General features: G+C 34.8%; 55 protein-coding genes, 4 tRNA genes and 1 pseudogene (2 of these 60 only partly in view). 44 read left to right on the top strand and 16 right to left on the bottom strand.

The window, feature by feature from the left end; translation table 11 throughout:
* The 6 genes from gyrB to dnaA form a co-directional block, all read right to left on the bottom strand.
* On the bottom strand, positions 1-519 hold the 5' end (the start) of the coding sequence (gene gyrB, locus ACTYBU_RS09840; RefSeq protein WP_445489263.1) for a DNA topoisomerase (ATP-hydrolyzing) subunit B. It extends 1,410 nt beyond the left edge of the window; only the first 519 of its 1,929 coding nucleotides appear in the window; the start codon lies at positions 517-519; its stop codon lies beyond the left edge, outside the window.
* Between the two features lie 62 nt (positions 520-581).
* Complete coding sequence (remB, locus tag ACTYBU_RS09835; protein WP_445489261.1) at positions 582-830, bottom strand: extracellular matrix regulator RemB; 249 nt, start codon at positions 828-830, stop codon at positions 582-584.
* Positions 831-846: 16 nt separating this feature from the next.
* On the bottom strand, positions 847-1,965 hold the full coding sequence (gene recF / locus ACTYBU_RS09830; RefSeq protein WP_445489259.1) for a DNA replication/repair protein RecF: 1,119 nt from the start codon (positions 1,963-1,965) through the stop codon (positions 847-849).
* A gap of 389 nt (positions 1,966-2,354) precedes the next feature.
* The gene (gene yaaA, locus ACTYBU_RS09825) at positions 2,355-2,567 is read right to left on the bottom strand and encodes a S4 domain-containing protein YaaA (RefSeq protein WP_445489258.1); all 213 of its coding nucleotides are present in this window, start codon (positions 2,565-2,567) and stop codon (positions 2,355-2,357) included.
* 273 nt (positions 2,568-2,840) lie between these two features.
* Entirely contained in the window at positions 2,841-3,974 is a 1,134-nt protein-coding gene (gene dnaN / locus ACTYBU_RS09820; RefSeq protein ID WP_445489297.1) for a DNA polymerase III subunit beta, read from the bottom strand.
* A 185-nt stretch (positions 3,975-4,159) separates the two neighbouring features.
* On the bottom strand, positions 4,160-5,506 hold the full coding sequence (gene dnaA / locus ACTYBU_RS09815) for a chromosomal replication initiator protein DnaA (RefSeq protein ID WP_445489256.1): 1,347 nt from the start codon (positions 5,504-5,506) through the stop codon (positions 4,160-4,162).
* A gap of 738 nt (positions 5,507-6,244) precedes the next feature.
* Between dnaA and rpmH the strand changes: the two genes are divergently transcribed.
* The 10 genes from rpmH (at position 6,245) to ACTYBU_RS09765 (ending at position 16,900) form a co-directional block, all read left to right on the top strand.
* Positions 6,245-6,379 carry a 50S ribosomal protein L34 gene (rpmH, locus tag ACTYBU_RS09810; protein ID WP_152116169.1) on the top strand — a complete coding sequence of 45 codons (135 nt, stop codon included), beginning with the start codon at positions 6,245-6,247 and terminating at the stop codon, positions 6,377-6,379.
* Between the two features lie 242 nt (positions 6,380-6,621).
* A complete protein-coding gene (gene rnpA / locus ACTYBU_RS09805) occupies positions 6,622-6,972 on the top strand; it encodes a ribonuclease P protein component (protein ID WP_445489253.1) in 351 nt (116 codons plus the stop codon).
* Between the two features lie 94 nt (positions 6,973-7,066).
* A complete protein-coding gene (spoIIIJ, locus tag ACTYBU_RS09800) occupies positions 7,067-7,846 on the top strand; it encodes a YidC family membrane integrase SpoIIIJ (protein WP_445489251.1) in 780 nt (259 codons plus the stop codon).
* Positions 7,843-8,505 carry an RNA-binding cell elongation regulator Jag/EloR gene (gene jag, locus ACTYBU_RS09795; RefSeq protein ID WP_445489249.1) on the top strand — a complete coding sequence of 221 codons (663 nt, stop codon included), beginning with the start codon at positions 7,843-7,845 and terminating at the stop codon, positions 8,503-8,505. The genes spoIIIJ and jag overlap by 4 nt, the downstream gene beginning before the upstream one ends.
* A 616-nt stretch (positions 8,506-9,121) precedes the next feature.
* Complete coding sequence (gene mnmE, locus ACTYBU_RS09790; RefSeq protein ID WP_445489295.1) at positions 9,122-10,507, top strand: tRNA uridine-5-carboxymethylaminomethyl(34) synthesis GTPase MnmE; 1,386 nt, start codon at positions 9,122-9,124, stop codon at positions 10,505-10,507.
* 66 nt (positions 10,508-10,573) lie between these two features.
* Positions 10,574-12,454: a tRNA uridine-5-carboxymethylaminomethyl(34) synthesis enzyme MnmG gene (gene mnmG / locus ACTYBU_RS09785; RefSeq protein ID WP_445489294.1), complete on the top strand. Its 1,881-nt coding sequence runs from the start codon at positions 10,574-10,576 to the stop codon at positions 12,452-12,454.
* Positions 12,455-12,487: 33 nt separating this feature from the next.
* A complete protein-coding gene (rsmG, locus tag ACTYBU_RS09780) occupies positions 12,488-13,207 on the top strand; it encodes a 16S rRNA (guanine(527)-N(7))-methyltransferase RsmG (protein ID WP_445489246.1) in 720 nt (239 codons plus the stop codon).
* Positions 13,208-13,633: 426 nt separating this feature from the next.
* Positions 13,634-14,524 (top strand): nucleoid occlusion protein, encoded by an 891-nt coding sequence (noc, locus tag ACTYBU_RS09775; RefSeq protein ID WP_445489292.1) that lies wholly within the window; start codon positions 13,634-13,636, stop codon positions 14,522-14,524.
* 764 nt (positions 14,525-15,288) lie between these two features.
* Entirely contained in the window at positions 15,289-16,050 is a 762-nt protein-coding gene (locus ACTYBU_RS09770; RefSeq protein WP_445489244.1) for a ParA family protein, read from the top strand.
* Entirely contained in the window at positions 16,043-16,900 is an 858-nt protein-coding gene (locus ACTYBU_RS09765; RefSeq protein WP_445489243.1) for a ParB/RepB/Spo0J family partition protein, read from the top strand. The genes ACTYBU_RS09770 and ACTYBU_RS09765 overlap by 8 nt, the downstream gene beginning before the upstream one ends.
* Positions 16,901-17,125: 225 nt before the next feature.
* Here the strand turns inward: ACTYBU_RS09765 and yyaC are convergent, their stop codons facing one another.
* Entirely contained in the window at positions 17,126-17,743 is a 618-nt protein-coding gene (yyaC, locus tag ACTYBU_RS09760; protein WP_445489241.1) for a spore protease YyaC, read from the bottom strand.
* Between the two features lie 608 nt (positions 17,744-18,351).
* On the opposite strand from yyaC, the gene ACTYBU_RS09755 reads away from it, so the two are divergent.
* The 24 genes from ACTYBU_RS09755 (at position 18,352) to rlmH (ending at position 40,752) form a co-directional block, all read left to right on the top strand.
* Positions 18,352-19,221 carry a mechanosensitive ion channel family protein gene (locus tag ACTYBU_RS09755; protein WP_445489239.1) on the top strand — a complete coding sequence of 290 codons (870 nt, stop codon included), beginning with the start codon at positions 18,352-18,354 and terminating at the stop codon, positions 19,219-19,221.
* Between the two features lie 8 nt (positions 19,222-19,229).
* Complete coding sequence (locus tag ACTYBU_RS09750) at positions 19,230-19,427, top strand: DUF951 domain-containing protein (RefSeq protein WP_445489238.1); 198 nt, start codon at positions 19,230-19,232, stop codon at positions 19,425-19,427.
* Between the two features lie 557 nt (positions 19,428-19,984).
* Positions 19,985-21,085, top strand: a complete 1,101-nt coding sequence (gene ychF, locus ACTYBU_RS09745) for a redox-regulated ATPase YchF (RefSeq protein WP_445489237.1) — start codon at positions 19,985-19,987, stop codon at positions 21,083-21,085.
* Positions 21,086-21,342: 257 nt separating this feature from the next.
* The gene (locus ACTYBU_RS09740; protein ID WP_445489235.1) at positions 21,343-22,497 is read left to right on the top strand and encodes a glycosyltransferase family 4 protein; all 1,155 of its coding nucleotides are present in this window, start codon (positions 21,343-21,345) and stop codon (positions 22,495-22,497) included.
* 206 nt (positions 22,498-22,703) lie between these two features.
* Complete coding sequence (rpsF, locus tag ACTYBU_RS09735; RefSeq protein ID WP_445489234.1) at positions 22,704-22,994, top strand: 30S ribosomal protein S6; 291 nt, start codon at positions 22,704-22,706, stop codon at positions 22,992-22,994.
* Between the two features lie 65 nt (positions 22,995-23,059).
* A complete protein-coding gene (gene ssb / locus ACTYBU_RS09730) occupies positions 23,060-23,575 on the top strand; it encodes a single-stranded DNA-binding protein (protein WP_445489233.1) in 516 nt (171 codons plus the stop codon).
* 35 nt (positions 23,576-23,610) lie between these two features.
* Positions 23,611-23,847 carry a 30S ribosomal protein S18 gene (rpsR, locus tag ACTYBU_RS09725; protein WP_445489290.1) on the top strand — a complete coding sequence of 79 codons (237 nt, stop codon included), beginning with the start codon at positions 23,611-23,613 and terminating at the stop codon, positions 23,845-23,847.
* A gap of 183 nt (positions 23,848-24,030) precedes the next feature.
* On the top strand, positions 24,031-24,978 hold the full coding sequence (locus ACTYBU_RS09720) for a YybS family protein (RefSeq protein WP_445489231.1): 948 nt from the start codon (positions 24,031-24,033) through the stop codon (positions 24,976-24,978).
* Positions 24,979-25,010: 32 nt separating this feature from the next.
* A complete protein-coding gene (locus ACTYBU_RS09715) occupies positions 25,011-26,984 on the top strand; it encodes a DHH family phosphoesterase (RefSeq protein WP_445489230.1) in 1,974 nt (657 codons plus the stop codon).
* The gene (rplI, locus tag ACTYBU_RS09710; protein WP_445489229.1) at positions 26,981-27,430 is read left to right on the top strand and encodes a 50S ribosomal protein L9; all 450 of its coding nucleotides are present in this window, start codon (positions 26,981-26,983) and stop codon (positions 27,428-27,430) included. The genes ACTYBU_RS09715 and rplI overlap by 4 nt, the downstream gene beginning before the upstream one ends.
* A gap of 436 nt (positions 27,431-27,866) precedes the next feature.
* Entirely contained in the window at positions 27,867-29,231 is a 1,365-nt protein-coding gene (gene dnaB / locus ACTYBU_RS09705; protein WP_445489227.1) for a replicative DNA helicase, read from the top strand.
* Between the two features lie 282 nt (positions 29,232-29,513).
* Positions 29,514-30,806, top strand: coding sequence for an adenylosuccinate synthase (locus ACTYBU_RS09700; RefSeq protein ID WP_445489225.1), 1,293 nt, complete (start codon positions 29,514-29,516; stop codon positions 30,804-30,806).
* Between the two features lie 253 nt (positions 30,807-31,059).
* Positions 31,060-31,135: transfer RNA gene (locus ACTYBU_RS09695), tRNA-Lys, on the top strand.
* A gap of 10 nt (positions 31,136-31,145) precedes the next feature.
* A tRNA-Glu gene (locus tag ACTYBU_RS09690) sits at positions 31,146-31,217 on the top strand.
* A 12-nt stretch (positions 31,218-31,229) separates the two neighbouring features.
* Positions 31,230-31,306 (top strand) — tRNA-Asp (locus ACTYBU_RS09685).
* 212 nt (positions 31,307-31,518) lie between these two features.
* Positions 31,519-31,591: transfer RNA gene (locus ACTYBU_RS09680), tRNA-Phe, on the top strand.
* Positions 31,592-32,787: 1,196 nt separating this feature from the next.
* The gene (gene yycF / locus ACTYBU_RS09675) at positions 32,788-33,498 is read left to right on the top strand and encodes a response regulator YycF (protein ID WP_445489223.1); all 711 of its coding nucleotides are present in this window, start codon (positions 32,788-32,790) and stop codon (positions 33,496-33,498) included.
* A gap of 10 nt (positions 33,499-33,508) precedes the next feature.
* Positions 33,509-35,353 carry a cell wall metabolism sensor histidine kinase WalK gene (gene walK, locus ACTYBU_RS09670; RefSeq protein ID WP_445489288.1) on the top strand — a complete coding sequence of 615 codons (1,845 nt, stop codon included), beginning with the start codon at positions 33,509-33,511 and terminating at the stop codon, positions 35,351-35,353.
* Positions 35,350-36,669, top strand: a complete 1,320-nt coding sequence (locus tag ACTYBU_RS09665) for a YycH family regulatory protein (RefSeq protein ID WP_445489221.1) — start codon at positions 35,350-35,352, stop codon at positions 36,667-36,669. Before walK ends, ACTYBU_RS09665 begins: the two co-directional genes overlap by 4 nt.
* A complete protein-coding gene (locus tag ACTYBU_RS09660) occupies positions 36,656-37,465 on the top strand; it encodes a two-component system regulatory protein YycI (RefSeq protein ID WP_445489220.1) in 810 nt (269 codons plus the stop codon). Before ACTYBU_RS09665 ends, ACTYBU_RS09660 begins: the two co-directional genes overlap by 14 nt.
* A 5-nt stretch (positions 37,466-37,470) precedes the next feature.
* Positions 37,471-38,259, top strand: a complete 789-nt coding sequence (locus tag ACTYBU_RS09655; RefSeq protein WP_445489219.1) for an MBL fold metallo-hydrolase — start codon at positions 37,471-37,473, stop codon at positions 38,257-38,259.
* Positions 38,260-38,439: 180 nt separating this feature from the next.
* Positions 38,440-39,645, top strand: a complete 1,206-nt coding sequence (locus tag ACTYBU_RS09650) for a S1C family serine protease (protein ID WP_445489217.1) — start codon at positions 38,440-38,442, stop codon at positions 39,643-39,645.
* A 385-nt stretch (positions 39,646-40,030) separates the two neighbouring features.
* A complete protein-coding gene (locus ACTYBU_RS09645; RefSeq protein ID WP_445489216.1) occupies positions 40,031-40,192 on the top strand; it encodes a CxxH/CxxC protein in 162 nt (53 codons plus the stop codon).
* An 80-nt stretch (positions 40,193-40,272) separates the two neighbouring features.
* The gene (gene rlmH / locus ACTYBU_RS09640; RefSeq protein WP_445489214.1) at positions 40,273-40,752 is read left to right on the top strand and encodes a 23S rRNA (pseudouridine(1915)-N(3))-methyltransferase RlmH; all 480 of its coding nucleotides are present in this window, start codon (positions 40,273-40,275) and stop codon (positions 40,750-40,752) included.
* Here rlmH and ACTYBU_RS09635 read toward each other — a convergent pair.
* Positions 40,724-42,289, bottom strand: coding sequence for a recombinase family protein (locus ACTYBU_RS09635; RefSeq protein ID WP_445489213.1), 1,566 nt, complete (start codon positions 42,287-42,289; stop codon positions 40,724-40,726). The two genes, rlmH and ACTYBU_RS09635, sit on opposite strands and share 29 nt — an antisense overlap.
* Positions 42,290-42,294: 5 nt before the next feature.
* Positions 42,295-42,891 (bottom strand): helix-turn-helix domain-containing protein, encoded by a 597-nt coding sequence (locus ACTYBU_RS09630; RefSeq protein WP_445489212.1) that lies wholly within the window; start codon positions 42,889-42,891, stop codon positions 42,295-42,297.
* 142 nt (positions 42,892-43,033) lie between these two features.
* Between ACTYBU_RS09630 and ACTYBU_RS09625 the strand changes: the two genes are divergently transcribed.
* The 5 genes from ACTYBU_RS09625 (at position 43,034) to ACTYBU_RS09605 (ending at position 47,051) form a co-directional block, all read left to right on the top strand.
* Entirely contained in the window at positions 43,034-43,168 is a 135-nt protein-coding gene (locus ACTYBU_RS09625) for a hypothetical protein (protein WP_445489210.1), read from the top strand.
* A 65-nt stretch (positions 43,169-43,233) separates the two neighbouring features.
* A complete protein-coding gene (locus ACTYBU_RS09620) occupies positions 43,234-44,154 on the top strand; it encodes a hypothetical protein (protein ID WP_445489209.1) in 921 nt (306 codons plus the stop codon).
* A gap of 431 nt (positions 44,155-44,585) precedes the next feature.
* The gene (locus ACTYBU_RS09615) at positions 44,586-45,122 is read left to right on the top strand and encodes an RNA polymerase sigma factor (protein WP_445489207.1); all 537 of its coding nucleotides are present in this window, start codon (positions 44,586-44,588) and stop codon (positions 45,120-45,122) included.
* Positions 45,097-46,185, top strand: coding sequence for a DUF4030 domain-containing protein (locus ACTYBU_RS09610; protein ID WP_445489205.1), 1,089 nt, complete (start codon positions 45,097-45,099; stop codon positions 46,183-46,185). Before ACTYBU_RS09615 ends, ACTYBU_RS09610 begins: the two co-directional genes overlap by 26 nt.
* A gap of 239 nt (positions 46,186-46,424) precedes the next feature.
* Positions 46,425-47,051, top strand: coding sequence for a recombinase family protein (locus ACTYBU_RS09605; protein WP_445489204.1), 627 nt, complete (start codon positions 46,425-46,427; stop codon positions 47,049-47,051).
* Between the two features lie 552 nt (positions 47,052-47,603).
* On the opposite strand, the gene ACTYBU_RS09600 is transcribed toward ACTYBU_RS09605, so the two are convergent.
* The 3 genes and pseudogenes from ACTYBU_RS09600 to ACTYBU_RS09590 form a co-directional block, all read right to left on the bottom strand.
* Complete coding sequence (locus ACTYBU_RS09600; RefSeq protein WP_445489203.1) at positions 47,604-47,744, bottom strand: DUF5348 domain-containing protein; 141 nt, start codon at positions 47,742-47,744, stop codon at positions 47,604-47,606.
* Positions 47,741-48,541 carry an ExeA family protein gene (locus tag ACTYBU_RS09595; RefSeq protein ID WP_445489287.1) on the bottom strand — a complete coding sequence of 267 codons (801 nt, stop codon included), beginning with the start codon at positions 48,539-48,541 and terminating at the stop codon, positions 47,741-47,743. Before ACTYBU_RS09595 ends, ACTYBU_RS09600 begins: the two co-directional genes overlap by 4 nt.
* Positions 48,534-49,103: pseudogene (locus tag ACTYBU_RS09590) on the bottom strand (Mu transposase C-terminal domain-containing protein); the annotation flags it as partial. The pseudogene ACTYBU_RS09590 and the gene ACTYBU_RS09595, both read right to left, overlap by 8 nt.
* Before the next feature lie 470 nt (positions 49,104-49,573).
* On the opposite strand from ACTYBU_RS09590, the gene ACTYBU_RS09585 reads away from it, so the two are divergent.
* Entirely contained in the window at positions 49,574-49,705 is a 132-nt protein-coding gene (locus tag ACTYBU_RS09585) for a hypothetical protein (RefSeq protein WP_445489201.1), read from the top strand.
* A 285-nt stretch (positions 49,706-49,990) separates the two neighbouring features.
* On the opposite strand, the gene ACTYBU_RS09580 is transcribed toward ACTYBU_RS09585, so the two are convergent.
* From ACTYBU_RS09580 to ACTYBU_RS09565, 4 genes are all read right to left on the bottom strand, one after another.
* Positions 49,991-50,839: a MurR/RpiR family transcriptional regulator gene (locus ACTYBU_RS09580; RefSeq protein WP_445489200.1), complete on the bottom strand. Its 849-nt coding sequence runs from the start codon at positions 50,837-50,839 to the stop codon at positions 49,991-49,993.
* A 117-nt stretch (positions 50,840-50,956) separates the two neighbouring features.
* Positions 50,957-51,640 carry a GntR family transcriptional regulator gene (locus ACTYBU_RS09575; RefSeq protein ID WP_445489198.1) on the bottom strand — a complete coding sequence of 228 codons (684 nt, stop codon included), beginning with the start codon at positions 51,638-51,640 and terminating at the stop codon, positions 50,957-50,959.
* A 257-nt stretch (positions 51,641-51,897) separates the two neighbouring features.
* Complete coding sequence (gene eno / locus ACTYBU_RS09570) at positions 51,898-53,169, bottom strand: phosphopyruvate hydratase (RefSeq protein ID WP_445489196.1); 1,272 nt, start codon at positions 53,167-53,169, stop codon at positions 51,898-51,900.
* A gap of 2 nt (positions 53,170-53,171) precedes the next feature.
* The gene (locus tag ACTYBU_RS09565; protein ID WP_445489194.1) at positions 53,172-54,578 is read right to left on the bottom strand and encodes a glycerate kinase type-2 family protein; all 1,407 of its coding nucleotides are present in this window, start codon (positions 54,576-54,578) and stop codon (positions 53,172-53,174) included.
* Between the two features lie 330 nt (positions 54,579-54,908).
* Here ACTYBU_RS09565 and ACTYBU_RS09560 point away from each other — a divergent pair, with 330 nt between their 5' ends.
* From ACTYBU_RS09560 to ACTYBU_RS09545, 4 genes are all read left to right on the top strand, one after another.
* Positions 54,909-56,039 carry a tyramine oxidase subunit B gene (locus tag ACTYBU_RS09560; protein ID WP_445489193.1) on the top strand — a complete coding sequence of 377 codons (1,131 nt, stop codon included), beginning with the start codon at positions 54,909-54,911 and terminating at the stop codon, positions 56,037-56,039.
* A 91-nt stretch (positions 56,040-56,130) separates the two neighbouring features.
* Positions 56,131-56,910 (top strand): transporter substrate-binding domain-containing protein, encoded by a 780-nt coding sequence (locus ACTYBU_RS09555; protein WP_445489191.1) that lies wholly within the window; start codon positions 56,131-56,133, stop codon positions 56,908-56,910.
* A 19-nt stretch (positions 56,911-56,929) separates the two neighbouring features.
* Entirely contained in the window at positions 56,930-57,580 is a 651-nt protein-coding gene (locus tag ACTYBU_RS09550) for an amino acid ABC transporter permease (RefSeq protein ID WP_445489189.1), read from the top strand.
* Positions 57,577-57,671, top strand: partial view of an amino acid ABC transporter ATP-binding protein gene (locus ACTYBU_RS09545; RefSeq protein WP_445489187.1) — the 5' end (the start) only. The gene runs 628 nt beyond the window's last position; 95 of the gene's 723 nt are visible here — the first part of the coding sequence; it begins with the start codon at positions 57,577-57,579; its stop codon lies off the right edge, out of view. The genes ACTYBU_RS09550 and ACTYBU_RS09545 overlap by 4 nt, the downstream gene beginning before the upstream one ends.

The raw sequence follows: 57,671 nt of genomic DNA, 5'->3' as shown, positions 1-57,671 counted from the left end.
AATAGTACCAGTTGTGTCACTTTCACCGATTATTTTTAAATCTGCACTTGGTACACCTTTTTCGTATTTTTGGTAATATACATTTCCATCACGGTGAACATAAACTTCTAATTCTGTTGAAAGTGCATTAACAACCGAAGCACCTACACCATGCAAGCCTCCAGATACTTTATATCCGCCTCCGCCGAATTTTCCCCCAGCATGAAGTACTGTCATAATTACTTCAACAGCAGGTCTGCCCATTTTCTCTTGAATACCAACTGGAATCCCACGTCCATTATCTTTTACAGTAATACTATTGTCTTTTTCAATGATCACGTTTATTTCATCACAGTAGCCCGCCAACGCTTCATCAATACTGTTATCGACAATTTCCCATACTAAATGGTGTAGACCTTTCCCACTAGTAGAACCTATATACATACCCGGTCGTTTGCGGACTGCTTCTAATCCTTCTAAAACCTGTATTTGGCTTTCGTCGTAAGATTGTTGTTCAACTGGATTTTGTTCCATTGACATATTCGATCACCTAACTTTCCATTGACATACAAATTTAACTTTTTTATTTCAAAATGTACAGATTAATATTCCTGCACCATCAATTTATTTGATCTTTTTTTTAATGTATTTGAAGCAATAGGTGAAAAGTAAATAGCATCTTTTGTAATAACGATTGATTTATAAGAAACATTTTCTGTATGAACAATTGTTTTTTTATTTGTTTCTAAAAACTCATTCGTAATATCAGAAGAAGCCATTGTTTGTTTATCCAATATTGTAATAATATCAAAAGTCCTTACTAGTATATTTTCACCAATATGAACATACATGATTTCCACCTCAACCTTATTGAATCTTATGAATCTTTCCTGATTCCACACTAAAAGTTGAAGCTTCTTTTAATGTTTGATGATCGATTCCATCTACATTTGTCGTTGTTACAAATGTCTGCACTTTCCCCTGAATTGTATTTAATAAGTGGGATTGACGATAGTCATCTAATTCAGAAAGTACGTCATCTAACAAAAGAATTGGATACTCTCGAATTTCAGAATGTATCAATTCTATTTCAGCCATTTTTATCGATAATGCGGTTGTTCGCTGTTGTCCTTGTGAACCGAAAGTTTGCACATCTCTTCCGTTTACAAAAAAGAGCAAATCATCACGATGCGGTCCAAACAAGGTCAATCCCCGATCAATTTCCCGTTTTTTTAAACTGGAATACTTTTCTTCGTATACTTCCATCATTTTCGACAAATCTTGCTCTTCTGATACATCTACAGAGGGTTTATACTGAATTTTTAATGTTTCCAATCCTCTAGATATTCCTTTGTGGATAGGAACTGCCCAATTTTCTAATAAGTGAAGGAATTCATATCGTTTCGCGACAATTTTAGCTGCTGCTTGAATAAATTGTTCTGTTAAGATATCAAGCATTGTATCATCTGTTTGTTTTTTTGATTGCAATTGTTTTAAATAAGAATTCCGCTGCTGTAATATTTTTTGATATTGTCCCATATCATGTAAATATACTGGCGAAATTTGTCCAATCTCCATATCAATAAATCTCCGTCTGATTTGAGGACTTCCTTTTACTAGATTGAGATCCTCGGGGGCAAACATAACAACATTCATGTTCCCGATGTACTGGCTTAATTTGCGCTGTTCAATATGATTATACTTTGCCTTTTTTCCTTTTTTCGACACAATTAATTGCATGGGTAACTGCCCATGTGTTTTTTGTAATCTACCTTCTATTTTAGCATATTCTGTGTCCCAGCGAATAAGATCTTTATCGTTTGAGGTACGGTGGGACTTTGCCATTGCTAATACATAAATAGATTCCATCACATTGGTTTTTCCTTGTGCATTTTGACCTAAGATAACATTTACCTTATTTTCGAATTCCATTTCTAATTGCTCGTAATTTCGATAATTCCTTAAAAGCAACTGTTCAATAAACATATGGTTTCATCCTTTTTATATGGAAAAGGGGTTGGAGCTGCGCAAACTTTATTGAAAAAATCGAACAATGGTGCTCCACAGTTTGTTTTTCCCATTGTTAAATATGGATTTGCTTTGCTCTCGCCTCCTTTTAGGTTTGGCTCTGTTAAACTTGCCTGTTGATTTCCGTTCCAGGCGTTCGCTTTCCGCGGGCGGTCCGGGAGCCTCCTCGGCGCTATGCGCCTGTGGGGTCTCCCGCTGACTCGCTTTTCCCGCAGGAGTCTCACGCCTTCCACTCCAATCAACATAGTGCTAAAATCAACAATGAGCTTTAACATAGCCTTAGGTTTAAATCTGCCGACATTTCCATTTTAGAAGTTGGAGATGAAGAACTAGTCTCCGTGTGAGTTTTACAAAACAGTAAATTTGCCGAATGAAGGAATATCAACGATGTCTCCAGATCGAAGCTTTCTACCTCTTCTTTGATCTTGTTCACCATTGATAAACACTTCGTACTCACTAAGAAACCATTTTGCCATTCCACCTGATTGTATTATTTCTGCTGCTTTTAGGAATTGACCTAAAGTGATATATTCCGTAGCTATTTTAATTTGATTAGTCATTTTTTCACTCTTTCAAGTTTAATCGTATCTTTTTATTTTACTAAATATTTGTTGGATACACAAAGAAAACTGCAAGATTTCTATTTTTAGCGGCTAATTAGGAGGAAATTTGAATATTTTTATATAAAGGTGTGGATTTTTCTATTTGAAACCTTTTATTAGAATCCATTTTTCACTAGTAGTTGTTCAAGATGATGTCATACAGACAGTTTGATTAAAAACTTCTAAAACACTCTTTATGCCTAACTTGTAAGCATAAAGAGTATACAGATTTTAATAAGTTCTTACAGGAAGAATCAGCTGTAATGTAGAGTCATCATTCATTGGATGAATAACAAAGGGACGCATTGCACCAGTGAAACTAATTTTCACCTCTGTACCTTCCAACGCTTTTAATGCATCCATCATGTATTTAGCGCTAAATGAAATCTTTAACTCTTCCCCATTTATGGACTCGCTTACCAGCTCTTCAATTACTTTTCCAATTTCCGGTGTGAACGAAGATATTTCAATAACATCTTCCTCTAGTGTTGAAAACTTAACAACATTGTTTCGTCCTTCTCGAGCAAGCAATGAAGCTCGGTCAATTGCCTGTAAAAATTCCTTGGAATTTACCACAATATCAGTTTTGCTTTCTGTTGGGATTAGACGATTCGTATCTGGATAGTTTCCTTCTAATAAACGAGAAAAGAAAAGAATATGTTTTGTTTTAAATAATACTTGATTTTCTGTGACTACTATTTCTACTTGTTCATTTTGATCATCTAATATCCGGTTCAACTCATTCAAACTCTTTCCTGGTATAACAATATTATAAGATTGATCCGCAACAGAATCTATTTTCGCTTTTCTCAATGCAAGACGATGACTATCTGTTGCAATACAGATTAAGTTATCGTTTTCCACTTTCCAGTTTACACCTGTCAATATCGGGCGTGTTTCTGAGGCGGACACTGCGAATACAGTTTGTTTGATAATGTGTTTAAGAAGATCTGATGGAATTTTAAATACATTTTGCTCTGAAATTTGAGGCAAATGAGGATAGTCTTCAGAGTCAAGGCCATTTAAATTAAATTCCGATTTGCCAGATCGAATAACCGTTTGTAAATTATCTACTTCAATTTCTACTTGATTGGTAGGAAGTTTTTTAACGATTTCACTAAAAAATTTCGCTTGAAGAACAATAGATCCTGGATTTTCCAATTGCACAATTTCTAAATCATTCTCTTCTTTTGGAATAAAGGATTCAATGGAAATATCAGAATCACTTCCTGTTAAAGTAACACCTTCTGCTGAGGCAACTATTTTAATCCCCGTTAATATTGGGATGGTTGTTCTGCTGGTAATTGCTTTCATAACATCCTGCACACTTTGGACAAGATAATCTTTTTGGATGATAAATTTCATCATTTAATCCTCCGATTCTTTTATTTCTAATAGCTTTATTTTAATAATTATTCTTTAAAAAAATAGTAGTAATAATAGTAGGGCCTGTTAATTTGTGGATAACTTGAATTTGTAAAGGAAACACAGTCTATCCACATGTGGATAGACTGTGTCTAAGTAGTAATAAGTTATACACAATATTCCATCTAAATTTTTAATGTTTCATTGATATCTTTTAATTGTTTTTGCAAAAGAGAATCAGCTGCTAGAAGTTTTGAAATTTTTTCGTGAGCATGAATGACCGTTGTATGATCTCTTCCGCCAAATTCTTCTCCAATTTTAGGCAAAGAAAAATCAGTTAGCTCTCTAGATAAATACATGGCAATTTGTCTTGGAAAAGCAATAGATTTTGTTCTCTTTTTTGCCTTAAAGTCTTCTAGTTTTATATTAAAATGCTCACCGACTACTTTTTGAATATCATGGATCGTAATAACTCTTGGTTTAGAACTTGGAACAATATCTTTTAAAGCTTCAGCAGCTAAATCTGCGTTTATATCTTTATTAATTAAAGAGGAATAAGCGACAACTCGAATAAGTGCACCCTCTAATTCACGAATATTCGTGTCAATTTGATTAGCAATATAAAGCATTACTTCATTTGGAATATCCAAACCGTCAGCTTTTGCTTTTTTTCTTAAAATAGCAATTCTTGTTTCTAAATCGGGAGGAGTAATATCGGTAATCAGTCCCCATTCAAAGCGTGAACGTAATCGATCCTCTAAAGTGGGAATTTCCTTCGGGGGCCGATCACTTGAAATAATAATCTGCTTACTTTCTTCATGCAAAGTATTAAAAGTATGAAAAAATTCTTCCTGAGTTGATTCTTTTCCCGCTAGGAATTGAATATCATCTATTAAAAGTACATCTACATTACGATATTTATCACGAAATTGAGCGCCTTTATTATCGCGGATGCTGTTAATAAATTCATTTGTAAATTTTTCAGATGATAAATAAACGACTTTGGCAGAAGGATTATGGTCTAAAACATAATGTCCTATTGCATGCATTAAGTGAGTCTTTCCGAGCCCGACTCCTCCATAAATAAAAAGAGGATTATATGCTTTAGCTGGTGCTTCTGCAACAGCCAATGATGCAGCATGAGCAAATCTGTTTCCTGAACCAATGACAAAAGTATCAAATATATATTTAGGGTTCAAGATTGTTTGCGGGAAATCTGGAGATTCTTCAGTCTTTTTTCGTTGTTTTGCAGAAATTTGCAGATCAAACTCTTCTTCTTTTTGATTATGAGGAATAATAAATTTTATACCAAGCTCTTCACCCGTTATTTCATAGAGAATTCCTGAAATAAGTTGGGAATATCGTTCTTCTAGCCAATCACGCGCAAATTCATTTGGAGCAGTAATGACTAAACTGTCTCCTTGTAAAGCGTGCGCCTTTGTAGATTTTAGCCATGTATCAAAACTAGGTTTACTTATTTTTTTTTCAATATTAACGAGAGCGCTGTTCCATAAATCCGCAATGTTTTCCAAGTAGTCCCCTCCTTTTCTATTTATTGGCGTGCTGAAAAGAACAGATTTTTTCATATAAGGAATCTGCAGTATATACTTATTCTTTTTTTGATGTGGAAAAATATATAATAAGGAAATAAAGTGATATTTCGACAGTATCCACCATTTGTGGACAACTTTCTTCAGGCATGTCTAATAACCTGTCCACAGCTTATCCACATTCTGTGGATAATGAAGTTATACACAGAAATTATTCAAATGTGAAAACAAAACTATAATATCAAAAATTCATAATAACTGCAATGGTTTTTCATAGCTTATCCACAAGCATAACATTCTGTTAATAAAAAATGTCCACAGTTTATGAGTTTGTTAAAAAGCTGTAAATAAGCATTGTGGATAGAGGAGAACGATGTCGAAATTTATCCACAGACCAAATTTGAGAGAATAAATATAGAGAGAATAACTTTTGAAAAAAATTTATTTTGGTGACAATAGAGTTAGAAAAGATGATAAAATTCCTAATATGAGTGAAAAAACATTTTTTATCTCAGTTGAAGTTCTTTTGACATACTAGTGCCGATGTCAAGAAAACAAGAAATGAAAGAGGCAATAAGAAATAAAAATAGGCTGAGCGTGAAAAAAGAATTTATGCAGGGACAAAAGAAAATAAATGAGTGGTTGACAATTAAACACCTAAGTTTATATAATTGTAAGGACTGTCTGTAACAGCTATTCCTCAGGGAGGTGTCATATAAAATGAAAAGAACTTTTCAACCAAATAAACGTAAAAGAAGTAAAGTTCACGGATTCCGCAGCCGTATGAGCAGTGCGAATGGGCGTAATGTTTTAGCTCGTCGTCGACGCAAAGGAAGAAAAGTATTATCAGCTTAGGCCACTGAAACGTCAGTGGTCTTTTTTCAATTAAGACAGGCAAAATGCAAAATACGGTAACAGAGCAGAAGCATCTTCTTCTTAAACTTATGACATATACTATTTTCTTAGAGGATTGATTGTATTTTTTCTTAATCCGAATTAACTTTAAATAAGATTAATTCGATCCAAAAATGCGAAATAAGAATGTAATATACATACGATAGATTCAAAAGGATGGAAGAATAGAAGGAGTTTATAAGTTGAAGAAAGAATTTAGAATAAAAAAAAATAAAGAGTTTCAACTAGTATTTAAAAATGGTCAATCTTTTGCCAATCGCCAGTTTGTTGTTTATAAACTTCCTAAAAAGGGTCAAGATCATTTCCGTATTGGTCTTTCTGTAAGCAAAAAGATTGGGAATGCTGTTGTAAGAAATAAAACGAAACGATATATAAGACAAGTGTTTTTAGAATTAGAGAATCTGCTCGATCAGGAAGCAGATTATGTCATTATTGCGAGAAAACCTGTTTCTGAAATGAATTATGAAGAAATATCCAAAAGTCTAAATCATGTATTAAAGGTTGCAAAAGTGATCAAAAAGAAGAAAACATAAAAAAAAATTGATAAAGCGTTTCCTATGTACAGAATAGTAAGATACAATTAATTCATCATTTATTTTCAAATCAAAATATAGGAGGATTTGACGGTTGAAAAAGAAATTATTTTTGCTAATTGGTCTTCTATTTTTAGTGGCCATTCTAACAGGATGTTCGGAGTTTAATAAGCCGATTACATCAGAGAGTGAAGGAATTTGGAATGAATATATCGTTTATCCATTATCACAGTTAATTATAAAAACTGCTGAATTTGCAGGAGGAAACTTTGGTCTTTCTATTATTATTGTAACTATTCTAGTCCGTTTAGTTATTTTGCCTTTAATGATTAAACAGACGAAGAATAGTAAAGCAATGCAGGCAATTCAGCCTGAAATGGAAAGTCTTAGAAAGAAATACAGCTCTAAAGATCAGAAAACACAGCAAAAACTTCAAGAAGAAACGATGAAGCTGTTTCAAGCAAATAATGTAAATCCTCTTGCAGGATGTTTTCCATTACTTGTGCAAATGCCAATTTTAATAGGATTTTACCATGCAATTTCCCGTACTAGAGAAATTGCTGCACATGAATTTTTATGGTTTAACCTAGGGCAGCCGGATCCTATTTATCTGTTGCCGATTCTTGCAGGTGTTACTACTTTTATCCAAACGAAAATGACAATGGCAGGTACTGCTGGTCAAAATCCGCAATTAGTTATGATGCAGTGGATTATGCCGGTTATGATTTTAGTATTTGCAGTTAATTTCCCTGCTGCACTTTCTTTATACTGGGTTGTCGGGAATATTTTTACTATTATCCAAACCTTTTTTATAAAAGGACCAGAAAAAAAACAGACTCTAGAAGCTAGTAACTCGGGAGGAGCAAAAAAGTGAGAGAAGTCACTGCTACAGGACAAACAGTCGAAGCAGCAGTAGAATCAGCTTTAGCTCAATTGAAAACAACAAAGAATCAGGCAGAGATTATTGTTGTTGACGAAGGAAAAAAAGGTTTTTTTGGTTTTGGAGCCCGTTCTGCTGTTGTTCATGTAAAAGTACGGATAAATCCAATTGATCAAGCAAAAGATTACTTATTAGATGTATGCAGCAATATGGGAGTTAACGTGGAGGTTGCTCTTCAGCAAAGCGGTAAAAATATTCTATTTCAATTATCCGGTGAAAAAATTGCGCTATTAATTGGAAAAAGAGGGCAGACACTAAATTCTTTACAATATTTAACGCAATTAGTGATTAATAAAGAAGCGGATCAATATTATAATTTAAAATTAGATGCGGAAGGCTATCGTACACGTCGAAAAGAAGCGTTAATTCAGCTTGCCGAACGGATGGCATATAAAGCAAAAAGGGCAGGAAAGGAATTTTCGCTTGAGCCAATGCCAGCAGAAGAAAGGAAAATTATTCATGCTGCATTGGTTTCTTTTAAAGGAATTAAAACGTATTCCTCAGGGGAACATGGCAATCGGCATATTATTATTTCACCTGTGAATGCAGAAAAAGGACAGCTCCAGCATAAATCTAAGAACAGATATAAGTAAATAAACGGTAGAACGCTTAAAGGAGAACATTCTCTTTTTTAAGCGTTTTTTTTTTATGATTAGGCTCTGTTAAATTTCATTGTTGATTTTTGAATGGTCAGGGAATCTACTCGCTTTCCGCGGACAAACAGCCAAGCCTCCTCGCTCGCCCCGCGGAAAGCGTGTGGTAAGCATCGGAAAACCGAACGAAAACCTCTGCTTTGTTGAATTGTCACTATCTATATTTTATAGCATTCACTTTTTCAGTGACCTCCGTACCCGTCTTGCGGGGTCTTACAGCCCGTTTTTTAAGCAGGAGTCTCGCAAATTCCCTTCCCAAAAACAACATTATCGTTTAACACTGCCTATGATTAAAAAATCTTGTGAATGAATAGTCCCAAAATGTATGGATTGTTTCTTTTTAAGAAGATTGGCTGTTTTAGTGCTTGTTTTATTGTTATTCACATGTGGATAAGATAGAATGGTATAAGGATAAAAAATTAATGTGGATAAGTGTGTATAATTTTTTCTTTTTAAATAGTTGTGGATATGTTAATCTAGAGTCTTGTAATAATGAAACGCTAGTTATGTCATGCTTTATATAGATTAAAGAAGTTAGAGAATAGAGGTGAAGAAAATGGATTTTGATACGATTGCTGCGATATCGACTCCAATGGGCGAGGGAGCGATTGCGATTGTTCGAGTTAGTGGACCGGATGCATTTATGATTGGAGATAAGCTTTTTCAAAGTATTAGTAGGAAGAAAATAAGTGAAGTGCCAAGTCATACAATTCATTACGGCCATATAATAGATCCAGAAACAGACGAATTAGTGGAAGAAGTAATGGTTTCTGTTATGAAGGGCCCGAAGACATTCACAAAAGAAGATATTATTGAAATAAACTGTCATGGTGGGATTGCTTCTGTAAATCGTCTTCTTCAACTGCTGGTAGTTCATGGAGCAAGGCTTGCAGAGCCGGGTGAGTTTACAAAAAGAGCATTTTTAAATGGTCGTATTGATTTATCACAAGCAGAAGCTGTAATGGATTTAATAAGAGCAAAAACGGACAGGGCAATGAATATGGCGCTGGGGCAAATGGAAGGAAGATTATCCAAGCTGATAAAAACACTAAGGCAGGAAATTCTGGAAACATTGGCTCAAGTAGAAGTGAACATAGATTACCCTGAATATGATGATGTTGAAGAAATGACACATCAAATGATGTTAAATAAATCAAGATTTGTTAAATCTGAAATAGAAAAACTATTGCAAACATCCCAGCAAGGGAAAATTCTTAGAGAAGGACTATCTACAGTAATTGTAGGAAGACCGAATGTAGGAAAATCTTCTTTGTTGAATACGTTAGTGCAGGAAAGTAAAGCAATTGTTACAGATATTCCTGGTACAACCAGAGATGTTATAGAAGAGTATGTAAATATTCGGGGAGTACCGCTTAGACTGGTAGATACTGCAGGAATTCGGGAAACAGAGGATATTGTTGAAAAAATTGGCGTGGAAAAGTCACGCCAAGTTTTAAAAGAGGCTGATTTAATTCTATTGGTATTAAATTATGCAGATGAACTGACAATTGAGGATATAAATTTATTTAAAGCAGTAGAAGGCATGGATTATATTGTAATAGTTAATAAAACTGATTTACCGCACAAAATAGATATGGATAGGGTTCGAGAATTAGCAAACAATCAAAAAATGGTGACAATTTCCTTATTAGAAGATAATGGTGTTAACCAATTAGAGGATGCAATATCTACACTGTTTTTTGAAGGAGCAATTGAAGCAAGCGATATAACCTATGTTTCAAATACAAGACATATATCTTTGCTTAATCAGGCGAAACAATCCATAAATGAAGCAATTTCAGGAGTGGAAATGGGAACTCCGATTGATATAGTGCAAATAGATTTAACAAGAACTTGGGAATTACTAGGGGAAATTATAGGCGATAGTGTCCATGAAAGTTTAATTGATCAATTATTTTCACAGTTTTGTCTTGGAAAATAATATTCAAATTAGTATGGTTCCAGCTTTTTAGAAAGAATAGAAATGAAATATAAGGAGGCAAGCATGATGCATTACGAAGCAGGTAGCTTTGATGTTATCGTAATTGGGGCAGGGCATGCCGGCTGTGAGGCAGGACTTGCATCGGCAAGACTAGGTGCAAAAACATTGATGTTAACCATTAACCTCGATATGGTTGCTTTTATGCCATGCAATCCATCGGTTGGTGGTCCAGCAAAAGGAATTGTTGTGAGAGAAATTGATGCCCTGGGTGGTGAAATGGGGAAAAACATCGATAAAACATATATTCAAATGAGAATGTTGAATACAGGGAAAGGCCCAGCTGTAAGAGCACTAAGAGCGCAAGCAGATAAATTCATGTATCAGCATGAAATGAAAAAAACATTAGAAAATGAACCAAACTTAACATTAATTCAAGGAATGGTAGAACAGTTAATTGTGGAAGACGGCATAGTAAAAGGGGTTGTAACAAAAACTGGTGCTGTTTTTACAGCAAAAACAGTTGTTGTGACAACAGGTACTTATCTTCGCGGAGAGATTATTCTTGGTGAATTAAAATATTCAAGCGGTCCGAATAATCAACAGCCATCCATTCGCTTATCAGAGCATTTGCAAGAATTAGGTTTTGATTTAGTTCGTTTTAAAACAGGAACTCCTCCTAGGGTAAATAGTCATTCCATTGATTATAGCAAAACAGAAATTCAGCCTGGCGATGATGTACCAAGAGCTTTTTCATACGAAACAACAAAATATATTACAGAACAGCTTCCATGCTGGTTAACCTATACAAATGAAACAACCCATCAAATTATCGATTCAAACTTACATCGTTCACCGATGTATTCTGGAATGATCAAAGGAACTGGACCACGCTATTGTCCATCCATTGAAGATAAAGTGGTCCGTTTTAATGATAAACCGAGACATCAAATCTTCTTAGAACCGGAAGGGAAAAATACGCAAGAGGTTTATGTGCAAGGACTTTCTACAAGTTTGCCGGAAGATGTTCAGCAGAAAATATTAAGAACAATCCCTGGTTTGGAAAAAGTACAAATGATGCGAGCTGGTTATGCCATTGAGTATGATGCAATTGTCCCTACGCAGCTGTGGCCGACATTAGAAACGAAAAAAATTCAAAATCTATATACTGCTGGCCAAATTAATGGAACATCTGGTTATGAAGAAGCGGCAGGACAAGGGCTGATGGCTGGAATAAATGCCGGTTTAAGAGCATTGAACAAAGATGAAGTCATTTTAAGCCGTTCTGATGCTTATATTGGCGTATTAATTGACGACTTAGTTACAAAAGGGACGAATGAACCATATCGTCTTCTAACATCCAGAGCAGAATATCGATTATTGCTTCGTCATGATAATGCAGATTTACGTTTAACAGATATTGGCGAAAAAATCGGATTGATCTCAAAAGAACGCTATGAAAAATTCTCAACGAAAAAACAGTTGATTGAGCAAGAAAAACAACGTTTAAAAGAGATTATTCTAAAGCCGAATGAACAAGTTCAAACGATAATAAAAGAGCAAGGCGGAAGTGAATTAAAAGACGGTATTCGAGCAGCGGATTTATTAAGAAGACCAGAAATGAACTATAGCCATATTCACTTATTAGCCCCTAGTGAACTTCCACTAACAGATGAAGTAATGGAACAGGTCGAAATACAGATAAAATATGAAGGGTATATCGAAAAATCCTTACAGCAAGTAGAGAGACTGAAAAAAATGGAAAACAAAAAAATACCGGAAAATATTGATTATGATGCGATTTCAAGTTTGGCAACAGAAGCAAAACAAAAGCTTAAAACTGTTCGTCCGTTATCTCTAGCTCAAGCATCAAGAATTTCAGGTGTTAATCCAGCAGATATTTCGATCCTTTTAGTCTATTTAGAACAAGGTCGCATAGCAAGAGTGTAAACAGCATTAATTTTGTATTGAAAGGGTTCAATCATGAATATAGAAAAATTTATTCAACTGCTTTCAGAAGAGGGAATCACCCTATCAGAAAGACAGCTGGAACAATTTGAGATGTACTTTCACACATTAGTTGAATGGAATGAAAAAATGAATCTTACTGCTATAACAGATAAAGAAGATGTGTACTTAAAACACTTTTTTGATTCTATTACGGCATCATTTTATTATGATCCATTGAAAGAGCCTGCGACTCTTTGTGATGTAGGTGCAGGAGCAGGATTTCCAAGCATTCCATTAAAAATTGTTTTTCCCCAATTAAAAGTAACAATAGTGGATTCTTTAATGAAGAGAATACATTTTTTAGAGCATTTAGCTAAGAAACTTCAGTTAGAGGATGTAGAATTTATACACGATCGTGCTGAAACATTTGGGAAAAAGAATGATTATCGGGAAAACTTTGACATTGTAACTGCTAGAGCAGTAGCAAGATTATCTGTCTTAAGCGAATTATGTTTGCCGCTTGTAAAGGTCGGAGGTACATTTGTAGCGATGAAAGCGGCAAGCGCAAAGGAAGAATTACAAGCAGGTCAAAAAGCAATTTCCATTCTAGGTGGAAAACTAGTGGATGCTCACTCTTTTGTTTTGCCAGAAGAAGAAAGCGAACGAAACATTTTGATTATCTCTAAAGAAAAACAGACACCAAAGAAATATCCGAGAAAACCAGGTACACCAAATAAAGAACCAATAGAATAAAATTCTTGCTTCTTCTCGAACTTATGTCCTAGCTTCTAGCAATAAGAAAATGGGGGCTATTGCCTAAGTGCAGGATAAAGAAAGAAGGAGCAAGATAAATGGTTCTTTTACCTACTTTGATCAGGAGCCTTACACTATCTATTTATTTAACTTGATTAAAGACAAAATGTAATTTGTAAGAATTTCAGACTGATCGAAATCGTTTGTATTTCCTGTGAACAACTAGAAAAGCTGTGTTTGTCGATAGTCTGCTATCGATCTTAATTAGACTATATCATTTTTCTTAACTACTATATAATATAACTATTAATGGCACATTCTATGAAAATTCGAGAAGTTTCTTATTATAATTAGTATATTTTGCAGGACATGCTATTCATTTTAGAGAATATGTAATAGGGAGTTTCGTAAAGGTGGTGCAGGGTGATGAAGCCTTCTTTCTCACGCTTTTTTGGCCTAGGCGAAAAGGAAGATCAATCAGAAGTAAGTCAAATTGGAGCAGAAGATGCTAATGAGGAGTTGGAGAAGTTGGGGAACAATGAGGAGATTAATAAAATTCCTATCAATCAAATTGTTCCAAACCGTTTTCAGCCAAGAACGGTATTTGATGATGAAAAAATTGAAGAATTATCAAGAACGATCCACACACATGGCATTATTCAACCAATTGTAGTCAGAGAGTTTGAAACGGATAAATATGAAATCATAGCTGGTGAAAGAAGATGGCGAGCTATGAAAAAATTGGGCTGGGAAGAAGTTCCTGCCATTATAAAAAATATGAGCGATACAGAAACAGCTTCTGTTGCGCTAATTGAAAATCTTCAAAGAGAAGAGCTTTCTCCAATTGAAGAAGCAATTGCTTACGGAAAATTATTGGAGCTACATAATTTAACGCAGGAAGCACTTGCACAAAGACTTGGAAAAGGTCAATCAACGGTTGCTAATAAATTACGATTATTAAAGCTCCCAGAAGAAATTCAGGATGCTTTATTAAATAAACACATTTCTGAACGACATGCACGTTCTATGATTCCATTAAAAGAAAAAGAAAAACAGCTGCGTCTTCTTCAGGAGATTATTGAAAAGAATTTGAATGTGAAGCAAACAGAAGAACGTGTTATAAAAATGCTCGAGCAATCGGAGGTTAAACCGAAGCCTAAACGCAGAGCTTTCAGCAAAGACATGCGTATTGCCGTTAATACTATTCGTCAATCTTTAACAATGGTCTCTGACAGCGGCATTAATTTAAATGCAGAAGAAGAAGAATTTGATGATTTTTATCAATTTACGATTAAAATACCGAAGAAGAAATCATAACTATTATATTACTAATCCTTTGTGAGAATATTAACCAATTTGTTTGGTTTTAATATCTCACATTTTTTCTTTCTAAAAGCTTTCATAAAATTCTCCCTTTTGAATCCTCTATTCCTAAAATTTGATGCAAATCATTTCCAATTTATACATATTTTAAATAGGACAGTGGCTATATAGTAGTTTTTTAAAACCTTGTTTTTTTAAGAGAGAAGAAAGTATAAGTTTTCTGAAGTCAGATAGCTGTCTAGCTCCAGCGCCTATTGCCTATCGAACTTCAGGTCTTCTCCCTACGATAAGTCAACATCGATTCGCTAACGCTCATCGTGTTTCCTTTATCTCAGTCGAAGCCCTTCCAGTTCGTACGGCAATGAGCAAGGCGCTTGCGCTTTTCTTACTTTAAATGGAATCAGTTTTTAGTAAAACTAGTAGAATCTATTCTATAAAAGCAAAAGATATCTTGTTTAAAATTTTTTAAGAAAAAACATTGCTTGAAAAAAAGACGATATTTAGAAGTTTTCATGATAAAATAATATACAGGATTGAGTATAGTGGCATTACGTCAGAAAAGAATGGATCGTTAACTATATAAGATCAAAAGAAATAGAAGAAAATTATATCTAGTAGGACTTAAATTTACAACACCCCATACAACTTTGCTGTTAAACGCGCCATATGGAAGTAGATTTTCCGCAATTGGGAATTTACTGTAATAGACGCTTTGTATGTTTTATTATGATTTTATGGTATTAAAGGTAGGTGACATCATGGGAAAAATAATAACGGTAGCTAACCAAAAAGGGGGAGTTGGAAAAACAACTACCTCGGTCAATCTTGGCTCTTGTTTAGCATATATCGGGAAAAAAGTATTATTAGTAGATATTGATCCACAAGGGAATGCAACGAGTGGAGTCGGAATTGAAAAAGCAGATGTAGACTATTGTGTTTATGATGTATTAGTAGATGATTTGGAGGCAAAGCAAGTAATAAAAGCTACAAATGTCGAAAACCTTCAAGTAATTCCGGCAACGATTCAGCTTGCTGGAGCGGAAATTGAACTAGTTTCTACCATTTCAAGAGAAGTCCGTTTAAAAAGAGCGCTTGAAGAAGTAAAAGATAACTATGATTATATACTAATTGATTGTCCGCCATCACTAGGACTGCTGACAATTAATGCGTTAACTGCATCAGATGCAGTATTAATACCAGTTCAATGTGAATATTATGCATTGGAAGGTTTAAGTCAGCTGCTGAATACAGTGAGACTTGTACAAAAACATTTGAATCATGAGTTGGCGATTGAAGGCGTTCTTTTAACTATGTTGGATGCACGCACAAATTTAGGGCTGCAGGTAATTGAAGAAGTGAAAAAATATTTTCAAGATAAAGTGTATAAAACCATTATTCCAAGAAATATACGTTTAAGTGAAGCTCCTAGCCATGGTGAACCGATCATTATTTATGATCCAAAGTCTCGTGGTGCTGAAGTTTATTTAGAATTGGCAAAGGAAGTGGTAACTAGTGGCTAAAGGATTAGGGAAAGGTCTTGATGCTTTTTTTCCAAGTATGAAGGTAGAGAAGGAAGAAGTTGTGAAAGAAATAAATATAAAAGAACTTCGACCAAACCCTTATCAGCCAAGAAAAGTCTTTGAGAAGGAAGCTATAGAAGAATTAAAAGCGTCTATTTTAGAACATGGAATATTGCAGCCAATCATTGTACGAAAAAGTATCAAAGGATTCGAAATTGTTGTTGGTGAACGTAGGTATCGTGCAGCAAAAGAAGCTAACTTAGCTGCAATTCCAGCAGTAGTTCGTGAACTGTCCGAACAACAAATGATGGAACTGGCTGTATTGGAAAATCTTCAAAGAGAGGATTTATCTCCAATTGAAGAAGCACATGCTTATCAAATGCTAATGAAAAAGTTGAAAATTACGCAAGAAGAACTTTCCAAGCGCCTAGGAAAAAGCAGACCTCATATCGCAAATCATGTACGATTATTATCATTGCCTAAGCCCATCCAAGACAATATATCACAAGGAACATTATCTATGGGCCATGGGAGAGCATTGTTAAGTTTAAAAAATAAAGACAAACTATCTTTAGTTGTAGAAAAAGTAATAAGTGAAGGATTAAACGTTCGTCAACTAGAACATTTAATTCAACAGATGAACGAAAATGTTTCACGTGAAACAAAAAACGAAAAAAAAATTGTCAAAAGCGTTTTTATAAAAGAGCAGGAATCTTATTTACGGGAAAGATTCGGTACTACTGTCCATATTAAACAAACAAAAAACAAGGGGAAAATAGAAATTGAGTTTTTCTCTGAAGATGATTTGGAAAGACTATTACAATTGTTTGCAATAGAAAATAATGAATAGGAAATGATTATGTTTTGAAATTTCATCACCCCATCAGTGGGAAAAATCATTCCCGCTGATGGTTGATATTTAACGTTTATTAGCAACTGTTGAAGCACGCTTACTTTTTTGTAAGGTGTATTTTTTTATCAATTCGTTTATTTTTATTCTTTTTTGGATGGTTTGTATAAACTGTTTAGTTATGGTGGTACATAATATTATGCTGTAAATACTACTTATATTTGTTTAAACTGGTCTTTCATTTACAGGGTACTCGGTTATATCAGATGCAGTCATATAGCGTAAACTAGTGTGATAAATACCTTTTGAAATCGTTTTAGCCATATTTAAAACTAAACTTAATCTAGTATTTTGCAATACTAAAAACTCCATAAATCCACTAATATTGACAATTCCTGTTATATGGATGTTTCCGACATGTGGTAATTCTTTATTGACTCCACTTCCTGGTTTAACGGGTCCATCACCAAGTTGAATGATGCCAATGCTCTTCATTCTTCCTAAACATGCATCAATCCCAATTATAAAAGGGTTTTTATGCATGGTATTTATTTCTTTTAATTTTTCCTCGAGGTTCAGTGCATGTATGGGGTCTTCTAAAGTACCGTAAACGTTAAAAGGAGCTATGTTCTTTTCACTTAATAAAGTGCCAATAAGTGGACCTAATGAATCACCAGTGGATCGATCTGTGCCAATGCAAACGAATACAATGGGCTGATTACATGTGGTTGGCGGCAAAAAGTTAGATAAAGAGTCTGCAAGTTTATAAGCTGCTAATTGTTCGTTATAAGCAATTCTGACCGGCAGTTCTTTTTTTTCAAAAAGATTGGAATATATGGTCATTAGATCTACTCCTTTATCACTTAAGACTAAAATCAAGGTTTTACAATCTACCTTTTTCCTTGATAGAATATTTTTATAAAGTGAACCTTCCATCAGTCGGGGCTTCATCCCTCACTGATGGAAGGTTGCGATCCACAGCATGTGGATCACACAAATGTTGCCACAGGAAGTGGCGACCTAAGTTTGTGTACCTCCCGGACCTTTACGGGCAGTTATGCCCCACCTAACTTCCTCGATTTCCCGGTATCTTGAGGTGGGGGTCTTACTGACCGTTAAGAGTGGGATGAAAAATATTCTTTAGGAATGGTCCTAGAATGATTATAGTAGTAACAGTATACGGAAATATTTAGCATTCTATACATAAACAGCAATAATTCCTTTAGAATAGGGGAAAAAGTTGGAGTAAACCTAATGTTAGTAAGCATTTAGTCATTCTTTATATAATTACTACAAAGTCTGCGGAAAACCTGTTAAAATAAATTTATTTTCTAATAATAAATCCTTTTTCTAAGCAAAAATAAGAAAATATCTTTATGGAAGTTAAAGGGGAATCTCCTTTCGACTATTCTTAAAGTCAATAAACAGGAAAGTTAAAAGAGGTGGAGAAATTGGAATCAATAGAAAAAAAAGTTACGTCTAGTATAGACAAGATTACAAATGAAAATATTTGGATCAATATAGGACAAGGCGCATTCAAGATAGTCATTATTCTACTGGTAAGCACCATCTTAATTAAATTAGGAAAATTAGCAATTAAAAATATATTTAAAGTACGTCCACATAACGCTATTCGAATAACGGAAAGGCGTGAAGCAACATTAGTTAAGCTTTTAGAAAATACTTTAACTTATGTAGTATATTTTATTTCAGCCATGACGATTCTATCTATTTTTGGTATAAATGTACAAGCCTTATTGGCCGGTGCCGGAATAGTTGGTTTGGCAGTAGGTTTTGGTGCCCAAAGTTTAGTGAAGGATATTATTACGGGGTTCTTCATTATATTTGAAGATCAATTCTCTGTAGGCGACTATGTCCGCGTTGGTTCATTTGAAGGGGTCGTAGAAGAAATCGGACTACGAACGACGAAAATAAAAAGCTATACCGGGGAAGTGAATATTTTGCCAAATGGTAGTATAGTGGAAGTAACAAATTTTTCCGTTAATAACAGTAGAGCCGTAGTAGATGTAAGCATCGCCTATCAAGGGGATATAAGCAGAGCGGAAAAAGTTATTGAAGAGCATTTGAAAACATTGGAAAATAAATATGAACAAATTGTTGGTACACCCGAGTTATTAGGTATTCAAAATATCCAGGCTGCAGAAGTAGTTCTTCGGGTAGTTGCCGAAACCCTCCCAGCTCAACAAGTTGGTGTTGCAAGACTTTTGAGAAAAGAAATAAAACAAGTATTAGATGAACATGGAATTGAAAGTCCTTATCCAAAATTAGTGATGTTTTCTAAACCGGAGAGTAGTAATTAGGAGGAAATATGGAGCCGAAAGAGTATGGAATAAATGACGTAGTGGAAATGAAAAAAGCGCATCCATGTGGAACAAATCGATGGAAAATAATCCGAATGGGAATGGATATTCGAATTAAATGCGAAGGATGCGACCATAGTGTCTTAATACCAAGGAAAGAATTTTCAAGAAAAATGAAGAAGGTATTGGTAAAGCATGAATCCTAATTCATGCTTTCAGACTGTAGACAAACGCTCCTTAAAAAGGAAGTTTGTTTACAGTTTTTTTATTTATCCCAATCTTAACGGGCAGTAAGCTCCCACCTCAAGATGCTGAGGAATCGAAGAAGCTAGGTGGGGGCTTACTGCCCGTTAAGGTCCGATAAGTTCAACTAACCATCTGACTGATGAAAAGGTTCACTTTATTTTTTTTTTAGATGGGGATGTTGATTTCCGCTTCAGGGGTTCGCTTTCCACGGGGCTACGCCTGGGCCGCTTCGTCGCTTCACTCCTGCAGGGTCTCGGACTGTCTCGCTAATCCCGTAGGAGTCTCACCCCTTCCACTCCGATCAACCGAACCGGTTTTTAATCTATTTTGTATAGAATTTTAAATAGATTGACTTTAAAATTTCATGTTTTTTCTAAAGGGTAAATTACAAGCATAAAGGAGGCGGCTACTTGTCTTTTTTATGGGTTGAATCTATAATTGTTAGAGGTTTATAAGTAAAATGAAATTACTTTCTAATGTTCGTAAAATTAGAAGGTTTATATAGGGGAGTGACAATATGGCATTAACAGCTGGAATAGTAGGATTGCCTAACGTTGGTAAATCAACATTGTTTAATGCAATCACACAAGCAGGAGCGGAATCAGCCAACTATCCGTTCTGTACAATAGATCCGAATGTTGGCATTGTAGAAGTGCCGGATCAACGTTTAAACAAATTAACAGAGTTAGTACAGCCTAAAAAAACAGTGCCAACTACTTTTGAATTTACAGATATTGCTGGAATTGTAAAAGGAGCAAGTAAAGGAGAAGGACTTGGCAATAAATTTTTATCGCATATTCGTGAAGTGGATGCAATATGTCAAGTGGTTCGTTGTTTTGCAGATGATAATATTACCCATGTATCTGGAAAAGTAGATCCAATATCTGATATTGAAACAATTAATTTAGAATTAATTCTTGCAGACTTAGAGTCTGTTGAAAAGAGAATTGGCCGCGTCGGAAAAATGGCGAAACAAAAAGATAAAGAAGCAATAGCTGAGCTGGAAGTATTAGATCAGCTGAAAGCAGCTTTTGAAGAAGAAAAGCCAGCAAGAACAGTAGAATTTTCGGAAGAACAGGCTAAAATTGCAAAAGGATTGCATCTTTTAACCATTAAACCAGTTTTGTATGTGGCAAATGTAGGAGAAGATGAAATTTCAGACGTTGAAAACAACGAATATGTGCAGCGTGTAAAAGAATTTGCTGCTAACGAAAATGCAGAAGTAATTGTTATTTGTGCAAAAATTGAAGAAGAAATTGCGGAGCTTGAAGGAGAAGAAAAAGCAATGTTCCTTGAAGAGTTAGGAATCGAGGAATCTGGCTTGGATCAGCTTATTCGTGCGGCTTATCATTTATTAGGATTAGCCACTTACTTTACCGCTGGTGTACAAGAAGTTCGTGCATGGACATTTGTACAAGGTATGAAGGCTCCTCAATGTGCAGGAATTATCCATTCTGATTTTGAAAGAGGCTTTATCCGAGCTGAAACGGTTTTTTACGATGATTTATTAGCGAGCGGCAACATGGTGGCTGCAAAAGAAGCTGGTAAAGTTCGATTAGAAGGAAAAGAATATCTTGTAAAAGATGGAGATATCATTCATTTCCGCTTTAACGTTTAATTAATAGAAAAGTTGCCCATTTGATGAAAGTGGGCAACTTTTTTAATTTAGATGAATGTCTAGCATCGACGTTGCAACAGGACGCTGCACAATTAGTCGATTTTCCCTTTCTGTGAACTAAATCGGCCAGTTCATACGGCAATGACCAAAGCGTCCTGCTCTTTTCTTATTTTTTACATTTAATTTATATTTCTTTAGTATAGACGTGGTACATTTTAAGGGATAAAGGTTTGTGATAAATGAAGGGAGCGATGCTTTTGAAAATCGCCATTTTTTCAGACACTTATTTTCCACAAGTGAACGGAGTGGCACAGACGTTAAAAAGGTTGACTAATCATTTTGAAAAACATGAAATATCATACCAAATATACTCTCCTGTTACCAATGAATCTTCTACATATCCTACCATTAATCAATTTCCCAGCCTTCCACTTTTTCTCTATCCTGAGTGTCGAACAGTCATTGTTAGTCCTAGAAAAATAGAAAATAATCTGCAGAAATTCAAGCCTGATCTTATCCATCTTGCCACACCTTATATGATGGGGCTATATGGTTTATTTGCTGCGAAAAAATTAAATATTCCGGTTGTTTCTTCCTATCATACACATTTTGACCAATATCTCAAATATTATCGAGCTGCCTGGTTAACTCCTTTACTTTGGAAGTATTTAAAGTGGTTCCACCATTCTACAGAAAGAATATTTGTGCCCAGTAAAGAAACGTTGGAAAAATTACAATCACAAGGATTTGATTCTTTAAAAATTTGGGGAAGAGGCATAGATTGTCAGCAATTTAAGCCAATAAAAAATGCAAGAGATTATATAAAAAACAAGTATCATATAAAAGAAAAATATATACTTTTATACGTAGGCAGATTGGCTCCAGAAAAAGATTTAAAAACATTATCTGCTATTATCGAGAAAATGCCAGTTAAGATCAATCAAAATATTCACTGGTTAATGGCGGGGGATGGACCAAATATGAAAGAATGGAAAGAAAAATCCATTGCTCAAAAAAATATTACGATGACTGGTTATATTAGAGGAGAAGAATTGGCGAGAATTTATGCAGGTGCCGACCTTTTTGTTTATCCTTCTTATACAGAAACATTTGGAAACGTAGTATTAGAATCCCTAGCATGTGGGACCCCTGCCATTGTGGCTGACGAAGGTGGCGTAGCAGAGATAGTGGAGGATAACAAAACTGGGATAATATGCAAAAAAGAAAATGCAGATGATTTTATCCATGCTATCAATTATTTCCTAATTAATGATGAGGAACGTTTAAAGATGGGAATGGAAGCTAGAACATATGCCTTAACTAAATCCTGGGATTTTATTTTGGATTGTTTATTAGTAGATTATAGGGAAATTATTGCATCTAATGTCATCATAAATAAGAAATTTGCGTAGACACAAAACTATTACAGAGACTCATGGTCCCCAACGTCTAAAAAAGAAATGTGGGCATGTCCTTCTTCTTTCCAATAAAAATGTTGTTATAATCACTATGTGTCATTGCTATTCTAAATGTTATATGATATAATTTTTCATTGTGAGTAATGTTTAATTGCTCCTTGCCCAAAGCGGGCCGTTTAGACCAAAAGGAGGTGAAAGTGATGAAAAAGTACGAAATTATGTACATCATCCGTCCAAATATTGAAGATGAAGCGAAAAAAGCTCTAGTTGAGCGTTTTAACGGGATCCTTACTGATAATGGAGCGGAAGTAGCTGAAGCGAAAGAGTGGGGTAAACGTCGTCTTGCATATGAAATCAATGATTTCCGTGACGGATATTACCAACTAGTAAAAGCGAACGCTGCACCAGTAGCTGTTGAAGAATTTTCTCGTTTAGCAAAAATCAGCGAAGATATCATTCGCCACATCGTAATTAAAGAAGAAGCTAAATAATTATTATAAATAAATTTTTGATGTGTTTCACGTGAAACGCGCAAGTAAGAAGGGAGTTGAGACTGATGATGAATCGTGTAGTTCTTGTTGGCCGTTTAACAAAGGATCCGGAGCTGCGATATACACCTAATGGAGTGGCTGTTGCATCTTTTACACTTGCAGTGAACCGTACTTTTACGAATCAGCAAGGAGAAAGGGAAGCAGATTTCATTAACTGTGTTATTTGGAGAAAGCCGGCTGAAAATGTTGCTAATTTCTTGAAAAAAGGAAGTTTAGCAGGAGTAGACGGGAGAATTCAAACCCGCAGCTATGAAGGACAAGACGGTAAACGAGTCTATGTTACAGAAGTTCAAGCGGAAAGTGTACAATTCCTTGAACCTAGAAACAGTTCTGGAAATAATAGAAATGACAACATGAATTATGGTGCTCCAAGAGAGCAGGATAATCCTTTTGGAGCCAATAATTATCAGAATCAGCGACCTCAAAATAACCGAAACAACCAAGATTATACACGAGTGGACGAAGATCCATTTGCAAATAGCGGTCAAATCGATATTTCAGATGATGATCTGCCATTCTAAAATTCTAAAATAAGAAGGAGGGAAATCTCATGGCAATGGGCGGACGCAGAGGTGGACGTGCTAAACGCCGTAAAGTTTGTTTCTTTACTGCTAACGGCATTACAAACATCGACTACAAAGATGTAGATCTTCTTAAAAAATTCATTTCAGAGCGTGGTAAAATTTTACCTCGTCGTGTAACTGGTACAAGTGCTAAATATCAACGTAAATTAACGATTGCTATTAAACGTGCACGTACTATGGCTTTACTACCATATGTAACTGGTGAATAATAAAACAGCAAAAAACACTCATTTTTAAAAAATGAGTGTTTTTTTATTAAAATTCCACTAACAGTAAACTCTGCTTGACTTGAAAAAAGGTTAGATAGCGGCATAAGAGCTTTCAGATAAGGAAAGATTGAATGCAGAGCGATAAGATAGTAGAATGTTTATATAGCAGAGGGGAAGGTGGAAATGAGGAAAACTAGAATAATAACGGAAGGTGCAGTACTATTATCTATTTACGCTATATTGCTCCTTATTACCCTATATATTCCGATTCTTAATAATGTAGCAAATTTTTTCTTAGCAGTGCCTTTTATTTTATTTAGAGGAAGATTTAATAGAAAAGCAACTGGTCTTTTTTTGATTGCTTCGATTTTTCTTTCTTTAATTGTAGGTTCCGTTTATGCTATTCCCTTAACCGTAATATATGGCATAACGGGGATTATTTTAGGGGATTATATGATAAGCAATAAAAGCAGAGTTCAAATGGTTTTAGTTGCATCTTTAGCATTTTTTATCAATCTTGTTTTATTCTATTGGATTTCTGTCTTCTTTTTTCAAGTAGATTATGTGGAGGAAACGTTTCAATTACTGAAGGAAGCAGTTGCACAAAGTGAATCCTTTATAAAAATAATTAATCAGAATGCTTCAAAAGAAGTAATTTCCCAATTAAATAATGCTGTCAAAATGCTTAAACTAATCTTCCCAAGCATTATGATGATAGGTTCGATATTGAATATACTAGCTATTCAAGCATTGTCTGTTCCGCTTATTAAGCGATTCGGCATACAAGCAGAGCCTTGGCAGCCTATTAGATTATGGAAATTGCCTCGTTACATACTATGGATTTTTTTAGTAGTAATAGGAGTTTCTTTTCTAATCCCCATGCAAACAGATACCATTGTTTATACTGTATTTGTTAATATTTTTTACATACTGCAATTATTGGTTGCTTTACAAGGCATATCCTTTCTTTACTTCCTATGCTTCCAATATAATGTGCCAAAGGGCATTGCTATCATTGCATCGATTTTTATGTTTCTAAATCCTTCCCTTTCTTTTCTATTAAGAGTATTAGGGATCATTGATTTAGGAACAGATTTTAGAAGGTTTTTCTATCGGAAACAAGTTAAGTAACGAAAATGATATTTTATTAGGAGTTGAAAATATTGCCTGCGTTTTTAGAAAAAGGATCAATTAGGTATCCATTAATTTGTTTAATTGGAATTACAATGATCCTTCTTGGTATCCTCTCCTATTATAATTGGCTTTTTTCCTTATTAGGGTTAGTATTCTCTGTTATTCCCTTTTACTTTATTTTAAGAATGGATATACAACAAAGGAAAGATACTGAGGAATATATAACCACCCTTTCCTACCGTGTAAAAAAGGTAGGGGAAGAGGCGTTAATGGAAATGCCAATAGGGATCATGCTGATAAATGATGAGTATTATATCGAGTGGACAAATCCCTTTTTAGCATCTTGTTTTACTGAGGATACCCTTGTAGGAAGATCATTATATGATGTAGCTGCATCTGTTATACCATTAATAAAGCAAGAAGTAGAAACAGAGATTATTACGCTGCATGAACGTAAATTTCGTGTCATTCATAAAAGAGAAGAACGTCTTCTTTATTTCTTTGATGTAACAGAGCAAACAGAAATTGAGAAATTATATGAAGATGAAAGAACAGCTATTGCTATTATTTTCCTAGATAATTATGATGATTTAACCCAGGGAATGGATGATCAAACAAGAAGCAGCTTGAATAACAGTGTGACATCCGTATTAAATAAATGGGCAACAGATAATGGTGTTCTATTAAAAAGAATATCTTCTGACCGGTTTATCGCGATTTTTAATGAACATATTCTGCAAAACCTTGAAAAGGGAAAGTTCACTATATTAGATGATGTAAGAGAAATGACATCAAAACAAAACGTTCCATTAACATTAAGCATAGGCGTCGGCTCAGGTGTTTCCTCATTGCCTGAGCTGGGGACTATTGCCCAATCCAGTCTTGATTTAGCCTTAGGAAGAGGCGGAGACCAAGTTGCGCTTAAGCAAACAAATGGAAAAGTAAAGTTTTATGGAGGCAAGACAAATCCCGTTGAAAAACGTACTAGGGTTAGAGCAAGGGTTATATCACATGCGCTGAAGGAATTAATTTTAGATAGTGACAAGGTAATTGTCATGGGGCATAAAAACCCTGATATGGATGCAATAGGTGCTGCTATTGGGATTCAAAAAGTTGCACAGATGAATCAAAAAGAGGGATTTATTGTTGTAAACTTTCAAGAGATTGATAATGGGGTAAAACGTCTTGTTGAGGAAATAAAAAAACAAGAAACGTTATTTAAAAAGTTTATTACCCCAGAACAGGCGCTGGAAATGGCGACGGAAGATACGTTGCTTGTAATTGTTGACACACATAAGCCTTCGTTGGTTATTGATGAAAGATTGCTTCATAAAATTGAACATGTTGTTGTAATAGACCATCATAGAAGAGCGGAAGAGTTTATTGAAAATCCACTGCTTGTTTATATGGAGCCTTATGCATCATCTACTGCAGAACTGGTGACCGAATTGCTAGAATATCAGCCGAAAAATGTTAAAATTGAAATGTTAGAAGCAACGGCGTTATTAGCAGGCATTATTGTAGATACGAAAAGCTTTACGCTGCGGACTGGCGCACGAACATTTGATGCGGCATCCTATTTAAGAGGGCAGGGAGCCGATACAGTCCTTGTACAAAAGTTTTTAAAAGAAGATATTGAAAACTATGTAAAAAGGGCTAAATTAATACAAAGTGTAAAGTTCTACAAACCTGGTATTGCTATTGCGAATGCTCAAAATAATGAAGTGTACGACGGTGTATTAATAGCTCAAACAGCAGATACATTACTTACAATGGACGGAATTATCGCGAGCTTTGTTATCTCCTATCGTGGAGATGGGCTTATAGGCATCAGCGCCCGTTCATTAGGGGATATAAATGTACAATTAATTATGGAAAGTCTGGAGGGCGGCGGTCATTTAACAAATGCGGCAACACAGCTGTCCAATACGACAATAGAAGAAGTGTTATCAAGGCTCGAGCATGCTATTGATGAATACTTTGAAGGGAGAAAATCGGAATGAAAGTAATTTTTCTAAAAGATGTTAAAGGAAAAGGAAAAAAAGGAGAAGTTAAAAATGTTGCGGATGGATACGCAAATAATTTTCTGCTGAAGCAAGGGCTGGCAGTAGAAGCAAATACAAGTGCAGTCAGCACATTAAATGCCCAAAAGAAAAAAGAAGAAAAATTAGCAGTTGAAGAGTTAAATGAAGCTAAGCAATTAAAAGAAACAATAGAGAAAATTACAGTTGAACTATCTGCAAAATCCGGTGAAGGCGGAAGATTATTTGGTTCCATTACAAGCAAACAAATTGCAGAGGAATTAAATAAAAAACACCAAATTAAGCTGGATAAACGCAAAATTGAATTATCAGATGCTATTCGTTCATTAGGCTATACAAAGGTTCCTGTTAAGCTTCACCAAGAAGTAACTGCAACGCTTAATGTACATGTAAAAGAATTAAGCTAATATTGGAAGTTCACTTTCTTCATAATAATGTTAAAATAGAATAGTTCCGAAAAAATGTGATGCAGGTAAAACTGGTCACATTTTTTCATTGCTTAGGAAATGATAAAAAAACTAGTTATGGAAAATGTTGAAGTGTAAGTATCCATGTCGATTAAGAAAAGCGCAAGCGCCCTTTTTCATCGACAGAATAAGCTGGACTGAATCGAGTGAGATAAAGGAAACACGAAGAGCGTAGCGATTCGATGTTGACTACGCAAGCGAGGTGAGGGAAGCGTTGAAGTCGATAGGGCGCTGGAGCTAGACACCCGTCAGACTTCAGAAATCTTATACTTTCTTATCTTTGGGCTAATACACTTGCGCTTTTCTGATATAGCCATGAATAATATAATGCTGCAAAAATAGATTGTCCTTTTCCTATAAAAGGAGGTTTTCTAGGATGAGTGAATTATTAACAGATCGAGTTCCACCGCAAAATATTGAAGCTGAACAAGCTGTTCTCGGAGCCATCTTTTTAGAGCCGCAAAGTTTAACAATGGCTTCTGAAATCCTTATACCGGAAGATTTTTACCGAGGATCACATCAGCGCATCTTCTCTGTCATGCTGAAGCTTAATGATCAAGGGAAAGCAGTGGATTTAATAACAGTAACAGAAGAATTGGCCGCAGGAAACAACTTGGAGGATACAGGAGGAGTCAGCTATTTAAGTGAGCTTGCTGGTTCTGTCCCGACTGCTGCCAATATTGAATATTACGCAAAAATCGTAGAAGAAAAATCTTTGCTTCGCAGATTAATTCGTACTGCAACTGGAATCGCGCAGGATGGATTTACCCGGGAAGACGAAGTGGAAGTTCTGCTCGGCGAAGCAGAAAAGAGCATATTAGAGGTAGCCCAGCGGAAGAATGCCGGGGCTTTTCATAATATAAAAGATGTATTGGTCCGCACATACGATAATATTGAGGAAATGCATAATCGCAGTGGGGATATTACGGGTATTGCAACAGGCTTTGAAGAGCTTGACAAGATGACAGCAGGATTTCAGCGAAATGATCTTATCATTGTTGGGGCCAGACCTTCTGTTGGTAAAACAGCATTTGCCTTAAATATTGCCCAAAATGTAGCTGTAAAAACACAGGAAAATGTAGCGATATTCAGTTTAGAGATGGGGGCTGAGCAGCTTGTTATGCGTATGCTTTGTGCAGAAGGAAATATTGACGCACAACGTCTTCGTACAGGCTCATTAACCGATGAGGATTGGGGCAAACTAACGATGGCTATGGGGAGTTTATCAAACGCAGGTATTTTTATTGATGATACTCCTGGGGTTAAAATTAACGATATACGTTCGAAATGCCGCCGATTAAAACAAGAGCATGGGTTGGGGATGATATTAATCGATTACTTGCAGTTAATTTTAGGGAGCGGCAGATCGGGAGAAAATAGACAACAGGAAGTTTCGGAAATTTCCCGTTCCTTAAAAGCCCTTGCCCGGGAACTGCAAGTCCCTGTCATCGCTTTATCACAGCTTTCCCGCGGCGTGGAGCAGCGTCAAGATAAACGTCCAATGATGTCAGATATCCGGGAATCAGGAAGTATTGAGCAGGATGCAGATATTGTTGCGTTTTTATATCGTGATGATTATTATGATAAAGAATCGGAAAGCAAAAATATTATTGAAATAATAATTGCCAAGCAGCGTAATGGTCCGACCGGCACGGTGCAGCTGGCATTTGTGAAAGAATACAATAAGTTTGTTAACTTGGAACGGCGTTTTGATGATGCGGGCATACCACCAGGGGCGTAGTTAAAGCGAAAGCATAGAGGAAGTTTTGTTGAAATAGCTGTAGAGCTTCCTCTTTGTATGTCCAAACAAAAACTTTAGTTGACTGAAAAGTTTGCAAATAGTATATAATCTACATGCTGCATCGAGTATATCACTATTCCAATAGAGCATTCACGAACATAAAATATATTTTTTATTTTGATTGTTCGTGTTTTGTTGACTTTCCCCTAAAAGTATTGATAAAATAGGAATGTTTGATTAAGCATATAAAATATGATAGTAACCTTTGGAGGTGCTCGGATAATGTCATCAGTAGTGGTGGTAGGAACACAGTGGGGAGACGAAGGAAAAGGTAAAATTACAGATTTTTTATCTGAAAATGCAGAAATGATCGCACGTTACCAAGGCGGAAATAATGCCGGACATACAATCAAGTTTAATGGTGAAACATATAAATTGCATTTAATTCCATCAGGGATTTTTTATAGTGATAAAATTTGTGTAGTGGGCAATGGCATGGTTGTTGACCCTAAAGCAATTATTACTGAATTAAAATACTTGCATGATCGTGGAGTGACAACAGATAATCTTAGAATTAGCAATCGTGCGCATGTTATCTTGCCATATCACTTAAAATTAGATGAAGTGGAAGAAGAAAGCAAAGGCGCCAATAAAATCGGTACGACGAAAAAAGGAATTGGACCGGCGTACATGGACAAAGCTGCAAGAATCGGTATTCGTATGGCAGACCTATTAGACAGAGAAGTTTTTGAAGAAAAGCTAGCTCGCAACTTATTAGAGAAAAACCGTCTATTAGAACGCATTTATGAAACAGAAGGCTTTAAAATAGAAGACATACTGGATGAGTACTATGAATATGGTCAACAAATTAAAAAGTATGTTTGTGATACATCTGTTGTATTAAATGATGCATTAGATGATGGCCGTCGTGTCCTTTTTGAAGGTGCACAAGGTGTTATGCTAGATATCGACCAAGGTACGTATCCATTTGTTACATCTTCCAACCCAGTCGCTGGCGGAGTAACAATTGGTTCAGGTGTTGGTCCATCAAAAATCAAGCATGTGGTGGGAGTATCAAAAGCTTATACAACACGAGTGGGAGACGGACCTTTCCCAACGGAATTAGATAATGAAATTGGGAATCAAATTCGTGAGGTTGGTCGTGAATATGGGACAACTACAGGCAGACCAAGACGTGTTGGCTGGTTTGACAGCGTTGTTGTTCGTCACGCACGCAGAGTTAGCGGAATAACAGATCTTTCTTTAAACTCCATTGATGTTTTAACGGGTATTGAAACATTAAGAATTTGTGTAGCATATAAGTATAACGGGGAAGTAATTGAAGAGTTTCCTGCAAGCTTAAAAGCACTTGCACAATGCGAGCCTGTGTATGAAGAGCTTCCAGGATGGACAGAAGATATAACTGGCTGTAAATCATTAAGCGATCTTCCAGCAAATGCTCGTCATTACTTAGAAAGAGTAGCACAGCTTACTGGAATTCCACTTTCTATTTTCTCTGTTGGACCAGACCGTTCACAAACAAACGTAGTTCATAGTCCTTGGAGACAAAACTAATCAAGTTGATAGAGTCTAAATAAGGGGCATATATCCCTTATTTAGACATTTTTTATCCCACTCTTAACGGGCAGTAAGGCCCCCACGATGGAAGTTTATTTTATGTGAATTGGAAGCAGCATTTCGCACAATTGCCAATCCAAAAAATAAATATTGAAATTTTTATAAAAAAATGAAAAAAGGTATTGCTTTTTATTTAAAATCTATGATAATATAAAAAGCGTCGCAAATGACATGTTTGTAAGAAAAAAACGAGCCATTAGCTCAGTTGGTAGAGCATCTGACTTTTAATCAGAGGGTCGGAGGTTCGAATCCTCCATGGCTCACCATTTTTATTATGGCCCATTGGTCAAGCGGTTAAGACACCGCCCTTTCACGGCGGTAACACGGGTTCGAATCCCGTATGGGTCACTTTAAAAATTTGGTCCGGTAGTTCAGTTGGTTAGAATGCCTGCCTGTCACGCAGGAGGTCGCGGGTTCGAGTCCCGTCCGGACCGCCATATTTTTTCCGATATGCACCAAGCATATTTTACATATATTTTTTTTCTTAAAAAGATAAAATAATAATATGGTTCAGTAGCTTAGTGGGTAGGGCACGACCCAAGAAGCGAAACATCAGCGAATTGATTTTTTAGCTTCATGAGAAAACATCGAAGAAAAAATCAGGTTGAAGGTTAAAGGCAGAACAATTAAAAAGAAAAAATATTATGATGGCTCAGTAGCTCAGTCGGTAGAGCAAAGGACTGAAAATCCTTGTGTCGGCGGTTCGATTCCGTCCTGAGCCACTCCTAAAAACGATTATGATGATTCATAGTTGTTTTTTTTTTGAAGAGAAAGAAAGTATAAGTTTTCTGAAGTCTGACAAGTGTCTAGCGCAAGCACCCTATCGACTTCAACGCTTCCCTCACCTCGCTTGCGTAGTCAACATCGAATCACTACGTTCTTCGTATTTCCTTTATCTCACTCGATTCAGTCCAGTCTTATTCTGTCGATGAGCAAGGGCGCTTGCGCTTTTCTTGCATGCAGCGATTTTTGCTGTATGTATACAATTTGATTACAAAATTAAGACAAAAGCATTTTTTGAATAATCATATGATAGAGTTAATAAGTTGGATATAATAATAGAGAAGCATCAAAATTTAATTCAATGATAATAGGCAGAAGAAATAAAATACTGAAGCCTTGCTAATCGTTTTATTTTACAAAAATGTTCCATTACTCTATGATAGAACAATCATCCAGTTTAAAGTGAAAAATAAGTTTTACTAATAGATCGGATTAAAGCATAAACAAAAGAAAAAATAACTTATAAAAACCCTCAATTTTGAGGGTTTTAAGTTGTAGATAAATGAATATTTCCAAATTTAGGAGTAAATAGAACTTAATTTTCACAAGAAGCATTCTTTGCAGGCTGTTATTGAGAAAAGAAAGCATTTATAGACTTCAGGAAACTTTCTAATTGGAGAGTTGTATAAAAAAAGCCCCCATATTTTTGGAGGCCACTGAAAAAGTGAATGCTGTAAAATATAGATAGTGACAATCCAAGCAGCCCAGGGGTTTTCGTTCGATTTTCGAGGCTTACCACACGCTTTCCGCGGGGCGAGGACCGAGCATCCTCGTAGCGACGCTACATTGGGGTCTCGCCTTTTGCGCTAATCTAAGCAGGAGTCGTGCGGATGCCTCTCCTAACCAACATTATGGGGGTGTCTTCAAATTCCCTACATCATTTTTATCATACTAAATTCAAGTATTTTACCTATAATTTATCTAATAAAACACTTTTTCAGTTGCCTCTATTTTGTGGCTTTTTTTGTTTTCACTTCGCCTATGAATTCGATAAAAAATAGGCTGAAATAAGCAGGCTGATGATTAATAGGAAAAAAAGTGAATATGTAAATATAAAATGGTAAAGTAGACAGTAGCAGGTAACAATAATAAACATAGTAAAATAGATATATTTAATATAAAGGAGCAAAATGGCATGAATAAAAAGATTCTAGTTGTAGATGACGAGAAACCGATTGCAGATATACTACAATTTAATTTAAAAAAAGAGGGTTTTGAAGTTTATTGTGCTTATGATGGGAATGCAGCCATTGAAAAAGTAGAAGAAATACAGCCGGATTTAGTTTTGCTTGATATCATGCTTCCACAAAGGGACGGAATGGAAGTTTGCAGAGAGATAAGAAAAAAATACGAAATGCCAATTATCATGCTGACCGCAAAAGATTCCGAAATTGATAAAGTACTTGGACTTGAGCTTGGAGCAGACGATTATGTAACGAAGCCGTTTAGTACGAGAGAATTAATCGCACGTGTTAAAGCTAATTTACGCAGACATCAACAAGTACCATCCTCTTTAGAGGAAGAAAATGAAACAAATGAAATAGAAGTAGGTTCTTTAATTATTCACCCGGATGCTTATATTGTGTCAAAAAGAGGGGAAATGATTGAACTGACACACCGCGAGTTTGAACTGCTTCATTATTTAGCGAAACATATTGGACAAGTCATGACACGTGAACATTTATTGCAGACAGTATGGGGCTATGATTATTATGGTGATGTGAGAACAGTGGATGTAACAGTAAGAAGGCTAAGAGAAAAAATAGAAGACAACCCTAGTCATCCTACATGGATTGTAACTAGACGGGGTGTAGGCTACTATTTAAGAAATCCTGAACAGGAGTAATCAGAAAGTGATGAAGAAAGTTAGTTTTTTTCGATCGATTCATTTAAAGCTCGTAATAATCATCGTACTTCTTATTCTCATTTCGATTCAAATAATTGGTGTTTATTTTGTAGGATCATTAGAAAATACATTAAAGGAAAACTTTGAAACATCCATTAAAGATAAAATGAATATTTTATCGATTTCTTTAGAAGAGCAATTTTCCAAAGAGCGTTCTGTTGAAAATGGGGATCCGACATTAGAGGATGATGTAAAAAGACTTTTAAGTGACGATAATGATTCGAGTGATATTCAAGAAATTAGAGTGCTTGATCGTAATTCCATTATTATCGGTACATCTGATCCAGAAAATCAAGACTTGGTAGGACAAAAAATGGTGGATGTACCAGTAAGACAAGCCTTATCCAATTCTTCCGCCACTCCTCCTGAACCTACACAAACGGCAGATGAGGATAACAAAAGAATTTCCATCTACATCACACCTATTAAACCTCAAGGAGGAGAAACGATAGGTGCGATCTATTTAGTTGGAAAGATTGAAACAGTATATGACTCAATGGGTGAAATCAATGAAATATTCCAAAGAGGTACGGTCATCACATTAGTAGTAACTGCTATTTTAGGTGTGCTGCTGGCAAGAACTATAACAAGGCCGATTTCAGATATGCAAAAACATGCTTTTGCATTATCAAAAGGGAATTTTTCCAGGAAAGTTAAAGTATATGGCTTTGATGAAATTGGACAGCTGGCAATCACCTTTAATAATTTAACGAAAAAACTGCAAGAGTCCCAGGCTACAACGGAAAGTGAACGGAGAAAGCTCTCCTCTGTTCTTTCTTATATGACAGATGGTGTAATTGCAACAGATAGACGAGGAAGAATTATCTTGATAAATGAACCTGCATCAAAAATGCTGGATGTTTCACGTGAAACAGTGTTATCTGAATCTATTATTAAGCTGCTAGGATTAGAAGAAAAGTATACGTTTGAAGAACTGCTGGAGGAAAGAGAATCCGTCATTTTAGATTACAGCACCCATTATGAACCATATATTCTCCGAGCGAATATATCTGTCATCCAGAAGGAAACAGGCTTTGTTAATGGTCTTATTACAGTGCTGCATGATATTACAGAGCAGGAAAAAATTGATATGGAAAGAAAAGAATTTGTTGCAAATGTATCTCATGAACTTCGCACACCATTAACAACAATGAGAAGCTACGTGGAAGCATTAGCAGAAGGTGCATGGAAGGATGAAGGATTAGCTCCTAATTTTTTAGAAGTAACACAAAATGAAACAGAAAGAATGATCCGTTTAGTGAATGATCTTCTTCAATTGTCTAAATTAGATAGTAGAGATTATCAGTTAAATAAGGAGCTGTTGGATTTTATTGTATTCTATAATCGCATTATTGACCGTTTTGAACTGACGAAAGAGCAAAATGTCACGTTTGAACGAAAGCTTCCAAAACATACTGCTTTTGTTGAAATTGATGAAGATAAATTAACACAAGTTTTGGATAATATTATTTCAAATGCGCTTAAATACTCTCCAGAAGGAGGAAAAGTAACCTTCTCGCTTAAAGAACAAGAGAAGCAGCTAATTGTCAGTGTTTCCGACAATGGTGTTGGGATTCCAAAAGAGAATTTAGAAAAAATATTTGAGCGATTTTATCGAGTGGATAAAGCAAGAACTCGAAAGCTTGGCGGTACAGGCCTTGGACTTGCTATTGCAAAAGAAATGGTCGAAGCGCACGGAGGAAAAATATGGGCAACGAGTAAAGAAGGAAAGGGAACAAAGGTATCTTTTACTCTTCCGTATATTCAATCTGAAGAGGATGATGATTGGGTATGACTTATGAAAGCATAAAAACAGTTATCTTATCGATTCTTGTGCTAATAAGCATATGCTTATACTATGTACTATGGACACACCAAGGAAATTACGAGAAATTAGATAAATCACCTACAATTGAGCCGGAGAAAATAGGTTTGTTAAAGCAAGACTATGATATTGTTGTACCAGATAAAATGTACCAGCACTTAAATGGACAGCATTATGGTACGATGTCTTCAAAAGAAATAAATGATACAGTTAATACGATTAAAAAATGGGATTTTAAAAACATAAAAAAATTAAATATTTCTTCAGCATCCTCCTTTATCCGAGAACAAAGTCATAGTATGGAGATTCGATTTCCTGCAGATGTACCATTTAGTTTATATAAAAGTTTTTTAAATATAAAAGAAAACAATATTTTTGATTTTGATACTATTCTTATTTCATATGATCTCTCTTCTAATAAAGAGGGACTCGTTTATTTTGTTTCAAGAGCAAGTGGCAAGGTATATAGCAGCACTGTATCCGCATCTCAAATTAATGGTATAAAAAAAATCACCAACCATGTGACGGAAGAGAATACGGTTTATGCTCCGTATTTTCCCTATATAGTTTCAACCAATAATATTCTTTATTTGCCGATAAATGAAACGGTAGTGGAAAATTATAAATATTTATATAAAACCATTGATTCTTCTAAATTAAAAAGAGCTCTTTTCAGATATCCTAGTCTCGTGCAGAAAAGTTTGGTTGCCAATCGGGAAGAATTTACCGATGATACAGGTTTATTGCGGATTGATAAAGATACACATGTGGTTTCTTACTTAAAGCCATCTGGAATGCAGACAAGTGAAACAATGAATAATCAATTGATTCAAAATAGTATTAACTACGTGAATCAGCATGGCGGCTGGATAAGCCAATATCGCTATATCGGCAAAAGTGAAAGCATGCATAAAGTATTGTTTCGATTATATAATCCTGCTGGATATCCTGTTTTTAATTTAGATAATAAAGTATCAGAAATTCAAGTAATATGGGCAAACAATGATGTGAAAAACTTTATGACAAGCAATATAGATCCATTTGACGCACAGATTGATTCTTCTGAAACCACGTTAATAACAGGAGAAGAGGTTCGACTTGGCCTAGAGAAAAGCATAAAAGATTATAAAAAAGAAAAGCTGCAGGATATTGTTATTGGATATGAAATGGTAGTCGAATCCCAATCCCTCGTTAATTTGATACCTTGCTGGTATTATAAATATAACGATGGATGGTATCAGTGGAAATCAAGCAATGTAGGAGGCAAAGAAATTGGATTGGAGTAAAATAAAAACCATTTTTATTATTGCTTTTTTTGTTCTTGATATCTACTTGATTTATGAATATACAGATATAAAAAAATCTCAATCTACAACTAATAGGGAAGAAGAACCTGTCGAAAATACATTAGCTTATTGGGGTATTACGTACGATGCGAGCAAGTTTCCAAAAGAGTTGAAAAAGGGTCACTATATATCAGCCAAATCGAAAACATTCAGCTATGATGAAGTGAAACAGCTGGAAAAAGAAATTTTAAAAGGACAAACGGTCAGTATTTCGGAAAGCAATATATTGAAGTCTGAATTGGAAAAACCTTTAGCACTGAAAGGTACTTTTAAACCAGAGGATTTAACTGCGTTTATTCAAAAACATATATGGCATGGTGACCAATACCGTTTTTGGGAGAAAACAGGCAATACGATTACGTTTTATCAGATATATGATGGGAAAATACTGTATCAAAATGTTAATGGAAAATTGACTTTTCATTTAAATGAACAAAATAAAGTGGTTTCCTATCAGCAGACATTTCTGGAGGGTTTTAAGGAAGTAGAAAAGCAAGAAACGCTGACCCGGCCTGTTGATGCCATTTATCTACTGTTTAAAAATACTTATATTAAATCAGAAGCAGAAATAAAGAATGTAGAGATGGGATATTATTCTCAGCAGTTTTCTTCTACACAACTGCTGTCACCGACATGGCGGGTTATTGTAAATAGCGGGGAAAACCTATTTATTAAAGCATTTGAATCAGACAGTCAAATTTATTCATCGATTAATGAAGAAAGCAAATTGGAGTGAGAGAAATGCATTTTAGTGTTCTCGCTAGTGGGAGTACGGGAAATGCAATTTATGTGGAAAGTGGGGAATATTCATTTTTAGTCGATGCTGGATTAAGCGGCAAGCAAATGGAGCTATTATTTCAGCAAATTGACCGGAAAATGGATAAGTTAACAGGACTTTTAGTAACCCATGAGCACAGCGACCATATTAAAGGGGTTGGAATTGTTGCTCGTAAATATAAATTGCCTATATACGCAAATGAAAAAACCTGGGAAGCCATGAATCCTTTAATCGGAGAAATTCCGTTGGAACAGAAATTCCATTTCGATATGGAAACCGTAAAATCATTTGGAGATCTTTCTATTGAATCATTTGGTGTATCGCATGATGCTGCAGAGCCGATGTTTTATATTTTTCATGAAGGAGAAAAAAAACTTGTCCTTGTAACAGATACAGGATATGTGAGCGACCGGATGAAAGGCATCATCCGAAATGCGGATTCCTATGTATTTGAAAGCAATCACGATGTACAAATGCTGCGAATGGGAAGATACCCATGGAATATTAAAAGACGGATATTAAGCGATGTTGGACATGTATCCAATGAAGATGCGGCCATCGCCATGAGCGAAGTAATCGGCGATCGGACAAAACGCATTTATTTAGCTCATCTTAGCCAAGATAACAATATAAAAGATTTGGCAAGAATGTCTGTGTCACAGACATTGGAAGGAAAGGGAATTGTCCTTCATGATGGGCTGTCCTTATATGATACAGACCCGAAAATTCCAACGATATTGACCGCTATTTAAGTTTAATAACACATCAACCGAGACGATTGGATAGCATCCTTTCGTCTTTTATTATTGAAAAAGGGAGACATGCTATATTCCTGTTTATTTTTAATAAAAAAAGGAAAAATAGTAAAGAACTTATTCCGTTGAAAGGACATACTAGGAGATAAGATAGTTAGACAGAAAGGAATGATGTGAATGCCATTTAGTGATTACGATGATGACAATCGAAGGGAAAAACCAGTAAAACGCAGGGGCGGCTATTTCTTTACCGGACTGATTGGCGCCATTATAGGAGCACTGCTTGTACTTTTATTAATTCCTACATTATCAGCTTACGGCATCCTTCCATATGGGGAGGATAAAGTAGATGATACCATTACAACTACTGAAAATGGAACAAAAAATGTTTCCTTAGATGTGGATACAGATGTTACAAAGGCGGTGGAAAAATCAGCTGGTGCAGTAGTCGGCATCAGTAATTTACAGTCATCAAACTTTTGGGAAGATACAAGTGCACAAGAAGCAGGGACAGGATCGGGAGTCATTTATAAAAAAAGCGGCGAAAAAGCTTTTATTGTGACAAACAACCATGTAGTCGAGGGTGCTTCAGAGTTGGAAGTAACATTGGCAGATGGGAAAAAAATAAGTGCAAAGCTTGTTGGGAGCGATGTATGGACAGATCTAGCGGTTGTTGAAGTAAGTGCAAAAGAGGTCAGCAATACAGCAGAATTTGGCGATTCTGACGCGTTAAAAACAGGCGAACCCGTTATTGCAATCGGCAATCCTCTTGGCATTACGTTCTCCGGTTCTGTTACACAAGGAATTGTGTCAGGATTGCAGCGAACCATTCCTGTAGATATTAATCAAGATGGTGTAGAGGATTGGCAGTCAGAGGTTATTCAAACGGATGCAGCCATTAACCCAGGAAACAGCGGCGGTGCACTTGTTAATATAGCAGGACAGCTTATCGGCATTAATAGCATGAAAATTGCCCAATCCTCCGTAGAAGGCATTGGACTTGCCATTCCCATTAATTCGGCAGAACCAATCATCTCGGATTTAGAGCAATATGGGGAAGTAAAAAGACCATATATGGGAGTAGAACTTCAATCCGTCAGTGATATTCCAGGCTATTATCAAAAAGAAGCATTAAAGCTGCCGGATGATGTGACTACTGGAATAGCAATTAAAGATGTAACCCGTAATTCCCCTGCACAAAAAGCCGGCTTAAAGGAATTAGACGTTATTGTAGAGTTGGACGGACAAAAAATGGGCGACTTAATTGATTTGCGCAAGCATCTTTATGAAAAGAAAAAAATTGGTGACACATTAACAATTAAATATTATCGTGAAGGAAAGCTGCAAACGACAGAATTAAAGCTTACGGAAGATAAGATGTAATGTTGAACCAGGAAGGAAAATCGCCTTCCTGGTTTTTTCGGTTTTATCCCACTCTTAACGGGCAGTAAAACCCCAACCTCGGGGATGCTGAGGAATCGAAGAAGCTAGGTGGGGGATAACTTCCCGTAAAGGTCCGATAAGTTCAACTAACCATCAGTGGGGGATGAAGACCCCACTGATGGTTAGTTGAACTTTATAATAATTTTTAAAAAAGTATGAAACGGGAATACTGGCGATTATATAAGAATTTTTTCATGGAATAGTTGAAGTTTTTATCTAGAATGATAAGATGAAGTGTGGATAAGTGGAATAATAGAAGAAAATAACGTTATCCACAGAATAAATAGAAAAATGAAAACATTGCCATGAAAAAAGGAGCAGAAAAATGATTTATAGTTGTGAAGAACATATAGATATAGCAATAGATACAGTCGTAAATGAGCATGAAACATTTCCGATTCTAGAGAAAATTCCAGAGGATAAAAAGTTATCAACAACCTGTGAATATTGTAAAAATACTGCAATATATATGGTGGCAAACAAGTGATCGCCCACTATATGTGGATTAAAAATGTGGATATGTGGATAAGTTTTGTGGATATGTTGTTCGTAAAGTGAGGAATACATGTGAATATCTCAATAATAACTGTTGGAAAGTTAAAAGAGAAATATTTAAAACAAGGAATAGAGGAATACACGAAACGGCTTTCAAGCTATTCTAAAATAGAAATTATCGAGGTTCCTGACGAAAAAGCACCAGAGATTTTAAGTGATGCCGAAATGGAACAAGTGAAGAAAAAAGAGGGTGAAAGAATCCTAGCAAAAGTTGCACTGGATGCTCATGTCATCGCCCTAGCCATCGAAGGAAAACAAAAATCCTCCGAAGAGCTGGCAGATACATTGGACAAACTCGCTACATACGGAAAAAGCAAAATAGCCTTTATAATTGGCGGATCCCTCGGACTAAGCGACGAAGTGCTAAACCGGGCAAATGATAAACTTTCTTTTAGCAAAATGACCTTTCCGCATCAGTTGATGAGGTTGATATTGGTGGAGCAGGTGTATCGGGCGTTTCGGATTAATCGGGGGGAACCGTATCATAAGTAAGCACATAGTTTGTTGAAGAAGAAACATCAAAGAATAATTCAATATCTTTGATGTTTCTTTTACTAGGGGAATTACCTTTATTGACAGTAATCTTATTAATAATGGAGTGTAGGAAATCCTTTTGTTGTTCTGGGGGTAGAGTAGGTAATATTTTAGAAAATGCACTTAACACATTAGAAACTTGCTCAAAGGAGATTTCCTTAATTGTAGGTTTATTTAGTTCAAATTCTAAATATTTCTTCTGCTCTAATAGTTCATTTTGTTTTATCTCTAGTTCTTCCAATCTTTTTAATATGACCTTTGGAAAGGAATCTTTTGTTTCAATGATAGTCATTAATTTTTGAATACTCTTTTCATTATCACGAATTGATTTGTTTATGTAATTTAGGTTGTTTTGTATTGGCTCTTTATGACTTTTGATTTCTTTATTAACTCTCCCTACAATTTCTTTTAATACAGAGGGTTTAGATGTTAGTTCTTCAATTTTTTTAAAAACATATTCTTCGGCAATATCAGCATTTACTAAATGCGATTTACATACACTGCTACCCTTATAATGGAAATTTCCACATTGATAATAACGAATGTATTCATTACCATTCTTGTTTTTCTTGGATTTGTGTCCTATCATTCCCTGTCCACAATATTGGCATCTTAACAATGTTGTTAATGGGAAAGTACCAGTAAATGTTTTAGCAGGTTTATGTGATTTCTGAATTAATATGGATTTAGTTTTTTCCCAAATATCTTCGCTAATAATAGGTTTATGTTCACCTTTAACAATGACAGGGGTTTTATTTGTTCCTTTTCTTCTTTTTTCATTCCAATTCTCAACTTGATTAAATCGGATAAATCCAGCGTAACAAGGATTAGTAATAATTGTTCTTACAGAATTTATTGAGAATGCTTTATTACGTTTTGTTTTGTAACCTTCGTGATTTAATGTATTTGCAATTGCTTTATACCCTTTGCCACTTATATATAAATCAAAGATATATCTAACAAGGTTAGCTTCTTCTTCAATAATTATCAATTCTTTATCTTTAGAAGCATAACCTAGCATACTTCCCCCATTCCATTTTCCTTCTTTGGCTCTTTGGGTCATACCTAATTTTACATTGTCTACAATTGTGTTTCTTTCTAGTTCGGCAACTGCCCCCATCATTTGTAAAGCAAATTTCCCCATTGGGGTTTCTGTTTCAAAATTTTCGCTATAAGAGCGAAATATAACATTATTTTTATGTAATTCTTCAACAATCTTTAATAAGTCGATTGTATTTCGTGCTAAGCGTGATATTTTCCAAACAATAACTTCGTTAAATTTCCCCTTTTTGGCATCCTCTAATAGTCTTTTTAGTCCATTTCTTCCATTAATTGATTTACCACTAATACCTTTATCAATATATTCTTCAACGATTGTTTTCCCTAACATTTCACAATGATTTCTTAAAGTATTAAGTTGTGCTTCAATAGAATAACCGTTTTCTGCTTGGTCTTCTGTAGAAACTCGTACATATAATGCTACTTTTGTTTTCATATGTATCATTCCTCCTCAAATGAATTAATTATTTTTTCCGTCATTAGCTTTTTGCAATCTTTCATTGTATTCGAGAAAATTAATTGCATTTCCATATAATTGAATTTAGAAAAGTCGTTTTCAAAAAGTGTAAAAAGTAAATCGGCTTTTTCTTCGCTTTTCAGTAGTTCTATAAGATTGCTAAGAATCATGTCTGCTCTTGAATTATCATAACGCCCAAGCGTTTCTAAATGATTATCAACTAATTGTAAAAATAATTTCCTTTTCCTTTCAATTTGCTCAAATTTTTTACTGTAATAACCAGAATTGATTTTCCATGACAGTTCTTTATCTAGTTTTACAGCTAATTCTAATTCAGCTTGCTTTTCCTCCTTTGACTGTATTCCATAAAAATTTAACATTCTTTCGGCATTTTCCTTATTTAAACCTAGTTCTAACAATATCTGTAAACATGTATCATATGAAGGATTTTTAATTAATTCCCGTTCCAATTGAGATACATAAGTTACTGCTTTCCCTACTTTTTGTGATAATTCTTTCGATGGAATACCAACATGTTTTCTTAGCTTTTTCAATTCTTGCCCAAAGCTAGTTTCATTCATTTTTTTCTCACTCCTTTAATGATGTAATTGAATTGTAGCATATAGGTAGCATATAAGTCAAGTATAAAAGTAGCATACTATTGAAAATATGCTACTAATATGCTACAATGTGTTTACAAGTTACAAAAGGGGGTGTTACCAAATGAAAAAGGAAACAAATTTTGAGTTGTTTTTAGATAAGCTTTCAACCATTGTTTTAGACTTACTTCCTAAGAGTGAATCAGTTAAACAAAGTGAAACAAAAGAAAAGCCGGTAAAAGAAATTGAGGTAGCATAAGTAGTATGATTTCTTATAACATACAGAAAACTTTATTGAATTTAAGAAAGGAAAGGAGCATCTACTTGTTTGATACAGTAAGAATGAGGTTAGCAGATATACATATTGAGAAAGAAACATTTAGAAACATAGGTAATGTAAAAACAACCACATATTATGATAGTGAAACAGGCGTATTGAATGACCGATACATATTGAAACATGAAGAATTTCCATACATAGTTTATTACTCCAATACCAAAAGCTTAATAATCCAACTATCTATTCCCAAATTTCTATATGGAGAAAATATTAGTGTAATTAATAAAGGTGACATAAAGTCTTTTTGGGAAAGGTTTGAGCAGAGATTAAAGGTATTATTAGGAATTGTTGTGGAAAGGTCAAAATGGATTGTACAAAGAGTTGACGTTTGTTGGAACTTTAAAGTAGGAAACAAGGTAAGCGATTACATAAAATATTTAGGTACAAAGAGGTTACCTTACAAAAGTACAAACTGTATTAATCAAAGTGAAACAGTAATTTACAAAAATAAGAGTAGTAGAATTATGTTTTATGATAAACAGAAGGAATGCAAGGTAAATAAACAGCCAGAGGATATTATTTCAAGGGCAGAAGGGGTATTAAGAATGGAAATTAGTCCATCATATAAAAACATACAGGAAATATACTCTGATAGGAAAGCAATTGATGTATTAACCGTTAATTTCTTTAAATTAATTACTCAAAGAGTATTGGAGCAAATTTCTTTTAGTGAATCAAGGTTAAATATCATGAATCTTTCTTATGATTGGTTATTGAATCGGAAGATAAATAGAGTTGAATCAATTATAGGATTTAATGCAATAAGAAATTTTATTGGAGATACAATGACTAAAGAAATATATGGGTCAACCTATTATGCAAGAAAAAAATGGGTTGATGAAATTGGTTTCCTAGAATTTAATCAGTTAAGTGACTTGGTTATTGATTATTGCAGTCTAGAATAAAAGAAAGATTTTATACATAATGGACAAAACATTTAACCACGCAATCCCTATTAAATATTCCACGTATGAAACATAAGAAAATCCTCTTAAATAACATACTTTTGAGGTGTGAACAAATTCAAAACATTATCCTAAAGGTACTAAAGACTTATAGCAACTATTGAAACAATAAGTTTAATCAAACCAAAAAGTCCTCTTTACAAGGGGTTTTTGGTAAAACTAGTGTTTCACTCCCACACTCCTGTTAAATATTTATACCGTGTGATTCCTTTGAAAAACCTGTCAATTGAGATAGTTTTTACGTGCGAAATAATTCTATTGACAGGTGCTATACTTTAAATTGGAGTTTTAAATAAAATTTTTTCAAAATCACAACTTTTAGTTAGCTTATACGTCTAAGTATTGAACTTTCAAGAAAGGAGGAAGAAAATTTGTCGAAGTATAAAAAAGATGAAATCGCAGATTGGTATGACCAACATAGTAAATCTGTGCTTACCTTTATTTTACTTATGGTAAAGGATTATCAGCAAGCGGAGGATTTAACACAGGATACCTTTGTAAAAGCGTATTTATATTATGATTCATTTAAACATCATTCCAGTGAAAAAACATGGCTCTTTAGTATTGCCCACAATCTTACAGTTGATTTTTTAAGGAAGCGGAAACCAGCCATGTTTTTTAAAGAGTTATTTCATTTACAAAAAAAACGCATTCCTTTGCCAGAAGAAATATTTCAGATAAAGGAAGAATCATTTGAACTTTATCAGGCATTGGAAGAACTCAAAGATACATATAGAAAGGTGATAGTATTAAGAAAAATAAAAGGCTTTTCTATAGAGGATACAGCTAAGATACTAGGATGGTCTGAGAGTAAAGTCAAATCGACACTCTTTAGAGCAATCCCTGCTTTGAAAGAACAATTAATAAAGGAGGGAAATTGGGATGAAAAGGCAATACGAAGATACTGAATTTGACTATTCCTTAAAAAAGTTAGATTCTGATTTTTTGTGGAAGACAAAACAAAAACAAGAATTGAAAAATAGAATTTTAATGGGTATAGAAAATCTTGAGATTAATGGGAGTAATAAGAACTTAATCAAATTTAAAAATAACAATAAAAGAAGTCTGACTGGTAGGTTGGTTTATTCTGGAATTGCGTTGGTTCTTTTATTTAGTTTATTTATCGGTTCAGCTTTTGTTTCTCCCGTAATGGCAGAGGTTGTATCAAAGATTCCTTATTTAAATAAAATTTTGAACTCAAAACCTATTACAATAATTATTATTGAAAAATTAAAAAATGAAGGTTATAAAATTGCTGGTATTAGTGGAGGAAAAGAAATAAAAATCGAAGTTGAAGGTTCAAAACAGTATTTTCAAGATGTACAAAAGGGTATTGAAAATATTGCATTACAGGCTTTAAAGGCAAACAAGTATGATGGTTACGCAGTTAAAGTGGTACAAAGTAAACCAAATCGAGAAGAAAAACTAAGTTCAGGAACAAAAAACCTATATGGTGAAGCCACAAAAGTCAATAAGACTTTACAAGATGAATTTGTAAAACGTAACTATCATGATATTGACATCCAAATAGAATTTTTAGATTCTGGGGAATTAAAGATTATAATCGGTTTACCTAATACAGAGAAAAATCCTGATGAAATAAAAGAATTAGCTAGGAATATAATAGCAAAGACTACAAACAAAGATTACAAATTGGAGTTTAAAACATTTAATTTAAAAATAAGGGAGCAAGAGGAAAGATGGGGCGGAATTTTTAATACAATTATTGAAGGATTATACAGTAAAAAGGAATATCATGTAAAAGGCTATTCATACTCAGCGAATCCACAGCCTATGACATTATATATAAAAACCACTATTTCATCGTCTAATCCTGAAAGTAAACAACTTGGAATAAAAATTGAAAATACAATTAAGGAGTTCTTAGAATCAGAAGATGCAAAAAAAATCATCAAAGATGATAAATACAAAATCATTGTCTACAGTAAAGAAAAGCAGAAGATAAATTAAAACATTAAGAGAAAAAGAACTTGGAAACTCTCCAAGTTTTTTTTATTACCGATGAGGAAATCCATCCTAATTAGTTTAAGTTTATAAAGGTATACCTTTAAGGAAATCAAAAACAAGGCGTATTTATAGTTTATAAAGTTTATTTAAATATTTTACAAACGTTTATAAAATATGTTTACCTTTATAAACACATGGGTTATAATAGAATTAACAAATAACCCATAGGAACGGTGAAGAACATGAGTAAAAAGACTTTTGCTTACATAAGGGTATCAAGCAAAGACCAAAATGAAGCAAGACAATTAAAGGAAATCCTAGAATTAGGCATAAATGAACGTGATATATTTATTGATAAGGAAAGTGGAAAAGACTTCAATAGAAGCCAATACAAAGCGTTAAAACAGTGTTTACGTGAAGGGGATTTACTTTATATTAAATCAATTGACCGATTCGGCAGAAACTCTAAAGAGATAAAGAAAGAATGGGAAGACATTACCCAAAGCGTCAAAGCTGATATAAAAGTATTGGATATGCCCTTACTTGATACAACACAATATAAAGACCAATTGGGGTCGTTTGTATCTGACCTTGTTTTACAAGTTTTAGCCTTTGTAAGTGAGCGTGAACGTGACAATATTATCCAACGACAGGCAGAAGGAATTTTAGTAGCAAAGGCACAAGGAAAGCATTTAGGCAGACCACAATTAAACCTAAGCACATTAAATAAGGAACAAAGACAAAAGTTAGAAAGCAACTATCCTAAATGGAAAGGAAAAGAGATAACAGGGGTTGAATTTATGACCTTGTTAGACCTAAAAAAGAACTCTTTTTACAAGATTATTGGAGAATACGAACAAACAATTTAGGCATCCCTCTAGGGGTGTCTTTTTCTTTTTGATATTGTGGGGGTACTTTTCACCAATTACATTGATTAGTATTATGAAATGTGTAATAGCACTTCCACTCCTACAAGTTTACTTAAAATAAAATACCCCACAAATAGTGGGGATATTGGCTAAATTGATATATATACTTTATGTTCAAAATTAACTATGTTCTTTGGTGATATTCGCTGAACCGTATCATAAGTAACAGTAAACTTAAAATCTTGCTATTGGGAAAATAAACAAACGCAAAATAGATTGTGTTAAAGCGGGATTGTATAATATTTTATTTTTAACCAAATTCGACCTTTTAGGTGGAATGGTGTTACTGACGCTCTATAATGACAAGAAATTGATGAAATACTTTGTCCATAATCTGACGGAATTATTGGCCGGAAGAAAGGGGAAGCCCGCAGTTTGCTTTAGCTTCCCCTTATTTTAAATATTAACATTATAGGTTTCGTTTGGTTTTAAATAAAATTTTGTATCATTTCTACCTACGATAATATACCAATCCCTTCCAAGTTCCATACGTCAAGAAAGCTTCCTTCCATCACCGAGGTGAAGATCCAACCAATCGCCACAGCGCACCTTGTAACCTGTATTATCACCCCAGAAGACCACCCAACAATCGAGATCTTCGTTATACTTCATATCTTTCCAGCGGCTCTTCATGACAATTCCCCCTGAATGACATGCTTAATCATATGATCATCAATAATCCGACGGCCATTTTGAGCACCATAAAGGAGGCTTTGTGTACATACTTTATTAATAAGCCTTGGCGTTCCGCCAGAAAACCTATAAATTTCTTCCAAAGCACCATCTGAAAAGATTTGTTGGTCAACTTCTGCATATTCTAGATGTCGTGAGACATAAGCGTCTACTTGTGACCGATCATAGTGACTTAATTTAAACTGAATATCGATTCTTTGACGTATGGCTGCGTATGATTGAAGACGTAGACGATCCCATAATTCACTTTGATCCACAAGGATAAGGGCCATCGGGCTTTGCGCATCCATTTTGAAATTGAGTAAAAATCTAACTTCTTCAAGCATCTCACGATCTAGAAGGTGTGACTCATCAACCACGACCACTGGTTGAATTCCATGAATACCTCTCATTAACTCAATTTCTCGATGAAGCTGTCGTTTGGCATCGCCTCGATAAAATTTCGCTTCCGATCCTAGCTGCTCTAACAATCCTTTATAAAAATGCCGAGGAGTCAACTTTGAATCAGATAAATAAATCACTTGAAATTTTCCCTGATCAAGGCCATCGACAAATTTCCGAATCGTGGTTGTTTTCCCTGTACCGCAATCTTCAGTTAAAACGGCAAATAACTGCCTTTCTGCCGTATACTTTAATCGCCCCAAAACTTCTTGCATTGTAAATGAATCATAAAGCTGAGTAGTAGGAACATTCCTTGTAAAAGGGGTATGTTTCATTCCATAAAAAGCTTCAAACATGCTCGCCATTCTCCTTCCAAACAGCACGGAAAGACACAGCTGGAGCTTGTTCGATATTTCTTTTTTCATGTTTTTGTTCAGCTGCTTTTAGTAGTCTAGAAGAATTAGCTTCATGTGCTTGGAGGTGTGAGGGCAATGTTGGTCTTTTTCCGGCTCTTTCTCCGATTACAAGCTTTTTGGCTTTCCATGGAGAATATCCCTCATATTCAATTGTTAGCTCCTCTAAACCCGCAGGATCATATATAACATCAACCTGGCGTCCCATAAATGAAAGACCGACTTCATATTTCTGATCCATAAAACTGATGCATCCCGACTTATCTACTTTTCTTGTTTCACAATGCAAGAAGGCATTCGCTAGTTTATCCGGATCAATAAAACGAAGTGCTTTTTTATCGCTTCGAAAAGCAGTTTCAGGGCTCATGTTCTCCCCAAGTCCAGAGTGTGTTTTATTTTGATAGCACTCAGATAGCCATACCTGGAAAAGCTCATTCAACCGATCCAAGGAATTAGGCTTTTCGAGGGCCACTTCTCCTAAGAAAGAGGAAATAAAAGGGGAAAATAGATAATAGTATTAGTAAAGGTGAATCAAATTATGAAAAGCATATAAAAAAATAGATGAGGATAATCCAATTCTCACACTTGTAATATCGGGTGAACAAGTTTCAGGAAAATCTGTTAAAGAATTTTATATAAAGGTAATGACACTCCTAAAAAGTATGGGTGTACAGTATCAAGGTGAGATTCCTTTTGCAACAGGATATAGTAGATATTTAGTAAATTACGAGAACGTACATAAAGATGGGAGAGAATTTATATCACCAATTAAGTTTGACAATCTATTTATAGAAACACATAAAAGTAAAATTGGAGCATAAAAGGATATGATGAAATTTCTAGAAAACCTAGGAATAAGTGTAGAGTAATTTGGTATCTATGTATTTGATAATTCAAAATTGAGCCAACTCGATCACATTAATCATGAGACACACCATTTCCAGATAAAGTGCGTCTTGAAATGGTGTGATAGGTATGAATCGTAGTACCATGGCGCTTCGGCTTTCGAGCAAAATCGTTCCTCTGCAAGGTGCACTTCTTGTAGCTGAAGTTATGATCAATTGGAGTTTGATGAAAAACTATTATAATAAATGTTTAAGCTACTAATATAAGAATTTTCCTCCTGAAAAGTACAGTAAATTAAAATTGTTATGATTAGAGTCAGGCTTAAAAAGGTCAAAACAGGTAATTGAACAATTTTCTAAGCCGCTTTTCTTACCATTGAGATGGACTCAATCTAGTCGGGAATCTCCTTTATTAACTGGAGTAATATGCTCAACCTTAGCCAAAGTTTTTCAACAAGCTAAATATAGGAGATAGGGATTTAGAAAACGCGGTTCTTCAAACTCTATTTCCAAATCGACTCCATAGAAATGCTAACTTAAATTACAACTAAATTAAACCAAGATAATAACCGTGTGAAAGCAGTGTTTCCGTTTCTCCCAAAACTTCCATTGCTTCTTCATAATTATTTTGCAGTACAGATGTTACAATATAGTTAATTAAACATATTGGTGCAGAAAATGAGTTTTTAAATGTGACATCCGATACTGCACAGGGGATTATTATATCGCCATACCCTTTAACAATGGCATTGTTAAAGCTCGTAAAAAGAATAATTTTTACTCCTTTTTCCTTTAACCAAGAAATTAAGGTAGACGATGTTTTTGAGTAGCGAGGAAATAAAAAAACAATACATACATCCCCTTTTTTAGCACCAGAGACTTCTTCAGGAAACATCATTCCAGATGACTGGACAAGACGAATATTCTTTTTAATCTGCCCTAATCGTGATGTCATATAGTATGCGAGTGAAAAAGAACTCCTCATTCCAATTACGTAGACATTGTTGGCATCAGATATTAAATCAATAGTCTTTCTTAAATCTTCCTCTGATTGAGCACTGAGCGTTTTGTTTATATTATTTAGCTCGTTTTCAAATATACTCTTTAATAGTGTATCGCTTGGCATATTCACCATGTCAGTTACTCTATGAGGCAAACTATCTTTATTTTTAATTGTATTTTGTATATCTTTTTGCATTTCAGAATAGCCCTTGTATTCGAGTGTTCTAGCAAACCGGATAATGGTTGTGGTACTTACTTCTATTTTGGCTGCTAAATCCTCTAATGTATCAAAGGCGACATTTTCGAGATGGTCTATTATGTAACTTGCTACCTTTTTCTGAGAATGAGTAAACGAATCAAATTTTTGGTTGATTAACTCAATAACATCTGTCATATATTGTTTTCCTCCCTGTTTTATCCATCATCTGCATCTCTACAAGTTAAAAAGCTAAGTAAATAATCTTTTATCATAATTCATGGCCCCATACAAAGATAAGAGCTAATAAATACATTAGTTTATCCCTTCTTCTATGAGTGTTTTTACTAACAATACAGTTCTATTCCAATGTTGTTTCATTAAAAGAGAGGAAGAATAAGCATCTTTACGCTCAAGTGCATTTATTATTTCTTCATGTTCTCGGAAAGATTCTTTTAAGTCTGGTGTGTGTTCAAAAAATAAATACTCTAATCTATAAGTGTGGTCCATTAATGTATCGCAGAATTCAATAATATAGGCATTATTTGATAAATTTATTAAATGTTTGTGAAAGTCAAGATCCTTCTGTAAGATGCTATCTGTATCTTTTCTATCTATTGCTTCATGAAAATGATTATTTATTTCTTTTAATTTATCCAAGTCGGTGCCGGTTATATTTTCAATTCCGGATGTTAGTGCCAAGCATTGTAATGATATCAAAGGCAGATAGATTTCGTTGATATTGTTAACATCTATTTCTGTTACTCTAGTAGATTTACCTGGAGAAGATTTAATTAGTTTTTTGGTTTCTAATAGTTGAAATGCTTCTCTAACAGGTGTTCTGCTTACTGAAAAATACTTGGCAATTTCCTTATCGTCTAGTTTTTCTAAAGGTTTTAGTTGACCTTTCAAAATCCATTTTTTTAATGTTTTAAAGATTTTTATTTTTGTCGATGATTTATCGTACTTATTTTCACTTTTATTTTTCGGTACTGGCATAGTATATCTCTCCCGATTTAGTCAGTAAAGAAATTTTGTATTGATTCTATAATAGTATAAACTTTTTTTTATGAAAATAATTGATATTTGTTCCAGAAAATAGAACGAAATAAAATGTAAGGTTATAAATATAGAACCGATGCTATCGGAGCATTTTATAACTTTAGAATAAAAAAACTATCTCATAAGTAGTGGCACACTGCTTATGAGAAGGTTCTTAATAAATGTAATTAACTTTCATATTATAAAAACTATTTTTATATGAATTTTACTAATTTTGATATATCGAATAATTTACAACCGGGGTTAGTACTGTATGCACGCATTAAATAGTTTAATTTATCAATTCTTTCTCCAGAACGTGGGGCGCCGTTTTTTATGAATCCTACTTGTAATCCAACTGCAAGATCCATACAAACATCGCCAATTACACCACCAGATCTACCTGATGGTACAGCAAACATATTATGTTCCTTTGCATAATGATACGTATCCAGCGCTTCTGTTAAAGTACCCACTTGATTTGGTTTTAAGATAAATCCATCAACTGCTTGAGTTTGAAAAGCATATTCTAATTTCTGCTTATTTGTTACAATCAGATCATCACCTAAAATGATCGTTCTATCTAGCACCTCGGTAGCTTTTGAAAATGCTTCCCAATCGTTTTCATCAAATAAATCTTCAATAAATACAAAATTAAATTTTTCTGTTAATTTTTTTATATAAGACAATAGTACAACTGATGTAACTCTTTTTCCTTTTAGCAAGTAAGTATTTGTATCTTTATCGTACATTTCACTTGATGCACAATCTAAAGCAAAGGCTATTTTATCTTGATAACCGCAGTTGTTGATTGCTTCTTGTATTAAAGTAAGGATTACTTCTGGATCATCTGATGGAGCTGCATATCCATAAGAACTTGCAATAGCAGGTTTTTTTCCTAAGAATTGTGTTAACACCTTTTCTAATTCTTGGAATGTGTTTACAGCCATCTCTACAGCCTCATCTATTGTACTTGCCTTATACGGCATGATAATAAATTCATTAAAAGGCTGTACAAAGTTTTCATATTTACCGCCATTTATTACGTTAAAACTTGGAATAGGAACGGTTGTGATATTATTTTGAGCAATGTATTGGTATAGTTCGACCCCTTTTACTTTTGCAGCAGCACTCATACATGCGATTGATACAGAGTAAATAGCATTGCCTCCTAGAACTCTCTTATCTTCAGTACCATCAAGCTCTATCATTTTGTTGTCAATTGCTCTTTGGTCAAAAACATCCATCCCAATTAGCTCCGGAGCAATAATATTTTTAATATTTGAAATCGCTTTATGTACACTTAATCCGTGATATTCATTTGGATTATTATCCCTTAAAACGAAAGCTTCGTACATTCCAACAGATGAGCCTGTTGGAGCACTTCCTCGACCTACACATCCATTTTCTGTTATTACATCAACTTCAATCATTGGTCTACATTTACAATCTATTAATTGTCTCGCTAATATTTGTTTTATTTTCATTCTTATTTCCCCTCTTTTTTTGGAATATACATAATATTGAAATCACAAAGGTTTGTACCTGTGTTTCCAGTGAACACTTCATCACCAATTGCTGATAAAGCTTCATAAGTACCATGAGTCTTTAAAGCCGAGTAAATATCTACACCTTCTTTTGCAGCTCTTTCTAAACTAGTTGAATCTGTAATACCTCCAGCAACAGGAGTTGTACCATCGGTTCCTTCCGAATCGATTGAAAGCATACAAGCTCCTTGGACATTTGGGATAGAAATTGCAAAACTTGCTGTAAGTTCTTGAGAAGGTCCACCATGTCCGTTAATCAAAGAGTTATCCAATATTTTTGTTGTTGTTTCACCAGAACTTAAAATGATGCAAGGCGCTTTTATTGGATTCCCGTATTCTTGTACCTCTTTAGCGATGCTTGCAAATAAAGTTCCTGCATCTTTGCTTTCTCCTTCCAAAAAGGAAGTTAAAATAATGGTGTTTATTCCCATTTTCTCAGCAATTTCTTTTGCATAAATGCAAGAATCTGGGAGGGTGTTTATTAAAAAGTAAGTATTTTCAGGAAATTCTTTTGGTGTTTCTTTATCTGGTCCAGCATTCATTAAATAATCCACCACACTTTGAGGAATGCGGTCTTGTACATCATATTTTTTAATAACATTTCTTGCGTCTTCAAGCGTAGTTTTATCAGGACCAATTGGCGTACTTGCATAATTTTTATAAGGAATGCCTATATCTCCTGTAGGTGGATTTCCTACTGCATCGCTTATTCCAAAACCAATTAATTCTGCCCCTTTTTCTTGAATGCGTTTTGCTAGCATACCGCCGTTCATTTGGGAAATATGACGCCTTATTGCATTAACTTCATAAATTCCAGCCCCTGATTTTAGTATCACATCTGTAGTGACTATTTCGTCCTCGAGTGATATACCGTTAACCGGACAGCTCATTAATGCAGAACTTCCGCCGCTCATAACAGCGATAAACAAATCCTCTGAAGTAGCGTTGTCAACAAGTTCTAATATTTTTTTGCAAGCATCGAACCCAGCTTGGTTAGGTAAAGGATGGCCGCCGACATAAACATCTGTTTTGTTATAGATGTCGTTTTCTTCTAAGATCTTTACAATGATTATTCCTTTTGTAAGCTTTTCACCAAGAATTTCATCTATTGCTTTTGCCATTGCATTACATGCTTTTCCTGCACCAATAAGGTAAACATTCCTTTTTTTTGATAAATCCCAGCTTCTCTCCCCTATATGGAGGGTATTTCCATCCAAGCTAGTTATACTTTTGATCCTTTCATATGAATCTAATTTCTCTAGTGTTTTATTTGTAATATCTAAAATGATTTTTCGCGATAGTTGATCACCTGTAGAAATGAGGGAGTTGTAATTTTTTATCTTTTCCATGACATGCCTCCATATGAATTATTTAATACAAAATGAATTTTATTAATACAAGTAATATATCGTGATATATTTCTGTAGTCAATAAATAATAGGAATTTCAGTTTTTGATGTAAGGTTTATTTGTATTTTCAGAAGAAAAAAGGGGTGTTGCACACGAATAATCGTATTTAATAGGTGAAAATCCCCTTTTTGTTGCATTTTATACAAAGTCATGTTAGAAATTATAACATTTAATAAATATATTATTGACACTTAAATGCCATGATGATATTCTTTTTGTAGAAAATAATACATTTATTAAAAAGAAGTGCTAGGGAAGGAGTGTTCGATTTGTCTAAAAAGACTGAATTTTTATACCTTTCTGAACAGGATGTGATTGATGCTGGTGTATTAGATACGGTAAAGAATGTTGAAAATGCAGAAGAAGTTTTTGCTTTATTAAGCAAGGGAGATTACTTAATGGGAGGAAGCAACCATAACAGTCATGGAATAGGAATTGTTTTTCCAAAGGAAACTCCATTTCCGAACATGCCGGTTGCAGGACCAGATAGAAGGTTTGTAGCAATGCCTGCTTATTTAGGAGGAAGATTCAATGTATGTGGGAATAAATGGTACGGTTCGAATGCGGAAAATAAATACAAGGATCTGCCTAGATCTGTATTAACTTTAATGTTAAATGACAAAGACACAGGTGAACCGTTAAGTTTGATGTCTGCGAATCTTATCAGTGCCTGCAGAACAGGAGCGGTTCCTGCTGTAGCAACGAAGTATTTAGCTAATGAAGATGCTGAAGTATGTACAGTTATAGGATGCGGTCCAATCAATAAATTCTGTTTTCAATCTATTGTGACGCAGGCTCCTAATCTTAAAAAAGTTATTTTCTTTGACCGAACATTAGAAAAAGCACAGAGATTTGCAGATTGGTCAAAGGAGGAATTCGGAATAGAGGGAGTTGCTAGTGCTTCGCTTGAAAAGGCAGTTAGTGAAGGAGATATTATTTCGATAGCGGTTTCTAGAACAGCACCCCTTTATTTTAAAGATGAATGGGTTAAAAAAGGGGCCATTGTTCTTTTATCAGGTCCTGCACAATCAGATAGCTCTTTCTGGAGCAACAGTAAAATTATATATGATAATGTAAAGCTTCACGAAGCATATGTAGAAGAGGCAGAATCATCAGGAGATAAACAAGCATATTACAATGGGGTAATTGGCGGACCTATATACAAAATGATAGATGAGGGGAAAATACAGCCTATAGAGCAGTCAACTAGTATAGGGGATATTATTCGAAATGAAAAAGAAGGCAGAGTAAATAAAGAAGAGCGCATCGTATTTATTGCTTGTGGAATGGCCGTATTTGATGTTGCTTTAGGATACGATTTATACCAAAGAGCTTTAGAAAAAGGTATTGGACAAAAATTGCTGCTATGGGATTCTGCTTATCAAGCTATTAATAATTAATTTTTTTAAGTTAAACGGCTGTGTTTAATAATCTAACAACTATATTATACAGAAGGGATTAGAACTCCCTACTGTATTAGGAGGAAATTTTGTGAAGAAGAAAATGACAATTAGTGTTCTTTTACTGTGTATGTTGATGAGTCTTTTTGTAGGTTGTTCAAAGGAAAGTGGTACTTCTGAAGATAGTGGTAAAAAAGAGAAATATTTAATTGCTATGGATATGAATATGGCGCCATTTGAATTTAAACAAGACGGCAAATGGGTAGGGATAGATGTAGAGTTATTAGCAGCTATTGCAAAAGTGGAAAATTTCGATTATGAAACAAAACATATGAACTTTAATGGAATTATTCCTGCACTGCAAGCAAATCAAGTAGATGGCTCTATAGCAGCAATGTTTATTAAAGAGGAAAGAAAGAAAACATTAGATTTTTCTGATGGATATTTCGAATCAGGAGTTGGGGCATTTACGAAAGAAGATAATAAGGAAATTAACGGTGAAGATGATTTCAACAAAAAAGTGGTAGCTGTTAAAAAAGGTGAATCAGGAGCAGCTTACGCGGAAGAAAATAAAGAAAAATATAATTTAGAAATTCATTATTTTGATGATGCAACAGCAGTATTTCAAGAAGTGACAAATAGAGGAGCAGATTTTGGACTTCTTGATTACCCAGTAGTGGCATATCGTATGACTTTGGATAAAAATTCAGGTTTTAAATTGCTTGATACATTGCAGACAGCAGATTACGGTTTTGCGGTGAAAAAGGGAGAAAATCAAGAGTTATTGAAAAAGTTTAATGATGGATTAAAAAAACTTAAAGAGAATGGAGAATACGATAAAATTGTCAAAAAATATATCAATGTAAACTAAGAAAAGATAGGTGAGTTAGTTGGAATTCTTAAAACTATTCGAAGACAGTCTACCTGCCCTTTTAGCTGGGGTGGGAATGACAGTAAGGATTATTAGTGTCGGAATTGTTATTGCCATTATTATCGGCCTACTAATTGGGATGATTAATGTCGGCAACAATAAATTTTTAAAGATTTTTGCTAGAGTCTATATTGATGTAGTAAGGGGAACACCACTATTAGTGCAAGTTTTCTTCATATACTTTGGGTTGCCGAGTGTCTTTGATTTTAAACTAGATGCAGTGTTGGCAGGTACTATAGCAATTGGTGTTAACGCTAGTGCGTATATGGCAGAAATATTTAGAGCTGGAATTCTTTCTATTGACAATGGGCAGCTGGAGGCAGCAAGAAGTTTGGGACTCACTTATGGAGAAGCAATGAGAAAAGTAATTCTCCCGCAGGCTGTAAAAAGAATGGTGCCGCCTTTAGTAAATCAATCAATCATTTCGCTAAAAGATACATCCATCCTTTCATCAATAGGTCTAATCGAGCTTACTTCTAGTGGACAAATTATTATCGCATCAACTTTTCAAGCTTTTCAAGTATGGATTATGGTAGGAATTTTATATTTTGTAATAATAGAGTTATTGACTCTCTTAGCATCTAAATTAGAGAGGAGATTGGCACATTGATAGAAGTGAAAGAACTAAAAAAATCCTATGGTACAAATGAAGTTCTTAAAGATATTAATATCACCATTAATAAAAACGAAGTAGTTTGTAT

Source organism: Niallia sp. 03133 (assembly GCF_052663225.1).
This window is presented reverse-complemented; position numbering and strand designations above follow the sequence as displayed.

What these genes read in the sequence shown, in the direction of transcription:
- remB (WP_445489261.1), bottom strand. Translation starts at nt 830, where the DNA reads ATGTATGTTCATATTGGTGAAAATATACTAGTAAGGACTTTTGATATT.
- recF (WP_445489259.1), bottom strand. Translation starts at nt 1,965, where the DNA reads ATGTTTATTGAACAGTTGCTTTTAAGGAATTATCGAAATTACGAGCAA.
- yaaA (WP_445489258.1), bottom strand. Translation starts at nt 2,567, where the DNA reads ATGACTAATCAAATTAAAATAGCTACGGAATATATCACTTTAGGTCAA.
- dnaN (WP_445489297.1), bottom strand. Translation starts at nt 3,974, where the DNA reads ATGAAATTTATCATCCAAAAAGATTATCTTGTCCAAAGTGTGCAGGAT.
- rpmH (WP_152116169.1), top strand. Translation starts at nt 6,245, where the DNA reads ATGAAAAGAACTTTTCAACCAAATAAACGTAAAAGAAGTAAAGTTCAC.
- mnmE (WP_445489295.1), top strand. Translation starts at nt 9,122, where the DNA reads ATGGATTTTGATACGATTGCTGCGATATCGACTCCAATGGGCGAGGGA.
- mnmG (WP_445489294.1), top strand. Translation starts at nt 10,574, where the DNA reads ATGCATTACGAAGCAGGTAGCTTTGATGTTATCGTAATTGGGGCAGGG.
- rsmG (WP_445489246.1), top strand. Translation starts at nt 12,488, where the DNA reads ATGAATATAGAAAAATTTATTCAACTGCTTTCAGAAGAGGGAATCACC.
- noc (WP_445489292.1), top strand. Translation starts at nt 13,634, where the DNA reads ATGAAGCCTTCTTTCTCACGCTTTTTTGGCCTAGGCGAAAAGGAAGAT.
- ACTYBU_RS09770 (WP_445489244.1), top strand. Translation starts at nt 15,289, where the DNA reads ATGGGAAAAATAATAACGGTAGCTAACCAAAAAGGGGGAGTTGGAAAA.
- yyaC (WP_445489241.1), bottom strand. Translation starts at nt 17,743, where the DNA reads ATGACCATATATTCCAATCTTTTTGAAAAAAAAGAACTGCCGGTCAGA.
- ACTYBU_RS09750 (WP_445489238.1), top strand. Translation starts at nt 19,230, where the DNA reads ATGGAGCCGAAAGAGTATGGAATAAATGACGTAGTGGAAATGAAAAAA.
- ychF (WP_445489237.1), top strand. Translation starts at nt 19,985, where the DNA reads ATGGCATTAACAGCTGGAATAGTAGGATTGCCTAACGTTGGTAAATCA.
- rpsF (WP_445489234.1), top strand. Translation starts at nt 22,704, where the DNA reads ATGAAAAAGTACGAAATTATGTACATCATCCGTCCAAATATTGAAGAT.
- ssb (WP_445489233.1), top strand. Translation starts at nt 23,060, where the DNA reads ATGATGAATCGTGTAGTTCTTGTTGGCCGTTTAACAAAGGATCCGGAG.
- rpsR (WP_445489290.1), top strand. Translation starts at nt 23,611, where the DNA reads ATGGGCGGACGCAGAGGTGGACGTGCTAAACGCCGTAAAGTTTGTTTC.
- ACTYBU_RS09720 (WP_445489231.1), top strand. Translation starts at nt 24,031, where the DNA reads ATGAGGAAAACTAGAATAATAACGGAAGGTGCAGTACTATTATCTATT.
- rplI (WP_445489229.1), top strand. Translation starts at nt 26,981, where the DNA reads ATGAAAGTAATTTTTCTAAAAGATGTTAAAGGAAAAGGAAAAAAAGGA.
- dnaB (WP_445489227.1), top strand. Translation starts at nt 27,867, where the DNA reads ATGAGTGAATTATTAACAGATCGAGTTCCACCGCAAAATATTGAAGCT.
- ACTYBU_RS09700 (WP_445489225.1), top strand. Translation starts at nt 29,514, where the DNA reads ATGTCATCAGTAGTGGTGGTAGGAACACAGTGGGGAGACGAAGGAAAA.
- yycF (WP_445489223.1), top strand. Translation starts at nt 32,788, where the DNA reads ATGAATAAAAAGATTCTAGTTGTAGATGACGAGAAACCGATTGCAGAT.
- walK (WP_445489288.1), top strand. Translation starts at nt 33,509, where the DNA reads ATGAAGAAAGTTAGTTTTTTTCGATCGATTCATTTAAAGCTCGTAATA.
- ACTYBU_RS09665 (WP_445489221.1), top strand. Translation starts at nt 35,350, where the DNA reads ATGACTTATGAAAGCATAAAAACAGTTATCTTATCGATTCTTGTGCTA.
- ACTYBU_RS09655 (WP_445489219.1), top strand. Translation starts at nt 37,471, where the DNA reads ATGCATTTTAGTGTTCTCGCTAGTGGGAGTACGGGAAATGCAATTTAT.
- ACTYBU_RS09650 (WP_445489217.1), top strand. Translation starts at nt 38,440, where the DNA reads ATGCCATTTAGTGATTACGATGATGACAATCGAAGGGAAAAACCAGTA.
- ACTYBU_RS09645 (WP_445489216.1), top strand. Translation starts at nt 40,031, where the DNA reads ATGATTTATAGTTGTGAAGAACATATAGATATAGCAATAGATACAGTC.
- ACTYBU_RS09635 (WP_445489213.1), bottom strand. Translation starts at nt 42,289, where the DNA reads ATGAAAACAAAAGTAGCATTATATGTACGAGTTTCTACAGAAGACCAA.
- ACTYBU_RS09630 (WP_445489212.1), bottom strand. Translation starts at nt 42,891, where the DNA reads ATGAATGAAACTAGCTTTGGGCAAGAATTGAAAAAGCTAAGAAAACAT.
- ACTYBU_RS09625 (WP_445489210.1), top strand. Translation starts at nt 43,034, where the DNA reads ATGAAAAAGGAAACAAATTTTGAGTTGTTTTTAGATAAGCTTTCAACC.
- ACTYBU_RS09610 (WP_445489205.1), top strand. Translation starts at nt 45,097, where the DNA reads ATGAAAAGGCAATACGAAGATACTGAATTTGACTATTCCTTAAAAAAG.
- ACTYBU_RS09605 (WP_445489204.1), top strand. Translation starts at nt 46,425, where the DNA reads ATGAGTAAAAAGACTTTTGCTTACATAAGGGTATCAAGCAAAGACCAA.
- ACTYBU_RS09600 (WP_445489203.1), bottom strand. Translation starts at nt 47,744, where the DNA reads ATGAAGAGCCGCTGGAAAGATATGAAGTATAACGAAGATCTCGATTGT.
- ACTYBU_RS09595 (WP_445489287.1), bottom strand. Translation starts at nt 48,541, where the DNA reads ATGTTTGAAGCTTTTTATGGAATGAAACATACCCCTTTTACAAGGAAT.
- ACTYBU_RS09585 (WP_445489201.1), top strand. Translation starts at nt 49,574, where the DNA reads ATGAATCGTAGTACCATGGCGCTTCGGCTTTCGAGCAAAATCGTTCCT.
- ACTYBU_RS09580 (WP_445489200.1), bottom strand. Translation starts at nt 50,839, where the DNA reads ATGACAGATGTTATTGAGTTAATCAACCAAAAATTTGATTCGTTTACT.
- ACTYBU_RS09575 (WP_445489198.1), bottom strand. Translation starts at nt 51,640, where the DNA reads ATGCCAGTACCGAAAAATAAAAGTGAAAATAAGTACGATAAATCATCG.
- eno (WP_445489196.1), bottom strand. Translation starts at nt 53,169, where the DNA reads ATGAAAATAAAACAAATATTAGCGAGACAATTAATAGATTGTAAATGT.
- ACTYBU_RS09565 (WP_445489194.1), bottom strand. Translation starts at nt 54,578, where the DNA reads ATGGAAAAGATAAAAAATTACAACTCCCTCATTTCTACAGGTGATCAA.